General features: G+C 62.5%; 56 protein-coding genes and 1 pseudogene (2 of these 57 only partly in view). 42 read left to right on the top strand and 15 right to left on the bottom strand.

Annotated features, from left to right (window positions below):
* A protein-coding gene (locus AD664_RS22470) for a DNA polymerase II (RefSeq protein ID WP_172679755.1) crosses the window boundary here: on the bottom strand, positions 1–747 show its 5' end (the start). Its footprint begins 1,617 nt before the window's first position; only the first 747 of its 2,364 coding nucleotides appear in the window; its start codon is at positions 745–747; the stop codon falls past the left edge of the window.
* A gap of 333 nt (positions 748–1,080) precedes the next feature.
* Here AD664_RS22470 and AD664_RS22465 point away from each other — a divergent pair, with 333 nt between their 5' ends.
* The 5 genes from AD664_RS22465 (at position 1,081) to AD664_RS22445 (ending at position 5,076) form a co-directional block, all read left to right on the top strand.
* Positions 1,081–1,521 carry a CBS domain-containing protein gene (locus AD664_RS22465; RefSeq protein ID WP_042728728.1) on the top strand — a complete coding sequence of 147 codons (441 nt, stop codon included), beginning with the start codon at positions 1,081–1,083 and terminating at the stop codon, positions 1,519–1,521.
* Positions 1,522–1,642: 121 nt separating this feature from the next.
* The gene (locus tag AD664_RS22460) at positions 1,643–2,239 is read left to right on the top strand and encodes a paraquat-inducible protein A (protein WP_053149890.1); all 597 of its coding nucleotides are present in this window, start codon (positions 1,643–1,645) and stop codon (positions 2,237–2,239) included.
* Positions 2,236–2,895: a paraquat-inducible protein A gene (locus AD664_RS22455; protein ID WP_053149887.1), complete on the top strand. Its 660-nt coding sequence runs from the start codon at positions 2,236–2,238 to the stop codon at positions 2,893–2,895. The genes AD664_RS22460 and AD664_RS22455 overlap by 4 nt, the downstream gene beginning before the upstream one ends.
* The gene (locus AD664_RS22450) at positions 2,876–4,534 is read left to right on the top strand and encodes an intermembrane transport protein PqiB (RefSeq protein WP_053149885.1); all 1,659 of its coding nucleotides are present in this window, start codon (positions 2,876–2,878) and stop codon (positions 4,532–4,534) included. The genes AD664_RS22455 and AD664_RS22450 overlap by 20 nt, the downstream gene beginning before the upstream one ends.
* Positions 4,531–5,076 (top strand): membrane integrity-associated transporter subunit PqiC, encoded by a 546-nt coding sequence (locus tag AD664_RS22445; protein ID WP_371260980.1) that lies wholly within the window; start codon positions 4,531–4,533, stop codon positions 5,074–5,076. The genes AD664_RS22450 and AD664_RS22445 overlap by 4 nt, the downstream gene beginning before the upstream one ends.
* A 1-nt stretch (position 5,077) precedes the next feature.
* Here AD664_RS22445 and AD664_RS22440 read toward each other — a convergent pair whose 3' ends face one another.
* Positions 5,078–5,707, bottom strand: a complete 630-nt coding sequence (locus AD664_RS22440) for a glutathione S-transferase family protein (RefSeq protein ID WP_053149879.1) — start codon at positions 5,705–5,707, stop codon at positions 5,078–5,080.
* A gap of 216 nt (positions 5,708–5,923) precedes the next feature.
* Here AD664_RS22440 and AD664_RS22435 point away from each other — a divergent pair, with 216 nt between their 5' ends.
* Positions 5,924–6,358: a hypothetical protein gene (locus tag AD664_RS22435; RefSeq protein ID WP_053149876.1), complete on the top strand. Its 435-nt coding sequence runs from the start codon at positions 5,924–5,926 to the stop codon at positions 6,356–6,358.
* A gap of 165 nt (positions 6,359–6,523) precedes the next feature.
* On the opposite strand, the gene AD664_RS22430 is transcribed toward AD664_RS22435, so the two are convergent.
* The 3 genes and pseudogenes from AD664_RS22430 to AD664_RS22420 all read right to left on the bottom strand — a co-directional run bounded on the left by AD664_RS22430 (position 6,524) and on the right by AD664_RS22420 (position 9,658).
* Complete coding sequence (locus AD664_RS22430) at positions 6,524–7,618, bottom strand: DUF1615 domain-containing protein (protein ID WP_053150084.1); 1,095 nt, start codon at positions 7,616–7,618, stop codon at positions 6,524–6,526.
* 190 nt (positions 7,619–7,808) lie between these two features.
* Positions 7,809–8,783, bottom strand: coding sequence for a porphobilinogen synthase (hemB, locus tag AD664_RS22425; protein ID WP_042728735.1), 975 nt, complete (start codon positions 8,781–8,783; stop codon positions 7,809–7,811).
* Between the two features lie 176 nt (positions 8,784–8,959).
* Positions 8,960–9,658, bottom strand: a pseudogene (locus tag AD664_RS22420) (glutathione binding-like protein).
* Positions 9,659–9,952: 294 nt separating this feature from the next.
* Between AD664_RS22420 and AD664_RS22415 the strand changes: the two are divergent.
* Positions 9,953–10,627 (top strand): hypothetical protein, encoded by a 675-nt coding sequence (locus tag AD664_RS22415; RefSeq protein ID WP_042728737.1) that lies wholly within the window; start codon positions 9,953–9,955, stop codon positions 10,625–10,627.
* Between the two features lie 118 nt (positions 10,628–10,745).
* Complete coding sequence (locus AD664_RS22410) at positions 10,746–11,798, top strand: permease (RefSeq protein WP_053149873.1); 1,053 nt, start codon at positions 10,746–10,748, stop codon at positions 11,796–11,798.
* Positions 11,799–11,941: 143 nt separating this feature from the next.
* Here AD664_RS22410 and mnmH read toward each other — a convergent pair whose 3' ends face one another.
* Entirely contained in the window at positions 11,942–13,057 is a 1,116-nt protein-coding gene (mnmH, locus tag AD664_RS22405) for a tRNA 2-selenouridine(34) synthase MnmH (RefSeq protein ID WP_053149870.1), read from the bottom strand.
* The gene (selD, locus tag AD664_RS22400) at positions 13,057–14,091 is read right to left on the bottom strand and encodes a selenide, water dikinase SelD (RefSeq protein ID WP_053150082.1); all 1,035 of its coding nucleotides are present in this window, start codon (positions 14,089–14,091) and stop codon (positions 13,057–13,059) included. The genes mnmH and selD overlap by 1 nt, the downstream gene beginning before the upstream one ends.
* Positions 14,092–14,402: 311 nt before the next feature.
* Here selD and AD664_RS22395 point away from each other — a divergent pair, with 311 nt between their 5' ends.
* The 3 genes from AD664_RS22395 (at position 14,403) to AD664_RS22385 (ending at position 16,862) form a co-directional block, all read left to right on the top strand.
* Complete coding sequence (locus tag AD664_RS22395; RefSeq protein ID WP_053149867.1) at positions 14,403–15,353, top strand: nucleoside-specific channel-forming protein Tsx; 951 nt, start codon at positions 14,403–14,405, stop codon at positions 15,351–15,353.
* A gap of 54 nt (positions 15,354–15,407) precedes the next feature.
* Positions 15,408–16,433: a purine nucleoside permease gene (locus AD664_RS22390; protein ID WP_053149864.1), complete on the top strand. Its 1,026-nt coding sequence runs from the start codon at positions 15,408–15,410 to the stop codon at positions 16,431–16,433.
* 144 nt (positions 16,434–16,577) lie between these two features.
* Positions 16,578–16,862 carry a hypothetical protein gene (locus tag AD664_RS22385; RefSeq protein WP_042728742.1) on the top strand — a complete coding sequence of 95 codons (285 nt, stop codon included), beginning with the start codon at positions 16,578–16,580 and terminating at the stop codon, positions 16,860–16,862.
* Between the two features lie 5 nt (positions 16,863–16,867).
* Here the strand turns inward: AD664_RS22385 and AD664_RS22380 are convergent, their stop codons facing one another.
* Together AD664_RS22380 and AD664_RS22375 are read right to left on the bottom strand one after the other, a co-directional pair.
* Positions 16,868–17,320, bottom strand: coding sequence for a DMT family transporter (locus tag AD664_RS22380; RefSeq protein WP_053149861.1), 453 nt, complete (start codon positions 17,318–17,320; stop codon positions 16,868–16,870).
* Between the two features lie 2 nt (positions 17,321–17,322).
* Positions 17,323–17,820, bottom strand: a complete 498-nt coding sequence (locus tag AD664_RS22375) for a DMT family transporter (RefSeq protein ID WP_053149858.1) — start codon at positions 17,818–17,820, stop codon at positions 17,323–17,325.
* Between the two features lie 113 nt (positions 17,821–17,933).
* On the opposite strand from AD664_RS22375, the gene AD664_RS22370 reads away from it, so the two are divergent.
* The 3 genes from AD664_RS22370 to AD664_RS22360 all read left to right on the top strand — a co-directional run bounded on the left by AD664_RS22370 (position 17,934) and on the right by AD664_RS22360 (position 20,414).
* Complete coding sequence (locus tag AD664_RS22370; RefSeq protein ID WP_053149853.1) at positions 17,934–18,866, top strand: LysR family transcriptional regulator; 933 nt, start codon at positions 17,934–17,936, stop codon at positions 18,864–18,866.
* A gap of 91 nt (positions 18,867–18,957) precedes the next feature.
* Positions 18,958–19,740 carry a hypothetical protein gene (locus AD664_RS22365; protein WP_053149850.1) on the top strand — a complete coding sequence of 261 codons (783 nt, stop codon included), beginning with the start codon at positions 18,958–18,960 and terminating at the stop codon, positions 19,738–19,740.
* Positions 19,741–19,826: 86 nt separating this feature from the next.
* A complete protein-coding gene (locus tag AD664_RS22360) occupies positions 19,827–20,414 on the top strand; it encodes a hypothetical protein (protein ID WP_053149847.1) in 588 nt (195 codons plus the stop codon).
* A gap of 287 nt (positions 20,415–20,701) precedes the next feature.
* Here AD664_RS22360 and AD664_RS22355 read toward each other — a convergent pair whose 3' ends face one another.
* On the bottom strand, positions 20,702–21,418 hold the full coding sequence (locus tag AD664_RS22355) for an alpha/beta hydrolase (RefSeq protein ID WP_053149844.1): 717 nt from the start codon (positions 21,416–21,418) through the stop codon (positions 20,702–20,704).
* Between the two features lie 133 nt (positions 21,419–21,551).
* Here AD664_RS22355 and AD664_RS22350 point away from each other — a divergent pair, with 133 nt between their 5' ends.
* From AD664_RS22350 to AD664_RS22300, 11 genes are all read left to right on the top strand, one after another.
* Positions 21,552–22,376 (top strand): DUF692 domain-containing protein, encoded by an 825-nt coding sequence (locus tag AD664_RS22350; protein ID WP_157061593.1) that lies wholly within the window; start codon positions 21,552–21,554, stop codon positions 22,374–22,376.
* On the top strand, positions 22,366–23,157 hold the full coding sequence (locus AD664_RS22345) for a DNA-binding domain-containing protein (RefSeq protein WP_083454238.1): 792 nt from the start codon (positions 22,366–22,368) through the stop codon (positions 23,155–23,157). The genes AD664_RS22350 and AD664_RS22345 overlap by 11 nt, the downstream gene beginning before the upstream one ends.
* Positions 23,158–23,759: 602 nt before the next feature.
* Positions 23,760–24,422, top strand: coding sequence for a DUF2282 domain-containing protein (locus tag AD664_RS22340; RefSeq protein WP_053149835.1), 663 nt, complete (start codon positions 23,760–23,762; stop codon positions 24,420–24,422).
* A gap of 242 nt (positions 24,423–24,664) precedes the next feature.
* Entirely contained in the window at positions 24,665–26,062 is a 1,398-nt protein-coding gene (locus AD664_RS22335) for a KamA family radical SAM protein (RefSeq protein WP_053149830.1), read from the top strand.
* Between the two features lie 31 nt (positions 26,063–26,093).
* A complete protein-coding gene (locus AD664_RS22330) occupies positions 26,094–27,653 on the top strand; it encodes a thioredoxin family protein (protein ID WP_053149827.1) in 1,560 nt (519 codons plus the stop codon).
* Positions 27,654–27,702: 49 nt separating this feature from the next.
* Positions 27,703–28,623, top strand: coding sequence for a JmjC domain-containing protein (locus tag AD664_RS22325; protein WP_053149824.1), 921 nt, complete (start codon positions 27,703–27,705; stop codon positions 28,621–28,623).
* 26 nt (positions 28,624–28,649) lie between these two features.
* Positions 28,650–29,609 carry an EamA family transporter gene (locus tag AD664_RS22320; RefSeq protein WP_053149821.1) on the top strand — a complete coding sequence of 320 codons (960 nt, stop codon included), beginning with the start codon at positions 28,650–28,652 and terminating at the stop codon, positions 29,607–29,609.
* Positions 29,606–30,883 (top strand): ATP-grasp domain-containing protein, encoded by a 1,278-nt coding sequence (locus AD664_RS22315; protein ID WP_053149817.1) that lies wholly within the window; start codon positions 29,606–29,608, stop codon positions 30,881–30,883. Before AD664_RS22320 ends, AD664_RS22315 begins: the two co-directional genes overlap by 4 nt.
* An 11-nt stretch (positions 30,884–30,894) precedes the next feature.
* Positions 30,895–31,545 carry a glutathione transferase gene (gene yfcF / locus AD664_RS22310; RefSeq protein ID WP_053149814.1) on the top strand — a complete coding sequence of 217 codons (651 nt, stop codon included), beginning with the start codon at positions 30,895–30,897 and terminating at the stop codon, positions 31,543–31,545.
* A 49-nt stretch (positions 31,546–31,594) separates the two neighbouring features.
* Positions 31,595–32,965: a cysteine--tRNA ligase gene (gene cysS, locus AD664_RS22305; protein ID WP_053149811.1), complete on the top strand. Its 1,371-nt coding sequence runs from the start codon at positions 31,595–31,597 to the stop codon at positions 32,963–32,965.
* Positions 32,966–32,996: 31 nt separating this feature from the next.
* The gene (locus AD664_RS22300; protein WP_256207130.1) at positions 32,997–34,253 is read left to right on the top strand and encodes a cysteine desulfurase-like protein; all 1,257 of its coding nucleotides are present in this window, start codon (positions 32,997–32,999) and stop codon (positions 34,251–34,253) included.
* 30 nt (positions 34,254–34,283) lie between these two features.
* Here the strand turns inward: AD664_RS22300 and AD664_RS22295 are convergent, their stop codons facing one another.
* Entirely contained in the window at positions 34,284–34,718 is a 435-nt protein-coding gene (locus AD664_RS22295; protein WP_053149807.1) for a rhodanese-like domain-containing protein, read from the bottom strand.
* 100 nt (positions 34,719–34,818) lie between these two features.
* Between AD664_RS22295 and ftrA the strand changes: the two genes are divergently transcribed.
* Positions 34,819–35,778 (top strand): transcriptional regulator FtrA, encoded by a 960-nt coding sequence (ftrA, locus tag AD664_RS22290; RefSeq protein ID WP_042729691.1) that lies wholly within the window; start codon positions 34,819–34,821, stop codon positions 35,776–35,778.
* Positions 35,779–35,822: 44 nt separating this feature from the next.
* On the opposite strand, the gene cobF is transcribed toward ftrA, so the two are convergent.
* Together cobF and AD664_RS22280 are read right to left on the bottom strand one after the other, a co-directional pair.
* The gene (gene cobF, locus AD664_RS22285; RefSeq protein WP_053149804.1) at positions 35,823–36,578 is read right to left on the bottom strand and encodes a precorrin-6A synthase (deacetylating); all 756 of its coding nucleotides are present in this window, start codon (positions 36,576–36,578) and stop codon (positions 35,823–35,825) included.
* The gene (locus AD664_RS22280; protein WP_053149802.1) at positions 36,575–37,150 is read right to left on the bottom strand and encodes a histidine phosphatase family protein; all 576 of its coding nucleotides are present in this window, start codon (positions 37,148–37,150) and stop codon (positions 36,575–36,577) included. The genes cobF and AD664_RS22280 overlap by 4 nt, the downstream gene beginning before the upstream one ends.
* Before the next feature lie 300 nt (positions 37,151–37,450).
* On the opposite strand from AD664_RS22280, the gene AD664_RS22275 reads away from it, so the two are divergent.
* The 11 genes from AD664_RS22275 (at position 37,451) to AD664_RS22225 (ending at position 47,510) form a co-directional block, all read left to right on the top strand.
* Positions 37,451–38,305, top strand: coding sequence for a MurR/RpiR family transcriptional regulator (locus AD664_RS22275; protein WP_053149794.1), 855 nt, complete (start codon positions 37,451–37,453; stop codon positions 38,303–38,305).
* 2 nt (positions 38,306–38,307) lie between these two features.
* Entirely contained in the window at positions 38,308–38,952 is a 645-nt protein-coding gene (locus AD664_RS22270) for a cysteine hydrolase family protein (protein ID WP_053149791.1), read from the top strand.
* Entirely contained in the window at positions 38,949–40,301 is a 1,353-nt protein-coding gene (locus AD664_RS22265) for a glutamine synthetase family protein (RefSeq protein ID WP_053149788.1), read from the top strand. Before AD664_RS22270 ends, AD664_RS22265 begins: the two co-directional genes overlap by 4 nt.
* Positions 40,285–41,037, top strand: a complete 753-nt coding sequence (locus tag AD664_RS22260; protein ID WP_047739170.1) for an N-formylglutamate amidohydrolase — start codon at positions 40,285–40,287, stop codon at positions 41,035–41,037. The genes AD664_RS22265 and AD664_RS22260 overlap by 17 nt, the downstream gene beginning before the upstream one ends.
* Before the next feature lie 53 nt (positions 41,038–41,090).
* A complete protein-coding gene (locus tag AD664_RS22255) occupies positions 41,091–42,440 on the top strand; it encodes an APC family permease (protein ID WP_053149786.1) in 1,350 nt (449 codons plus the stop codon).
* A gap of 109 nt (positions 42,441–42,549) precedes the next feature.
* Positions 42,550–43,566, top strand: coding sequence for an arginine N-succinyltransferase (locus AD664_RS22250; RefSeq protein ID WP_053149784.1), 1,017 nt, complete (start codon positions 42,550–42,552; stop codon positions 43,564–43,566).
* Between the two features lie 46 nt (positions 43,567–43,612).
* Positions 43,613–44,647 (top strand): arginine N-succinyltransferase, encoded by a 1,035-nt coding sequence (gene astA / locus AD664_RS22245; RefSeq protein WP_053149782.1) that lies wholly within the window; start codon positions 43,613–43,615, stop codon positions 44,645–44,647.
* Between the two features lie 248 nt (positions 44,648–44,895).
* Complete coding sequence (locus AD664_RS22240; protein WP_053149780.1) at positions 44,896–45,600, top strand: hypothetical protein; 705 nt, start codon at positions 44,896–44,898, stop codon at positions 45,598–45,600.
* On the top strand, positions 45,597–46,286 hold the full coding sequence (locus tag AD664_RS22235; RefSeq protein WP_053149777.1) for a hypothetical protein: 690 nt from the start codon (positions 45,597–45,599) through the stop codon (positions 46,284–46,286). Before AD664_RS22240 ends, AD664_RS22235 begins: the two co-directional genes overlap by 4 nt.
* A complete protein-coding gene (locus tag AD664_RS22230) occupies positions 46,274–46,456 on the top strand; it encodes a hypothetical protein (RefSeq protein ID WP_053149774.1) in 183 nt (60 codons plus the stop codon). Before AD664_RS22235 ends, AD664_RS22230 begins: the two co-directional genes overlap by 13 nt.
* A gap of 184 nt (positions 46,457–46,640) precedes the next feature.
* Entirely contained in the window at positions 46,641–47,510 is an 870-nt protein-coding gene (locus AD664_RS22225) for an oxaloacetate decarboxylase (protein ID WP_042729059.1), read from the top strand.
* A gap of 334 nt (positions 47,511–47,844) precedes the next feature.
* Here the strand turns inward: AD664_RS22225 and AD664_RS22220 are convergent, their stop codons facing one another.
* Positions 47,845–49,074: an acyl-CoA dehydrogenase gene (locus tag AD664_RS22220; RefSeq protein ID WP_053149772.1), complete on the bottom strand. Its 1,230-nt coding sequence runs from the start codon at positions 49,072–49,074 to the stop codon at positions 47,845–47,847.
* A 189-nt stretch (positions 49,075–49,263) separates the two neighbouring features.
* On the opposite strand from AD664_RS22220, the gene AD664_RS22215 reads away from it, so the two are divergent.
* The 3 genes from AD664_RS22215 to AD664_RS22205 all read left to right on the top strand — a co-directional run bounded on the left by AD664_RS22215 (position 49,264) and on the right by AD664_RS22205 (position 51,767).
* Entirely contained in the window at positions 49,264–50,193 is a 930-nt protein-coding gene (locus AD664_RS22215) for a LysR family transcriptional regulator (protein WP_042729061.1), read from the top strand.
* Between the two features lie 121 nt (positions 50,194–50,314).
* Complete coding sequence (locus AD664_RS22210) at positions 50,315–50,716, top strand: MerR family DNA-binding transcriptional regulator (protein WP_047739173.1); 402 nt, start codon at positions 50,315–50,317, stop codon at positions 50,714–50,716.
* Positions 50,717–50,867: 151 nt separating this feature from the next.
* Positions 50,868–51,767, top strand: a complete 900-nt coding sequence (locus tag AD664_RS22205; protein WP_042729063.1) for a hydroxymethylglutaryl-CoA lyase — start codon at positions 50,868–50,870, stop codon at positions 51,765–51,767.
* Positions 51,768–52,443: 676 nt separating this feature from the next.
* Here AD664_RS22205 and AD664_RS22200 read toward each other — a convergent pair.
* Positions 52,444–54,144, bottom strand: a complete 1,701-nt coding sequence (locus AD664_RS22200) for an AMP-binding protein (RefSeq protein WP_053149770.1) — start codon at positions 54,142–54,144, stop codon at positions 52,444–52,446.
* A 233-nt stretch (positions 54,145–54,377) separates the two neighbouring features.
* On the opposite strand from AD664_RS22200, the gene AD664_RS22195 reads away from it, so the two are divergent.
* Positions 54,378–55,541, top strand: coding sequence for an isovaleryl-CoA dehydrogenase (locus AD664_RS22195; protein ID WP_053149767.1), 1,164 nt, complete (start codon positions 54,378–54,380; stop codon positions 55,539–55,541).
* A 98-nt stretch (positions 55,542–55,639) separates the two neighbouring features.
* On the top strand, positions 55,640–56,228 hold the 5' end (the start) of the coding sequence (locus tag AD664_RS22190; protein ID WP_053149764.1) for a carboxyl transferase domain-containing protein. The gene runs 1,016 nt beyond the window's last position; 589 of the gene's 1,605 nt are visible here — the first part of the coding sequence; it begins with the start codon at positions 55,640–55,642; its stop codon lies beyond the right edge, outside the window.

The following is a 56,228-nucleotide window of genomic DNA, read 5'->3' as shown; positions in this document are numbered from 1 at the left end:
CCCCAGGCGCAACGGCACGGCCAACCGGCGGGCATGTTCATGCAGCACGCGCAGGTCGAACTGCACCACGTTCCAGCCGATGATGGCGTCGGGGTCGAAGCGGGCGAACCACTCGTTGAGCTTCTTGAGCAGCAGCGTGCGCGATTCGCAGTATTCGAGCTGGAAATCCACGCCGCTGTCGTCGCCATTGGGCGGCCCGAGCATGTAGACCTGGCGCTCGCCGCAGCCTTCCAGGGCGATGGAGTACAGATCCCCCTGGGCGGTGGTCTCGATGTCCAGGGACACCAGGCGCAGCGCCGGACGGTAACCGGGCGCCGGTTTCATCTGCGCCTCCAGCAGCAGGCCATCGGCCCCCGGAGTGCCACCGAACCACACCGGCGCGGTGATAAAGCGCTCCATCAGGTAGCGCTCCGGCGGCCGGATGTCGGCCTCGAACACCTCGACACCGGCACGGCGCAGCGTGGTGTCCAGGCGCATCAGCTGGGCGTGTTGCTGGCAATACAGGCCCAGTACCGGGCGATGCTGGAAATCCAGCAGGTCCAAGGGACGCAGCTCGATGTCCTTTTCGCCTTGCAACAGGCCCTGGAGCTGATCGCGCTGGACCTGCGGCACGAACGCCACCGACGACTGCATCGGCAGGCGCACGCGCCGGGGGCCGGCATCGGTGGCCAGCCAGAATTCGACTTCGGTGCCGGCCGGGGTGTCGCGCCAATGCCGGGTCAGGACGAAGCCCTGCTGTAGATCCACCACTGCAACCTCGAATTTTACGTAGGGGCTGATTCTACCTGCGGCGAGAGATCTTCACCTGCCCAACCGACATAGCCACTGTGGCGAGGGAGCTTGCTCCCGCTGGGGTGCGAAGCAGCCCCGAAGGTGTTCATCTGATGCTTGGCCGCTCTGGGGCCGCTGCGCAGCCCAGCGGGAGCAAGCTCCCTCGCCACAAGGTGGATGAAATGCCATCAGAGATATTTTGCTTGCCCATGACGTTATTTGACGACTGGCCGCCGCTTTCCCGCTTGCTCTGCGCCGCCGGGTCTACGATTCTTTAAGCACACCTGCAAAAACAACCCGAGGCCCACCATGAAAACCGTCGCGCAATTGCTCCGGATAAAAGATGAGAAGAACCAGCAAGTGCACACCATCTCACCGGACGACATGGTATTGCAGGCCCTGATGCGCATGGCCGAGAAGAACGTCGGCGCCTTGCTGGTGGTGAAGAACGGGGAAGTGCTGGGGATCATCAGCGAACGTGACTACGCGCGCAAAATGGTCCTGCACGGGCGCTCGTCGGTGGGAACCAAGGTCAGCGACATAATGGTGTCCCCGGTGATCACCATCGACCCGCACCAGAACGTCGAGACCTGCCTGAGCATCATGACCGAAAAGCACCTGCGCCACTTGCCGGTGGTGGACGACGGCAAGCTCGTCGGCCTGCTGTCCATCGGCGACCTGGTCAAGGAAGCCATCGCCGAACAGGCCGACCTGATCCGACAACTGGAGCAGTACATCCGCGGCGAATGACCGGTCGCAGCAGGGTCAACACGCTGGGCGCGAGCGGGCTCGCTCCCAGCGTCGCTGCCACAGCTTGCTGATTGGCCGTTCACTTCTATATTGAAGGGGTTGCCTCTGCCCGAGCCTCTCGATGGCCACTTCCGCCCGACTGATCATCTGTGAGCATTGCGATGCGGTGTATGAGCCGGTGGTCCTCGTGCGGCATCAAAAAGCCTCGTGCGTGCGCTGCCACGCGGTCATCCAGCGCTACAACGGCCTGAGCATCGAGCAACGCCTGGCCCTGACCCTCACGGCCGCGGTGCTGTGGGCGTTCACCAATGTCTATCCGGTCATGAGCATCCGGTTCAAGGGCCTGAGCAACAGCGCCACGCTGTGGGACTCCATCGTCGCCCTGAGCCAAGGGCCGATGACCTTCATCGCCCTGGTGGCCGCCGTCGCAATCATCGTCGCACCGGCCCTGCAATTGGCGCTGCTGCTCTGGGTACTGGGCTACGCCCACGCCAGCCGACGGGCGCCCGGCTTCAACCTGTGCATGCGCAGCCTGGAGAGCCTGCGGCCCTGGAGCATGCTCGAAGTGTGCCTGCTGGGTGCCCTGGTGGCGGTGATCAAGCTCGCCGGCTTGCTGGACGTGCTCCCCGGCATCGGCCTGTTTACGCTGGCGGCCTTGAGCCTGCTGATGATCCGCATTGCCGGGCGCGATGTCCGCGACCTGTGGGACAGCCTGTGAACGGCCTGCCGTCGGCCGACCCGCCCAAGGCCGACGACCTGAACCTGTGCCTGTGCCACGGCTGCGGCCTGGCCTGCGACATGAGCGACGAACCCCAGGCCTGCCCACGCTGCGACGCCGACCTGCATCGCCGCAAACCCAACCCCATCACCCGCACCTGGGCCTACATGCTGGCCGCGCTGGTGTTCTATATCCCGGCCAACCTGCTGCCGGTCATGAATACCCAGATGCTCGGCGACGGTGCCGACAGCACCATCATCAGCGGCGTCATCGAGTTCTGGCAAGGCGGCGCCTGGGACATCGCCCTGATCATTTTCATCGCCAGCATCGCGGTGCCGGGCATCAAGTTCGTCGTGCTGACCTTGCTGCTGGTCACCGTCCAGCGCCGCAGCACCTGGGCCCAGGTCCAGCGGGCCAAGCTTTACCGGCTGGTGGAGGTGATCGGCTACTGGTCGATGCTCGATGTGTTGGTGGTGGCCCTGGTGGCCGCGCTGGTCAAGTTCCAGGCCCTGAGCGACATCGAGCCACGCCCGGGCATTCTGTTTTTCGGCCTGGTGGTGCTGTTCACCATGTTGTCGGCCATGAGTTTCGACCCCCGGCTGATCTGGGACACCCAACCCTGCGAGGAGGCGCTGGATGAAGACGCAAGCCACTGACGGGCAACGGCCCGCGCCAGGACGCGCCAATGTCACCACCCGCCGCTGGACCGTTTCGCTGGTGTGGATCGTGCCGATCATCGCGGTGCTGGTGGGCCTGTCCCTGGTGGTCCACGACTGGCTGCAGGAAGGCCCGACCATCACCATCACCTTCAAGACTGGCCAAGGCCTGACCGCCAACAAGACCGAGGTGAAATATCGCAATGTGGTCATCGGCCAGGTCACCGACGTGCAATTGAGCAACGACCAGAAAAACGTCACCGCCACGGTCAAACTGGCCAAGAACGCCGACACTTTCACCCACGAAGACTCGGTGTTCTGGGTGGTCCGGCCGCGCATCGGCGCCGGCGGGATCTCGGGGATCGACACCTTGCTGTCCGGTGACTTCATCGGCGCCGACGCCGGCCAGTCGAAGGTGCGCGCCAAGTCCTTCACCGGCCTGGAAGCCCCGCCGCCGATCACCTACGGCGAACCGGGCAAGCGCTTCACCCTGCACTCCCAGGACCTCGGCTCGCTGGACATCGGCTCGCCGGTGTACCTGCGCAAGATCCCGGTGGGCCAAGTCGTGTCCTACGCGCTGGACGCCGAGGGCAAGGGCGTCGACATCGACGTGTTCGTCAATGCGCCCAACGACGCCTACGTCACCGAAAACACCCGGTTCTGGAACGTCAGCGGCGTGGACGTCAACGTCGGCGCCAACGGTTTCGCGGTCAAGACCGAATCCCTCTCGGCCCTGCTGCTGGGCGGCATCGCCTTCCGGGCCCCGGATTACAACCCCAACGACAGCCCGGCCAGCGCGGACAAGACCTTCGAGCTGTTCGCCGACCAGCAGAGCGCACTCGCGCCACCCAATGGCAAGGCCCAGTACCTGGCGTTGCGCTTCGATCAGGCGCTGCGCGGCTTGCGGGTCGATGCGCCGGTGGAATTCCTCGGTGTGGAGGTCGGCCGGGTGGTGGCGATCAACCTGGATTTCGACGAGAAACAGCGCAGCTTTCCGGTCAACGTCGGCGTGGTGATCTACCCGCAACGCCTGGGCAAGGCCCATGAGAAACTGCTCAAGGCCCTCAATCACAACCCCGACGACGAAGCCGCTGGCGCACGCCTGATCGGCAGTTTCGTCGAGCGCGGGCTGCGCGCCCAGGCCCGCAGCGGCAACCTGCTGACCGGGCAGTTGTACATCGCGCTGGACTTCTACCCCAAGGCGGAAAAAGTCGCCTTCGACCCCAATGCCCGACCGGTCCGTATCCCGACCATTCCGGGCAGCCTGCAGCAGCTGCAGGAACAGCTCCATTCAATGGTGGAACGGATCAACAAGCTGCCGCTGGAGAGCATCGCCAGCAACCTGGACGGCAACCTGGTGGAACTGCGCAAGGGCCTGAAACAGATCAACGGCAAGACCCTGCCCGGCGTGCAAAGCACCTTGCAAGACGTGAGCAAGACCCTGCAATCGGCCAACTCGACCTTCGCCGAGGATTCGCCCCAGCGCGAACAACTGACCGAGACCCTCGACGAGCTGGGCCGTATGTCGCGCTCGCTACGCGAGTTGTCCGACTACCTGAGCCGCCACCCCGAATCGCTGCTGCGCGGACGCCCCAAGGATGCCCCGGCGCAGAACCTCACGTTGCCGCCGAACGAATGATCACAGGAGCCCGCCTGATGCCGCTGAAACTCATAGGGCTCGCCATCGCCCTGTTGCTCGTCGCCTGCCGCAGCGACCCTATCCACTACCACACCCTGAGCCCCGCCCAGCCGGCCGGCCCGTCGCGGTCCAACGTGGACATCCAGGTCGAGCAAGTCAGCGTACCGCCCCAGGTGGATCGCACCCAGATGGTCATCCGCCAGGGCAACAGCGCCCTGGCGATCCTGGAAACCGAGTGGTGGGGCGCCAGCCTGGCCGATGAACTGCACAGCAGCCTGGACGAACAGTTGAACAATCCCGGCGCGGCCAAGCGTTTGCTGCGCGTGGACGTGAAGCGCTTCGACTCGATTCCCGGTCGCTACGCCCGCATGGATGTGCAATGGCGACTGCGGGGCACACAGTCCCCCACCCTCACCTGCCGCAGCAGCCTGCAAACGCCGGCGGGTGGCAGCATCGACGCGCTGGTGAGCGCCCATCAGAACAACGTCCGTCAGTTGGTGGGCCTCGTCGAGCAGGCCGCCACGACAAACGCCTGCCCCTGATTCACTCGGCCCAGTGCAGCGACAACACGGGCGCCACCCGTGGATGGCAGTCGATGCGCGCCAGCAAGCCGTGGAACTCGGGACGAGCATTCAGCATCGCCTCGCGCGTGCCGCTCCAGCGAGTGATCACGGCGGCCAGGATATCCAGGGCTCCCGGTTCGGCACCGCCGAAAAAAGGCCTGGCCGCGAACTGGTCGGCAAACAAGGCCCAGTTGCGATACAGCCGTTGCTGGGTACCTCGGACCAATGACTCGGCGCAGGCTTCATCGCCACCGTCCAGCCAGCGCTGTGGAAAATCGAGGATGCCGATGGGCGTGTAGCAATTGGCGGCGACATAGACCAGGCCGCGCAGGATTTGCGCACGTTCGAGGGGATCGTCAGGCAGCAGCTTCGACGCGGGAAAGCTCAGCCCGAGGTGAATCAGGATCGCGGCCGCCTCGGTCAGCACCGAACCATCCGGTAATTGCAGGGTGGGCACTTGGACTTGTGGGTTCAATGTCTTGAGCTCGCGCGTTGCCTCGCTGTCCTCGGTCGAATAGGCATCGATCCGGCGAAACGGCACGCCGCACCACTCCAGCGCGATCTCCACCGCCGCCGACCCGGACTGACGGTGACCGAACAACTGATACATGAGGGGGTCTCCTGAGGAAGGGGTTATGGGGTAGAGCCCGCCAACCCCGCGGCGTTCCAACCAACCTCACTGTTGCGGTATCGAGCTGACCGGCTGCACACCAACGAGCTATCACCGCGGTCGATATCCACCATCATTTCAATGAAGTTCTTATTGACGGTGGTCGGACGCAACAATGGCGCCACACCAACCACTGCACCCCCGGAGCACACCCTCATGAAACGCCAAATCATCCTCAGCCTTGCTTTCTCGGTCCTGGCCGCCAACGTATTCGCCGCCACCGCCCAACCTGTTGTCGCCGAAGGCGGCTCCGATCGCCTGATCGAAAAACGCGTTGCCGAAGGTGGTGCTGATCGCCTGCTGGAACGCCGCGTTGCCGAGGGTGGTTCCGATCGCCTGCTGGAACGCCGTGTCGCCGAAGGTGGCGCCGATCGCCTGCTGGAACGCCGCGTCGCCGAAGGTGGTGCTGATCGCCTGCTGGAACGCCGCGTTGCCGAAGGTGGTTCCGATCGCCTGCTGGAACGCCGCGTCGCCGAAGGTGGTGCCGATCGCCTGCTGGAACGCCGCGTCGCCGAAGGTGGTGCTGATCGCCTGCTGGAACGCCGTGTCGCCGAAGGTGGTTCCGATCGCCTGATCGAGAACCGCGCATGAAGGAGGCCCATGCAACCCAGGCCCCAGACAATGCAACACCCACCGTGGCGAGGGAGCTTGCTCCCGCTGGGCTGCAACGCAGCCCCCGACAATAACCGCGAGCAAGCACCCTCGCCACGGTCTCTTCTCAAATACCCAAGCCCCGCCATCGACCTCGCTTCATCGCTACCGCCCCGACGCCCGCGCCATACACCGCTGATAACGCTCATCCACCCGCTTGGCAAACCACGCCGTGGTCAACGTGCGCGTGATCTTCGGGCTCTTGAGCACGATCCCCGGCAACACCGCCCGCGGCAACGGCTTGCCTTCCGCGCTTTCGGCCAGCTCGAACACCCGCTTGTAGAGCTTGCTGTCCTCGAACGCCAGGCTGTCCCCCAGCTCCAGTTGATCGCGAATGGTCGGGTTGCGCATCCCCAACGACTTGCCCAGCGTGCGTACCGCCAGCTCCGTGCTACCCGGCATGATGGAGCCGTGCAGGATCAGATCACCGTCCAGCGCCAGGGAAATGCCCGACGCCCGACTCACCGCATGCTGGAACGCCGCATTGCGACTGGCGTACCACCCGGCATTGAAATCGGCGAAACGGTACAGCGGCTCGGTGTAGCTCACCGGATAGCCCAGCAAGTGGGCGATGCCGAAATACAGGCCGCCGCGACGGCTGAACACTTCGCGACGGATCGAGCCATCCACCGTGTAGGGGTAGTTGCGGGCATTGGCCTGGGCAAAGGCGATGCTGACCTGCATCGGCCCACCGGTGTGCACCGGGTTGAAGCCGTCGAACAGCGTCTTGCCCAACGGCACCATGCCGATGAAATCATCGAAGATCTCGCTCAACGCCTTCTCACTGCGCACCGCGTTGAGCCGGTCGGCGTAGCTTTTGCCGTTGGGCGAGCGCACCTCAAGCGCACCGCTGATCAACAGCCTGGGAATGTGCATCTTCGCTGCGCGGCGATCGATCTCTTCCCGGGCGATCTTGCCCAGCCCCGGCACGCTGGGGTCGGCCTGGAAGGTTGATTCCTGCTCGGTCACCGCCAGGACTGCACAGATATTCTGCGTCGTGGTCGAGATCTGCTGGGCTGAGAAGGCCACATAGATGTCATTGGCCCACCCTTCGCGATCCACGGTCTTTGACGGCAGCAACCGCACGATCTGCCGTTTGACCTCGTCCGGTTGGCGTTCAGGCTCCTGGGCCTGGCGACTGCCGCAACCGGCCAGGGCCAGTAATGCGACAAGGCTGATCATCCATCGAGTGAGTTGCATGTTGCCCCATGAGGTCCGTTGGTCCGCAGCCACCATACGACCAAATGCCGGACGAGGCTACGTTCGCTCGCTCGGGGCGACGGGGCACCACACCCTCCCCTCGGAATCGACCGGTTACACCCTGGCGGGATGTGCCGACGCCTTCGCGAGCAAGCTCGCTCCCACAGGCGTTTTCACCCTGGATCCGTGGTCAGATCCCGCTTGATGCAAGGTCCATCGCAAAGTAGGTGAAGATCAGGTCGGCCCCTGCTCGCTTGATCGCCCCCAGGCTTTCACGGACCACCCGGGCTTCATCGATGGCGCCGGCCTGGGCGGCGAACTTGATCATCGCGTATTCGCCACTGACCTGATAAGCCGACAGCGGCAGGTTCGACGCCTGGCGGATGTCACGGATGATGTCCAGGTAGGCACCGGCCGGCTTGACCATCAACGCATCGGCCCCTTCCTGCTCATCGAGCAGCGATTCGCGCAGGGCTTCGCGGCGGTTCATCGGGTTCATCTGGTAGCTCTTGCGGTCGCCCTTCAAGGCGCTGCCGCCGGCTTCGCGGAACGGCCCATACAGCGCCGAGGCGAACTTGGTCGAATAGGCCATGATCGCCGTCTGGCTGAAACCGGCTTCGTCCAGGGCCCTGCGAATGGCCTGGACCTGGCCGTCCATGGCCGCCGACGGGGCGATCACATCGGCGCCGGCGCGGGCCGCTGCCACGGCCTGCTTGCCCAGGTTGACCAAGGTCCGGTCATTGTCCACTTCGTGCCCGTGCAGGACGCCACAATGGCCATGATCGGTGTACTCGCAAAAGCAGGTATCGGACATCACGATCATTTCCGGCACGGCGTCCTTGCAAATGCCGGCCATGCGCGACACCAGGCCACGCTCGCTCCAGGTATCGCTGCCGTCGCCGTCCAGGTGGTGGGAGACGCCAAAGGTCATCACGGCCTTGATGCCGGCCCGGGCGTAGCGTTCGATCTCGCTGGCCAGCTTCGATTCAGGGATGCGCACCACGCCCGGCATGCTCTTGATCGGCACGAAGTCGTCAATTTCCTCTTCGACGAAAATCGGCAGCACCAGGTCGTTCAGGGTGAACTCGGTTTCCTGGAACAGGCTGCGCAAGCTGGCATTGCGACGCAGACGGCGTGGACGTGCTTCGGGGAACTGGCTGGACATGGGACTCCTGGGCAATTGGGGGCTCGATCACAGGGGGCAAAGCTTATGCCCAGGTCGACCCGGGCACAAACGCCGGCTGGAAAACAGAGTGTTACCGGCGGGGCAATAATCGCCTTATAGGGCCAACGTGCCATTGATGCAAATCACCCCAGCACTGCCCGGGCGTCATCAGCCGCTCATTCCGGAATTTTCAGGCCACGAACCACCGCCGGTCGCGCCAGGAAGCGCTCCAATACCCGCGTTACGTTGGGAAAATGCTGGATACCCACCAGGTCACCGGCCTCGTAGAAACCGATCAGGTTGCGCACCCATGGAAAGGTCGCGATATCAGCGATGGTGTAGCGCTCGCCCATGATCCAGTCGCGTCCTTGCAGGCGCCCGTCGAGCACTTTGAGCAGGCGTTTGCTTTCTTCGACGTAACGGTCACGGGGGCGCTTGTCCTCGTAGTCCTTGCCGGCGAACTTGTTGAAGAACCCCAGTTGCCCGAACATCGGCCCGATCCCGCCCATCTGGAACATCAGCCACTGGATCGTCTCTTAGCGCGCCGCCGACTCCTGGGCCAGCAACTGGCCGCTCTTGTCCGCCAGGTAGATCAGGATCGCCCCCGACTCGAACAGCGCCAGCGGCTTATCCCCCGGCCCGTGGGGGTCGAGAATCGCCGGAATCTTGTTGTTGGGGTTCAGGGACAGGAACTCGGGGGATAACTGATCATTGCTGCCGAAGTCCACTTTGTGGGGTTCGTACGGCAGGCCGATCTCTTCGAGCATGATCGAGACTTTCACGCCGTTGGGGGTCGGCAGCGAATAGAGCTGGATCCACTCAGGGTATTGAGCGGGCCATTTGCGGGTGATGGGAAATGGGTTCAGGTCAGCCATGGTCGCAGGTTCCGAGAGGAATGGATGAGCGAGGATAATCCAAATCCGGAAAGCCCTCATAGGCGTGATCGGGCCCTGCGCTGTTCTTAATTTCGCAACATCCTGTCGCTAATGTTCAGTGCATCGCTGGGAAGGAACCGGCCGCAGGATCGAACCAAAGGGCCTCAACGGACTCTGAGCAATGCCCTTAAGGGAACCGAGGCGGTGTCATGACACGGAAAACACCCGAGGCCATCCGCCTCGTGGTGCCAGGGTTTGTCAGCCTGACTCAAAGAAGACTGAAGAATCGATCCGATGATGAACCCACTGAATTTCGCCAAGCGCCTGCAGCACCGTTCGTGGCTGCTGCTGCCGACCTTACTGGTGGTCTGCGGCCTGGCGCTGTCGCTGGAGTCCAGCGTCAGTCGCGCCCAGCCAGTCGACGGTGTCCAGACCCTGGTGTTCCTGCGCCATGCCGAGAAACCGGCCGGCGGCCTGGGCCAGCTCAATTGCCAGGGCCTCAACCGAGCCATCGACCTGGCCACCCTGCTGCCGGAAAAATTCGGCAAGGCCGACTATGTGTTTGCGGCCAACCCGACCCGCAACGTCGAAGAAGGCGAGCTGGATAACTCCTACAGCTACATTCGCCCACTGATGACCATCAGCCCCAGCGCCATCAAGCTCGGGCTGCCGGTGAACATCAATTATTCGGCCAACGACACCAGTGACCTGGCGGATGAGTTGCTGCACGACAAGTACCACAACGCCACCATCTACACCGCCTGGTCCCATGGCTACCTGCCGGAGCTGATCAACAAAGTCGCCGGCGAGGCCGTCGGCAAGAAGCAGACCATTACCGAAGACTGGGAATCCGGGGATTTCGATTCGTTGTATGTGCTGACCCTGACCTGGCATAACGGCAAGGCCAGCCTCTCCAGCCGGACCTACAAGCAAGGCCTGGATAACGGTCAGGAAACCTGCCCGACCTGAGGCATCAGCCGCGGTGGCGGGAGCGTCGGGGCCTGACCGGCGGGAGGACGTTGCTCTCGGCGGGAGTCAGTGCCGCGGGGTATGATGCAGCCATTCTCCCGCTACCCGGATTTTCTCCATGTCTTCATCCTCTGCCACTGCTCACCGGGGCTGGTCGTTCTGGTACAAGCCTGCCCTGTTCCTGCTGGTGGCCTGCGTCGGCCTCTATTACGTCAAGTGGTCGCCCTACTACCTCAAGGCCTTTGTCGCCGCCGACAACCACAGCATCGGCGGCTCGATCCTCAATGATGCCCAGACCGCGCCGCTGACAGCGGCCCTGGCCTACGCCCAGGTGTACTTCCTGGCCATCTGGAAGGCGGCGGTGCTGGCGGTGATCCTCGGCTCCCTGCTGCAAGTGTTGATCCCCCGTGACTGGTTGCTGCGCCTGTTCGGCCGGGCCGGATTTGCCTCGACCCTGCGCGGTGGGCTGTTCGCGCTGCCCGGCATGATGTGCTCGTGCTGCGCCGCGCCAGTGGCGGCCGGCCTGCGTCGGCAGAACGTTTCGGTGGGCGCGGCACTGGCCTTCTGGATCGGCAACCCGGTCCTCAACCCGGCGACGCTGGTGTTCATGGGCTTCGTGCTGGGCTGGGGCTTCACCGCCCTGCGTCTGGTGGCCGGTATCGTGCTGGTGTTCGGCGTGTCGATGGTGGCCCAGCGCATTGCCCGCCCCGAGGCCCTGCCCGAAGCCGCCGTGGAAGCGGTGGCCGAAGCCAGCACGGTAGATGCGCAGCCGTTCCTGATCCGTTGGGGCCGGACCTTGTGGCAGCTGTTCTGGAGCACCATTCCGATCTACGTGCTGGCGGTGCTGGTGCTGGGCGCGGCGCGGGTCTGGCTGTTCCCCCACGTCGACGGCGCCATGGCCGACAGCCTGGTGTGGCTGGTGCCGCTGGCCATTGTCGGCACGTTGTTCGTGATTCCTACCGCGGCGGAAATCCCGATCGTGCAGACCATGATGACCCTCGGCATGGGCACCGGCCCCGCCGTCGCGTTGTTGATGACCCTGCCGAGCATCAGCCTGCCGTCGCTGTTGATGCTGCGCAAGGACTTCGATGCCCGCGTGCTGGTGACCGTGGCGCTGCTGACCATGGTGGTGGGGATTGTTTGCGGGTTGATTGGGGCGGTGGTGCTCTAGCAGGCTGGCACCTGATTGCCGGACAGCCACAAACCCTGTGGGAGCGGGCTCGTTCGCGAAGGCGTCGACACATTCAAAAGAGATGCGAGCTGACACACCGCTTTCGCGAGCAAGCCCGCTCCCACATGGGGTTGCGGTGAAATTCACTGTTGAGGCTGACCCACGCTCGCCGCCCGCTCCCGCAAATACTCCACCACCGCCGCCTGCTCCCCCGAGAACTCGATGCGCAGGCCTTTCTTTTCACGCTGGTACACGTACATCGGGTCGTAGTACTCACGCAGCAGGCCTTCGATCCAATCCCGATGCAGGTCGACCGCGCCGCTGCGAGCCTGCTCCGCCAGGGCAGCTTCCAGGATGCCCATCAAGCGCCGGTGACGGTCGCCCCCCAGGCGCTTCTGGATGTTGCCCAGGCTCGCCAACAACCGCTCGGCAAACGCTGAGAACCCCTGTTCGCCCTGGACCGCGACGAACTCGGCGCACAGGTTGACGATGTAGTCCCGCAGGATCCGCTCGACCCGCCGCTCTACGCTGTCTTGCAACCAGACCATCGGCACCTGCTGCATGCGCTGGAACAATGACAGGGGCAAGGCGCAACTGCCGATCATGCGGTTCTCATCTTCCAGCACGAAGTGCTCGATGCCCGCCGCGCGCTTTTTCAACACGTCCACCGCCAGGCGGTTCTCGAAATCGATGTTGGACGGCTGCCCAGTGGCGCGCTTGCCGAAACTCGAACCGCGATGGTTGGCATGGCCTTCCAGGTCAAGGCTGTTTTCCAGCTGGGCCAGCACGTCGGTCTTGCCGGTGCCGGTCATGCCCCCCAGCAACACCAGGTCGCACTGGCTGACCGCCTGCTCGACCGTCTCCAGCAGGAACGTGCGCATGGCCTTGTAGCCGCCGGCCACCCTGGGGTACTCGATGCCCGCTTCGTCCTTGAGCCACTGCTGGACGATCTGCGAACGCAAGCCGCCGCGAAAGCAGTACAGAAGACCCTCGCGATGCGTGTGGGCAAACTCGGCCCAGGCCTGGATGCGTTGTGCCTTGGTCTGGCCGGACACCAGCTGATGACCCAGCACGATCGCCGCCTGCTGCCCTTGCTGCTTGTAGCAAGTACCGACGCGTTGCCGCTCGCTGTCGGTCATCAGCGGCAAGTTGACCACGCCGGGGAAGGCCCCCTTGATAAATTCGATGGGCGCCCGGATGTCCATCATGGGCCGGTCGTTGAGGAAGATGTCGCGGTAATCGGTGATGTCATCGGCCATCATGACACCTCGACCGCGTGGGTCTGTCGCTCGACCAGTTCGCCAATCGGCTCCAGCGCCAGGCCGAGCTCCGCGGCGACCCGCAGAAACTCCGCTTCGCCCTGCGCGGTGACGGCGATCAGCAGCCCGCCACTGGTCTGTGGGTCGCACAAGACCCGCTTGTGCAATTCCTGGACCCGGCCCACCCGGCTGGCGTAGCTGTCGTAGTTGCGCAACGTGCCGCCCGGCACACAGCCCAGGTCGAGGTAATACTCGACGCTCGACAGGCGCGGCACCGCGTCATAGCGGATGCGCGCCGTCACCTGGCTGCCATCGGCCATTTCCACCAGATGCCCGAGCAGGCCGAAGCCGGTGACGTCGGTCATCGCCGTTACGCCATCGAGCTTGCCGAAACGGCTGCCAGGCTTGTTCAGGGTGCACATCCAGTCACGGGCCAGGCCCACGTCGGCGGCCCGCAGCTTGCCCTTCTTTTCAGCGGTGGTGAGGATGCCGATGCCCAGGGGCTTGGTCAGGTACAAGCGGCACCCCGCAGTGGCGGTGTCGTTGCGTTTCATATGGCGCTTTTGCACCAGGCCGGTGACCGCCAGGCCGAAGATCGGCTCCGGTGCGTCGATCGAATGCCCGCCCGCCAGGGGAATGCCCGCCTCGTCGCACACCGAACGCCCGCCGCGAATCACCTCCCGGGCGATTTCCGGGGCCAGCACGTTCACGGGCCAGCCGAGAATCGCGATAGCCATCAGCGGATCACCGCCCATGGCGTAGATGTCGCTGATGGCATTGGTGGCGGCGATGCGTCCGAAATCGAAAGGGTCATCGACAATCGGCATGAAGAAATCGGTGGTCGAGACGACCCCGCGCGCCTCGTCGATGGCGTATACCGCGGCGTCATCCCTGGACGCATTGCCGACCCACAGGTTGGGGTCGAGGTTCTGCGCACCGCTGCCGGCCAGGATCACTTCCAGTACCTGGGGCGAAATCTTGCAGCCGCAGCCAGCACCGTGGCTGTACTGGGTCAGGCGAATGGGCTCGCTCATGGGCATACCTCTCGTCATTCAGGGTGACCGAGTCTACCAGCATCCCCCGTGCCCCAGCGCCGCACACGATGAGTGCCAGGCGCTGGGAGTTGCCACCCTTTGGTGCCTCTTCAAATGGCGGCACGGTGACCACGGCATGAAGATTGACCAAAAGGCCAGAAAAAACGGACGTTCCCTTTGTTTTTCAAGCCTGTACGAAAATCTGGTACAGGATGTGCAAACGTTTGCGAAGCCAGTCGCTCGCCGCGAAACGACGACGGTTCTTTCAATCACGGAACACGGGCTTCGGCCCGCTCGGACAAGGATTTTCCATGCACCTCACTTCCCGGCGTTGCACCTCGCCCGGTCCTTGGGCAGCCTGCCTGCTACTGACCGCCGTTACCGGACTACTCAGCACCACCACGCTGGCGCAGACGAACGAAACGTCCGCCCAAGGCGAAGCCCTCAGCCCCGAGGCCACCCAGCCGAAGAAAGGCGCCTACCTGTCGGACTGGTACAACCAGGACCTGACGATCATTGGCAGCAAAGACATCAGCTTCGGCCCACAACCCACCGACGACGTGTACCTGGAGTACGAATATTTCGGTCGCAAGGGGCCGTTCGAACTGTATGGCTACGTCGACATCCCGAAGATCTTCACCATCGGCAACAGCCATGACAAAGGTGTGTGGGACCATGGCTCGCCGGTGTTCATGGAGCATGAGCCGCGCATTTCCATCGATACCCTGGCCGGACGCAGCCTGGCCATCGGACCGTTCAAGGAATGGTACGTGGCGTTCGACTGGATCTACGATCACGGCAGCAACAGCGCCAATCGCGCCAACACCTTGTACAGTGGCCTGGGCACCGACATCGACACCCATTCGAGGGTCAACCTGTCGGCTAACCTCTATGCTCGCTACCAATGGGAAAACTACGGCGCCAGCAATGAGTATTCCTGGGACGGCTACCGCGCCCAGCTCAAGTACATCGTGCCGATCAGCCAGTTCAGCAACGGCGCTTCGCTGACCTACATCGGCTTCACCAATTTCGACTTCGGTTCGGACCTGCACCAGGACAACCCGGCGCGCACCGCCAACGCCACGGTCGCCACCAATGTCCTGCTGTACTCGTTCACGCACTTGCGCTTTACCCTGGTGGGCCGCTATTTCCACAACGGGGGCAACTGGCAGGACGGCAGCGAGCTTGATTTTGGCGAAGGCAGCTTCCGCGCCCGATCCGATGGCTGGGGGTATTACGCGGGGGTTGGCTATCAATTCTGATCCGATACCTGCCCACAAAAGCATCTGTTTCGATTCCACGGAGGTCACGAAAGCATGATCAATCGCCTGTGTGTTCCAATCGGCCTGGCAACGGCCGCCCTGTTCAGCACGACCGCCGGGGCAGCCCCGCCGCTGCAACCCAAGGTCATGCTGATCACGATGTTTGCCCCCGAGGCACAAAACTGGATCGAGCGCCTGGCGCTCAAGGATGAAATCCGCATCCCCGGGTTGTCGGCCGAGTACCCGACGATCCGTTGCAACGCCGAACGGGTCTGTCTGATGATCACCGGCATGGGCCAGACCAACGCCGCTGCCTCGACATTGGCCCTGGCCCTGTCGCCCCGCGTCGACCTGCGCAAAAGTTACTTCCTGGTGGCCGGGATCGCCGGGATCAACCCGCATCACGGCACCCTGGGCACGACCGCCTGGGCCCATTACCTGGTGGAATTCGGCACCCAGTGGGAGCTCGACTCGCGGGACGTGCCCAAGGACTGGCCCACCGGCTACCTGGGGATCAACACCAAGGGCCCCAACGAAAAACCGCCGCTGGACTACAAGACCGAAGTCTTCGAACTCAATCCCGCGCTGCAAGCCAAGGCCTTTGCCCTCAGCCAGAACGTAAGCCTGACGGAAAGCGAGGCGTCGGCAGCCTGGCGCGTGAAATACCCCTACGCTCCGGCCAACCAGCCACCGGTGGTGACCCGCTGCGACACACTGGCGGGCAACACCTGGTTTTCCGGGACACGTCTGAGCGAACGGGCCGAAGTCTGGACCCGCCTGCTCACCGATGACAAAGGCGTGTATTGCACCACCCAGCAGGAAGACAACTCCACCTACGAGGCCTTGTCGCGGGCCAGTCGTAAGGGCCGGGTGGACATCAATCGGCTCGCGGTGCTGCGCGCCGGCTCCGACTTCGATCGACCCGAGCCCGGCGGCAATGAAGTGGACAACCTGCTCAAGTACGCCGACCAGGGCGCGTTCGTCCCTGCCCTGGAAAACCTGTTCCGCACCGGCAACCCGCTGGTGCAGGACATCGTCAAGCACTGGTCGACCTGGGAGCACGGGGTGCCAAGGTCCTGATCCTCGCGGCTGCGGAGGGCGTTGCGATGCGGGGACCGATCCCCGCTAGCCCTCACAGCCCAGCCCACCTCACTGCGATGGAATTTTCCATTGCCTGGGGGATCACTTGAACATCATCCCAGCGTACCCATTCAGGAGACTGCGATGCCCAATGCCCCTGCCGCCGCCGACAGCACCCACCTTGACTACGGTCTGGACACCCTGTTTGGCCGCGAAACCAAAACCATCGAGTGCCAGCTCGACGTCAAGCGCCTCGACGACGGCGAACCACCCTGGTTCGCGCTGCACGTCAGGCCACCGCTGCCGGACGACCTGCACAAGGCTCAGATCGTGGTGTTCAGCGCCGAGGGCCGGCGCATCAGCGGCATCGTCCGACGCACCGAGCGCCTGGCCGACGACAGCCTGCAACTGGACGTCGAACCCGACTGAGGCGCTCAGGCCTGCCGCGCGCTGCTGCGATACATGAACACCAGCGCCAGTGCCAGGCAGACCATGGCCAACATCCGGCTGCCGGACAACTCGATGGCCGGGTTGCCCAGCCAGCCGAAGTTGTCGATCAGCATGCCCATGCCCAATTGGCCGACGATCACGGCAACTGTCGCGACGGCGGTGCCGACCCTGGGCACCGCCCCTACCATCACCATCATGTAGACCACGCCGAACAGCGCGCCACTGAGTTGCCATTTCGGCACCTCCAGCAAGGTGACCGCGTGGGCCGGTTCGAAAAACACGATCAGCAGGCCAGTGACCACCGCGCCCACGACAAACGTCAGCAAGCTGCTGCGCAACACCCCGACCGTCTGGCCCAGACGACCATTGATAGCGGCCTGCACGCTCAACACCGCCCCCGCCGCGACCACCACCAGCAACAAAAGAACCAGATTCATCATCAACCTCGGGCAATCAGGACAAGGGCCACGACAATCAGCGCCAACGCCAGCCAGCGCTCGCCATTGACGCGCTTACGGGTGGCACCGAACCAGCCGAAGTGATCGATCAGCACGCTTTTGCCCACTTGGCCGGAAAGAATCGCGACCATGGTCATGGCAATACCGATGTGAGGCGTGGCGAGCGTGAGCACCACCACGTAGACCGGTCCCAGGAAACCGCCAATCAGTTGCCAGCGCGGCAGCTCACTCAACGCCGGCCCTGGCTGCCGGCCACTGAGCAGCAACAGCAGGAACAGAACCGCCGCGCCCACGCCGAAAATGCTCAAGGTGGCCCACAAATGACCGACCTGAACGCCCAGCGGCCCCAACAGGCCCGCCTCCACCGACAACCCCATGCCCGCCAGAATCACCAGCGGCAGCAACAGCCAGCGCAAGAACGGCCGGGGTTTGGCGGTAGCCGTCACCGATTCGGCCTCGCTGATGGAAGACGCTTGCATAGTCACACCCTGTTCCAGGAAAGAAGGGCCGGCATTATCGGCTGGCATCGCTGTGCGATAAATGGGAGCATCCCGACAACACTTTTGCGTATTACGCACAGAAGGAATCGCCCATGCAGGGGCTTGACGAGCTTGGCTTCAAGGCACTCCGACTCTTTGTCGCGGTGCTCGACCACGGCAGCTTTTCCGAGGTGGCCAGACGCGAAGGCCTGGCGCCCTCCTCCATTTCCCGGCAGGTCCAGTTGATGGAGCAGGCCCTGAACCAGCAACTGCTCTATCGTCACACCCGCGCGGTCTCCCCGACCGAGGCCGGCCGCCTGCTGGGCCACCACGCACGCCTGCTGCTGGTGCAGTTGGAAGAAGCCGAACAGGCCTTGCAGGAGCAACACAGCGAGCCGTCCGGCCTGGTGCGGATCAATGCCCCGGTGGTGTTCGGCCAACGCCACCTCAGCCCTTGGCTGGGACCGCTGTGCGAGCGCTATCCGAAGCTGCAACTGGAGATCCAGCAAACCGACAGCTACGTCGATCCGCTCCAGGAGGGGGCCGACCTGCTGTTTCGCATCGGTCCGTTGCACGACTCCGGCATGCAGGCGCGGATCATCGCCGCCCATCGCTTCCAGATCGCCGCCAGCCCGGCCTACCTGGCCCGTCACGGCACGCCTCTCAAGCCCCAGGACCTGGCGCACCACCAGTGCCTGGCCTACAAAGGCGTCACCGGCCAGCAGCGTTGGTTTTTCCGCCGCCCCGGCCAGGCGTGGACGCCCTACAGCGTCAAGGGCCCGATCACCGGCAACCACGCCGACACCTTGACCCAGGCCGCCGAGCAGGGCCTGGGGCTGGTGATGTTCCCGTCATGGCTGATCGGTGAAGCGGTGCGCAACGGCACATTGGTGCCGGTGCTGCGCGACTACGAAGCCTCCAACAGCCTCGAACCCCAACAGATCGCCATGCTGTGGCCGGGCAGCCGCCGGTTGTCCGTGAAGGTGCGCACGGTGATCGATTTCTTCTTCGAGTGTTTTGGCGAAGTCCCCTATTGGGACCGCTGACAGGGGCCACGCCCTGAACACGGTGGACGCGGTTCACTGGCCAGGGGCTGGGTGTTAACGTGGCACTCCGAGAAGCGACAAGGACGACGGCGTGCTGCTGCTCAAACTGCTGGTGATTCCGGGTTTCCTGTTGCTGATTTCCCTGGCCGGTCGACGCTGGGGCCCGAGTGTGGCCGGTTGGCTGTCGGGATTGCCGGTGGTGGTGGGGCCGATTCTGTTGTTCCTGGCTCTGGAACAGGGCGAGGCGTTCGCCGCCCGATCGGCGACGGCGGCGTTGTCGGCCATGTTTGCGATGATTACGTTTTGCGTGGTGTACGCCCAGGTTGCCCAGCGCCGGGGTTGGCCTTGGGCGCTGGGCATTGCATTGGCTGCCTGGGCCTTGGTGGCACTGGTGCTGTCCTGGCTGCCGGCCTCGCTGCCATTGGCGAGCCTGTTGGCGGCAGTGGCTTTGCTGGCGGCGCCTTATCTGTTCCCGGTGGTCCGGCCCGTGATGCAGGGGCCAACGCGCACGTCCGACAAACTGCTGCTGCGCATGATCGCCGGCGCGCTGCTGACCCTCGCGGTGACGTGGCTGGCCAGCACCGTGGGCGAACGCTGGAGCGGGTTGCTGGCGGTGTTTCCGCTGCTGGGCAGTGTCATGGCGGTGTTTTCCCAGCAAACCCGCGGGCCGGCGTTCACGGCGGCGCTGCTGCGAGCCACGGCCACCGGCATGTATTGCTTCGCCGCGTTCTGCCTGACCGTGGCCCTGACCCTGCCGCTGCTCGGCCTGCCGGCCTTTGCCCTTGGCGTTGCCGTCTCGGCGGTCATGCTTCTGGTGACCCGACGCCTGTTGGTGCGCACGCCTCCATCGGCCTGCGTAGCCGCACCGAAATGACCGACGTGCCTGCCGTTGCGCTGGAGTCAGGTGCGATGCCCATGGGATGATCGCCGCTCAAGCGCGACCACCTGTGGAGAGTGTCAATGTCAATGCCGAGTCAATACGCTGCCGCCCTGCTGCTGGCGGTCATCGCCAGCCTGGCCGGAGTACCTGCCCAGGCCGCCCAACCCAAATCCACCGGCGAGGCACCGGCGCAGAAGGTCTCGATGCTGTCCGGCAAGTTCGTCTTCACCTTGCCCAAGGGCTTCACGGCAACGCCACTGCCCGCCGGCGAAGCAGCCCAGGGCACCGCTGGCGCGACAGGGACGATGTACAGCAACGCCACCAGCCGGACGGTGGTGATCGCCGCTGAAAACACCATTGCCGACGGTACGTCCGTGAAGGACAACGATGGCGCGTTTCTCGACACGACCATGGCCGGCTTCGCTGCCCAGCGCACCCAGGCCCTGCCGGACGCCAAGATCCTCAGCGAAAAAAGCCTGACCCAGAAAGGCAGCGGCCTGGGGTTGCGCCAACTCGACACCCGCGCCACCCAGGGCGGCGGGCCGACCCTCGACACCACCCTGCTGGGCGCCGCGGGCACCCGCGTGGCGGTGGTGCAGATCATCTCCCGCGCTAGTGACAAGGCCGGTCATGAGGCGCTGGTGAAACGGATCGCCAGTGGGCAGTGATGGGGCTGTGATTCCAGGAGACCGCGTCGCTCCGATCGCGAGCAGGCTCGCTCCCACAGGGGGATTGTGTACGGCGCGGAAGTGAAGCCCACCCCGATAAAAATGTGGGAGCGGGCTTGCTCGCGAAGACAATGGCACATTCAGTATGGATGCAAGCTGACACGACGCATTCGCGGGCAAGCCCGCTCCCACAGGGGATTGTGTACGGCGCGGAAGTGAAGCGCACCCCGATTAAAATGTGGGAGCGAGCTTGCTCGCGATGACGTCGGCACATCCAACCGGGTTTTCTAGGGATTGAGCCGTTCCAACCACGCCCGTAAGTCCTGCACTTCCTGCGCACTGATGTTGTGACCAAGCCCAAGGTAGGCATGGAATTCCGGCTCCAGCGCCAGGGTCTTCAGGAAGGAATCGGCCTCGGTGCCGTCATGGTAGGGAATGATCGGGTCTACCGTGCCATGGCCGATGAACACTGCCAGCGCCCGTCGCGACTCGTCAGGGGTCAGTTCGGAGCGCAGCACTGAGAGCACCCGCCCGCCCATCGCTGCGATGCCGCCCACCGCTTCGGGGTGTCGCAACGCCACTTCGTAGCTCATCATCGCGCCCTGGCTGAAACCCACCAGATATACGTTGGCCGGGTCGGTCGAGTATTTAGCCCGGGCCTTTTCGATGAAGTCCAACAGTAGCTGGCCGCTGGCCTTCAGGTCAGAGGGGTCACCGTCGTAGGCGCCCTCGCCGGCCTTGGCAAACCATTGGTAGTGCCCCGGCTCCATGGTTTTCGGTGCGCGCACCGAGAGGTAGTTATAGTGCTGGGGCAGCTCATCCTTGAGTGCGAACAGGTCCTGTTCGTTGCTGCCGGAACCGTGCAGGAAGATCACCAGCGGTCGGTTGCGGGCCTGCTCATCGGCCTGGGCCAGGTAGTTGAGCGGCAAGTCCGTTTGCAGTGACGGTTGCGCCTGCAACCCGGACGAAACCAGCAACAGAAACAGGGTGAGCGCTTTATACATCGGTCTTCCTCCATCGTTCGATAACCCCACGGCAGACACCGTGCCGGCGGTAGACAGCGGTTATCGGCGGTTGCTCAATTCTATCCGGCACTGCGCTATGATCAGCGGCGACCATCGACAAGCGAGTCAGACAGTGCGCTCATTACCACGGATTGGTATCGGCCTCAGGGCCCCTCATTATCAAGCGTTCCTGAACGGCCATCCCGCCGTTGACTGGCTTGAGGTGCATACAGAGAACTACCTGGGGCCGGGCGGCAAGGACCTGCATATTCTTCAACGCCTGGCGCAACGATATCCCATCAGCCTGCATGGTGTCGGCCTGGGGATCGGCTCGGTGCATGGTTTTTCCAGCGCCCATGTCGAACGCATACGACGCCTGGCGGCGCAGGTGCATCCATTCCTGGTTTCCGAGCACTTGAGCTGGGGGGCGATTGAAGGCCGGTGCCTCAACGACCTGCTGCCGCTCCCTTTGGTTGAAGCCTCGCTGGAGCTGGTCTGTGACCGGGTCGACCAGGTCCAGGATGCATTGGGCCAACAGTTGTTGCTGGAAAACATTTCTACCAGCCTGCGCTACCACGGCGATACCCTGGGCGAAGCCCAGTTCCTCGCCGAAGTGGTGAAACGCACCGGCAGCGCAGTGCTGCTCGACCTCAATAACCTTTACGTCAACCAGTGCAACCACGGTGAATGCGCCCTCGCCGCCCTGCAAGCCCTGGATGAATCGGCTGTCCGCGAATTTCACTTGGCAGGCCACAGCCAGGAAGAGGACTTGCTGATCGACGATCACGGCAGTGCGGTGGCGGAGCCGGTCTGGTCGCTGTATCGCAGCGCATTGCGCCGGTTTGGCCCGGTCCCGGTACTGGTCGAATGGGACACCCGCCTGCCGCCCCTGGGCGAACTGCTCGACCAGGTCGAGATCGCGCGAACGATCGCCCGGGAGGTGTTGCATGACACGTGAAGAACTGGCGGCGCTGCAACTCGGCTTTACCCGGGCGCTGGATGATTGTTCATCGCCCCCGGCCCTTCCACCGGGATGGTTAGAGACGGCAAGCGCGGGTAATCAGCGACGCTTCGCGCGTTATCGCAGCGGGCTCTGGCGGCACCAGGAGCAGTCGTTGGCCTTGACCTATCCCGTCATCAAGGCGCTGGTGGGCGATCCGTTCTTCCGCTCGCTCGCCTACGAGTATGGGCGGCGCTACCCATCGCAGCATCCCGACCTGGGCATGTTCGGCGAGCACCTGCCGAGTTTCCTCGAACACTATGGCCCCGTAGCGCCCTACCCTTACTTTGCGGCGGTGGCGTCGTTGGAGTGGGCCATTCATCTGGCCTCTGCCGCCCGCGACGCCACGCCACTTGATCCCCACGCACTGGCCGCAATGAGCAGCGCTGAGCTGGACAGCCAAAGGTTCACCCTGCCACCGAGCTGCAGGTTGCTGCCCTGCGAATGGCCGGTGGTCGCGATATGGTCTGCTCATCGCCAGCAGGGCCAGCCTCTACCCTCAGTGAACCGCCACGCCTGCACCGCCCTCGTCTATCGCAACGGCTGGAATGTCGAAGCACGCGAGGTCGAACACTGGGAAGCCGCCGCGCTGGAGCGCTTGGCGCAAGGCGCGACCCTGGGCGAAGCGTTGCTCGCCGCCCAGGCGTGTTACGGCGCGCAGGGTCAGGCGCACCTTGTCGACAGCGCGGCCCTACTCACCCGCTGGCTGAACGATGGTTTGCTGACTGCCGTCCCCTGAGCCCAGTCCACGCACCTGTATCGGTCACCTGTGTCCCCATGAACCCGTCCTGCTGGGGCCCAGGCCCCTGCTGTGAAAGGACGGGCAAATCCTGTTACATCTTGAAACATCTTATAAGCTTATATCGATTAGACATATCCTGACCGTGGACTACAAATAGAAAGCACCTTGCAAACTCGCACTAAAGCAATACATTTGATTTCGCGGTGAAGATACGACAGACCCATGGCTGTTTCGATAAACGAACGAGCGATGCAGTCGGTCAGGAACGGATTCCGAACAAGTTGCCCAAGGCGACCTGTACAAAAAGGGAGCGGTAAATGTATCGAACCAGTTACTCGAACGAATCAACTTTGCGCAAACGGCGCCAACGTATTGCAACCTTCCGCCTTGTCATTCCTGATTTCCTGCAAACGCAATGCCGGCACGCCGTGCCGATCAAGTTTGCTTGCCGCAGTACTGTCAAACCCTGATTGAATATCGATATTGCGCCGAACGTTGAATATGTATTTCCAGACGGACAGCCGTACGGCCCGTTCGCGTGCGTGATGGGCTTATAAAAATAAATAACTGTATAAAAACCTTGACCGGGAACTTGCGTGATGAATCTAAAGGATATTCTGGTAGCCACTGCGTTGGCCTCCATCAGCAGTGCTTCGCTGGCCGAGGTGGCCGCTGAGAAACCGGCAGAAACCGAGGTGTGCTACGGCGTAGCCAAGGCAGGCCACAACGATTGTTCCGACAGCAGTTGCCTGCATGACTGCTCGGAGATGAGCAAGGTCGACAACGATCCACGCGAGTGGGTCGCCGTGCCCAAAGGCACCTGCACACAGATGGGGGGCGTCGTCAAAGCCCAGCCAGACGCCTGCCCATTCGACGAACCGGCTGTTTCCGCAGCCGTTGACGTCGGGGCCGGGGAACGGCTCTTCAACGGGGGCGACCATACCCGCGGCATCGTCGCCTGCTCTACCTGCCATGGCACGGCTGGCGCATCTGAAAACGCCGAGTACCCCAAACTGGCAGGACAATTTGCCAAGTATGTGGAGACGCAACTGCGCGCCTTCCGTGATGCCTCGCGTCCATCACCTGTCATGGTGACGGTGGCCAAGTCCCTCAGTGACCAGGACATCGCCAATGTGGCGCAGTACCTGGTGCAATCTTCCGCGACTCCGTCTTCAGCCCCGGCACAGCCTCAACCAAACGTTGTTGCGGCCTCGACGGCAGTCATTCATCAAGAAACGAAATCGGGCACCGTGCCTAATTAAAACGATCGCTCATTTTCAATAACCCTTTCAGGCGCCCCTGAGTAGCGTAGATCATTACGCACTCGATAACAGCGCTTGGCCTGGTTATGTCCGAGGCAAAAAAATTGCAATCAATTTATGCAATACGAACACTTTCGCCTTTAAAAAAGTGCTGAAAAATAAATAAAACGGCACCTTGATTCGAAATAAATATTAAGTATTGTCAGTCTATGGACGCCGCCACTTGAAAGGGACGACAACAAATGTCAAGTAACATTGTGGATTATGACTTTGCTGACATTCAATTAAAGTCATTGATTGCCCATTCTTCCCAGGGCCAGCGTCTGACACCCTTGTTATCGCTGCGCTATGCTTTTCGAAGTGATGAGTTCTGGCGCGACCTGGATCATTGGAAAGATATTGACGCCGAGTTGTTCCTCAACCATCTGTGGCAGGAAAAAAACGCCATTACCAGCGTCGGCGCACTGGGTGCGCTGATCAAGAACAGGATCAGTGCCGCGTTCCTGAAAGACCTTGAGCAAGGTCATCAGATGGCGCCGATGTCTATCCGGCTGACGCCTTACATCCTCTCGCTGATCGACTGGGACAACCCCTACCTGGATCCGTTGCGGCGCCAGTTCCTGCCCCTGGCCTCGGAGATCTGCGTCGATCATCCCATGGTGAAACTCGACCCCATGGGCGAGCAGAATGACTCTCCGGCCCCGGGGCTGACCCACCGTTACCCCGATCGCGTGTTGTTCCTGGCCACCAACGTATGCCCGGTCTATTGCCGCTATTGCACCCGCAGCTACGCGGTGGGGCTGGACACCGATGCGGTGACCAAGACGAAGATCAACGCCCCCGGCGAGCGCTGGGAACCGGCCTTGCGCTACATAGAAGCCAACGCCAGCGTCGAGGACGTGGTGATCTCGGGCGGCGATGCCTATCGACTCAAGGCCCGGCAGATCACCGAGATCGGTGAACGACTGCTGGACGTTCCTCACGTACGGCGCATGCGCTTCGCCACGAAGGGGCTGGCTGTATTGCCGATGAAGATCCAGAGCGATCACGACTGGACCGATGCCATCTCACGCTTGTCGGACCGGGCGAGGAAGATGCACAAGTCGATTGCGATACACACGCACTTCAACCATCCGAACGAAATAACGGCGATCACCGCCAAAGCGTTGGGGATGCTCTATGAGCGTGGCGTCGAGGTCAGGAACCAGGCCGTCATCCTCAAAGGCGTCAATGACAACCCGCAGACCATGCACCGTCTGAACGAATGCCTCGCCTACTTGAACGTGCGTCCCTATTACTGCTTTCAGGGGGACATGATTCGTGGCGTCGAAGCACTCAGAACGAGCCTTGGCGATTCGATCGCCCTGGAGAAATCCACCCGTGGCCTGATTGCCGGGCACAACACCCCGCACTTCATCGTGGATCTGCCCGGCGGTGGCGGCAAGCGCGATATCCATAGCTTCGACTACTACGACCCCTACCTGGGTATCGCCGCCTATCGCGCGCCAGCCGTGAAGAAAGACCAGGTTTTTCTCTACTGCGACCCGCTCCACACCCTCACCGCGGATGCCCAAGCGCTCTGGACGAATCCGGCGACGCGGACACAACTGCTCGACGATGTCCTGAAATCCGTCAAATAAATGTTCAACCACCGTGAATGGAAGCATAGAAATGAGCGAAACCAACAAGATTGACTGGATCCACCATACGTCCTACGTCCACGCCATCGAGCAGTCCAAATCCACTGGCAAGCCGATCCTGATTTATTTCCATAGCCAATCCTGCGGTGGTTGTAACCGCTTGGTGGACAGTGTTTTCAACGACACCCAGCTTATCGGCGCGGTCAATGACTCAACGATTCCGGTATGGGTTGAAGTGGAAAACTCCAAACCCGATCCACGCATTTCCGAGTTGGTGGGAAGCCACATCTTCATCATGTCGCCGGTTCTGCAACTGATTTCCAGCGACGGGGACATCTACCATAAATTCCTCGGGGCACCGCTGCATACGCGACTCGACCTCGGGTACTGCCGCGTGCATCACGATGTCGAAGGTGACATCGACGCCAGCGAAACCGTTTCCCAACTGTCGGTCGGCCTGGCCAAGCAGGCCATGGCCAGCTTCAACTATTCCATCGCCGAATCGAAGTTGCGAAAAGCGCTGAACGCCAGCAATACGGCCAGCGTGGCGGTGCGCGAAGCGGCGTATTGGCTGCCTATCGTGCAGACCCGCGGACAGTACCCTGAAGACAGCATGTCCGAAGACGGTATCGCGCAGACCGCCATTGCCCGCGAAGTCCGGCGCTTCTGCAATACGCTGATCCAGGTGCCGGACCATGAGCTGATGGTCGACTGGCCGGGCGTCCAGGGCGAAGGTGGCTGGGCCCACTACACCGACTGCCTGCGTGAGTTGTGCCTGGGCATCTACCAGATGCTGCTGGATGTCGCGACCGATGCGGCGCAGAAACGCGCGGCACAAGGCCGCGGCCTGACTCGTGCGCAAATGATCATCCGCGATTGGCAGGTGTCCTTCCGGGACCTGCAGGCCAGCCTCATTGGCCTGAAGGGTCCTGAGTACGATCAACAGCATCTGCATCAGAACTACACCCTCGGCAAGCAGCGGACGATCCGCAACAACATCGTCCACTGCGTGATGGCCGAGTTCTGGGCCCACTCCCCTGCGATCCGTTCCACCCTGGAAGCCAGCCGGACGGGCATCCGCCACTCTGAAAACGTCAGCCCGGCGCTGGTCAACTGGAAGATCCATGGCCCGGCGCCCTATAACTTCGGCAGCATCCAGTCGTTGCTGACCCTCTGGGAAAAACGCCACCAGCAACTGGTGGAAGAGTTCTCGGGGATCACCGACGCCGAACTCGACGCCTCGCTGAACTGGTGGGAAGACTCGCCTGTCTCGGTGAAATTCCGTCTTTGCCGCTTGGGCTGGCACTTCCACGATCATGCCGCGGTTGTCGAAACCATCTGCCAGCGCATCGGCCATGAGCGCTCGGAAACCGAGCTGCTCGCCAAGCTCCTGTTCAACGCACTGGGCCGCGCCGAGGGTGAAATGGTCGGCCTGTCGCGAGACGAGCAACAAGCGCTTTTCGCCAGCGCCGCCCATCAGCTGAACACCCGCAGCGATGAGCTGGCCCGCGTCTACGAGGGCTACCTGAACAAGCGCGCCGACGCCGCCTACGTCACCACGCAGGTTCAGCCAGTGGCCGCGGCCGTGTAATGAAAAAATGCGGCGCGCCCTGCGCGCCGCTTCGAGGATAGAAAGCGTGATGAATATTCTGCAGCAGATGTTTGGCGACCAGACCGAGGTGTTCCTCGACACATGCTGGCCCAAGCGCTCATACGTCGCCGACGGTGCCATGAGCCGCTTTACGCAATTGTCGGCCCTGGAAGAATTCCAGGAAATCCGCGCGTTGTTCAAGGCCCTGCCAGGGCCCGTCGACCTGCTCTTTCCAGGTGGCAAGCGTATTACCGTGGCCAGGTCCGCCGATGCCCTGGCGCCGTACAACGATGGCGCCGCGATGGTTTACATAAAGGATCTGGAAGCGCTGCCCGCGATCTCCCTGGCCTGCGATGAACTGGCCAAGACACTCGACATCCCGCGGCACTATGTGAGCTGCGAGGCGTTCGCGGCCAACCATGGCGTGGAAGTGGCGACGCACTTCGATCATGAAACCAACTTCATGATCCAGATCAAAGGCGAAAAGACCTGGAGGTTTGCCGAAAACACTTCGCTGCCGGACCCCATCTACCCGTTTTTCCCGAATAACCCGAACCGCTTCTACCAGCAAGGCACGCATCCCTACACCGGCGCACAACTGCCGCGGACAATGCCCGAGGGCCACGAGGAGCGGCTGGTCAAGCCCGGGACCACAACCTTCATGCCCCGGGGCTACTGGCATGCCACGGTCGCCCATGAAGAGTCCTTTTCCATCGGCTTCGTGATCAACCCGCCAACGGTGGCCGACATCATTACCTACGCCCTGCTGGACCACTTACACGGGAATGAACGACTCAGGGCCCACCCGCTCGACACGCTGTCGGAGCCTGCACTCGCGCGCATCCTGAGCGACATCCAGAGCGGCCTGGACGAGGTCGCGAAGTTGTCCAGGACATTGCCGGCAGACGCCCTGCTGCAACGCTACAAGCAATCGAGAAAAGGGAACATTCGCACACTCACCGCCCTATGACCGCGTTCTTGATTGGAATCCGTACCATGCGCACTGCACACGCTCTGTTTGTAGGGATCACGGCGTTGATGCTCGTCAACGTGATCGATGGGCTCAAGGAAGTGTATTTCGGGATCCTGCTGCAACGGCTCGACAGTGTCATCGCGACATTCGTGTTGTTCGCCGTCGCCTGGCCGGTGTTCTTTTTCGGCTACATGGCCCGGAAACGCTCGACGCCTGCCCTGCTTGCCAGCCCTGCAAAAAAGGCTTCCGTGCGTCGGTGCCTGGTGATGTTGAACGTCAGTTCCGCCGCGCTCTGGATATCCTTTCTGCTGGCATTGAAATGGGTAGAGCCGGCCATCGTCAGTGCGCTGGTGGGCGGGGTCGGAATCATTTCGACGCTGGTGCTGAACAAGCTGTTGCGCCCCACGGCGATCATGATCCCGGCCGACTATATCGCCGCGCTTGTCATCGCATTGGCCAGCGTCTACCTGGGGTGGGTCTCGATGGACGGACGCACCGCCGTCAAGGAAGAGGTCGACAGCGGCCAGGTGCTGCTGGGCTACCTGATGATGCTGGTGTGCGGTGTCGCCATGGCCTTGACCAGTATTCTCTCGAAGGTCGTCGCGGATCATGGGGCGTCGAGCCACTATCTCTACGCCCATCGGTTCTACCTGTTGCTGGCGGTGACCGGCGTCTACACCTGTTTGAACCTGAGCAAGGTCGGCGCCGTCATCGATCATCTCGATGCCTTGGTCCTGTTGGCCTTCGTCGGCGTGATCCTGCCGTTGCTCTTGCTGCAAGAAGGGATAAAGCGCTGCGAGCCCGTGACCACGGAAGCCATCCTCGCGGCCGCCCCGTTGTTCACCATCATTTTTCAAACCGTTGATTCGAGACTGGCCTTTTCAGCGTTCAGTTTCGCCGGCGTGGTCCTCATCTGCCTGGCCGCGACCTACAACGGCTATTCCCACCTGAGTCGCCTTTCAGTCGAAGGAGTTAGAACATGAAATACGCGGTGATCGTCGATGCCTACTCGACCGGGGCAAGCCTGGCGGACGAACTCAAGTTGTATGGCATAACCTGCATCCATGTGCAAACATCCGCCGAAATACTCGAATATGACGTGGACAGCTACAGGCCGGGGGATTTCCAGCAGCGATTCGTCGCGACGCAAGACCTCAAGGCGCTGACCGATGCCTTGGCCGAATTCGACCCAATGTTCATCATTCCCGGATGCGAGTCCGGCGTGGAGCTGGCCGACCAGCTCAGCGAACTGATGGGCACGCCTGGCAATGGCACGGCGCTGTCAGCCTGCCGCCGGGACAAATGGCACATGGCCAAGCGGCTGCATCAGATGGGCATCCCGGCGGCCCGGGTCGCCTTGATCCATCAGATGAGTGAGGTCGAGACGGCGATCGAGACGATCGACGGCTGGCCGGTGGTCATCAAGCCGGTCAACAGCGCCGGGGCGGACGGTATCCATTTCTGCTACGAGACCGCGCAGGTGCGTCATGCGGTGGACAAGGAGCTGGGGCGCCTCAACGAAATGGGGCTCATCAACGACACCCTGCTGGCGATGGAGTACCTGGCTGGCCAACAGTACCTGGTGCAGGCAGTGTCCCTAGACGGTGAACATTTTGTCTTCGAGATTTGGCGCGACACTCGCAAGCCCGTGCCAGGCGCCGGGGTGGTCAACGACCGCGAGGTGCTGATCGACCTGCTCTCGGAGGAAGCGGCCCCCATCATCGCCTACGTTCACCAATGCCTGGATGCATTCGGCGTCGACATCGGCCCTTCGTTCCTGGAAGTGATGGTAACGAACAACGGTCCGATGCTGATCGAGTGGGCAGCCCGGATGATGGGAACCCAGGAGCTCAGCGCGATGACGCGCGTGCGCGGCGTCAACGCCGTCAATCTCTGCGCGGCCTGCTACGCCGACCCCGAGGTGTTCCATTCGATGCTGGAGAAAGTCAACCGGTCGAACGCGACGTGCGAAGTCATCGGGATGATCAACAGCGTTTCCGGCCAGGTGATCCATCGTCGTTGGCTTGACGAACTGAGCGCCAGGCCAAGTTTCTTCAAGATGATCAGGGCCCCGGAAATTGGCGCCAGCGTTGCGCCTACCATCGGGATCTCGACCAACTACGGCTTCATCTATCTGGTCCACGAAGACCCTGCGGTCACCTACACCGACTACCTGTGGATCCGGCAAAAAGAGGCCGAGGACACCGGTTTCTTCGACGTGCAACTCAGCCAGGCAGCGGTCGCGCAAGCCTGCTGACCTTGATCGGGATGGAGCAAGACTCAATGAAGCTATACGTGGATCATCAATGCACGTCGCCCTTTGCCATGTGCGCGTTCGTAGCGCTCAAGGAGTGCCGGTTCGATTTCGACCTGCACTACCTCGACCTTTCCCAGGGCGATCACCAGCGGCCGCCGTTCACCGGGATCTCGCTCACCCACCGCGTGCCGACGCTGGTGGATGGGGCGTTTTCGCTGGCTGAATCGTCCGCCATCGCCGAGTACCTGAACGACATTGCGCCGCAAGCCCGGCTGTTTCCGGTTGACGTTCAAGCCCGAGCCCAAGCCCGGCAAGTCCAGGCCTGGCTGAGAAGCGACTTCTTCAACCTGCGCGGCAACCGGCCCACCGAGACCATCTTCATCGCACCGTCACAGGAACCGCTGGGGCCATTGGCGGTGGCCGATGCCCGGCGACTGGTCGAGACCTTGTCCCATAGCCTGCGGGACGGCAAGGCATTTCTCTTCGACCAGTGGTGCATCGCCGACGTCGACGCCGCCGGCATGTTGAACAGGCTCATCTACAACGACGATCCGGTTCCCCAGACGTTGAAGGACTATGCGCTGCGGGCCTGGGATCGCGAGAGTGTCCATCATTGGCTGGATCTCGACCGACAGGGCAATACGACTTCCTCCGGGCGCTGAACCCGGAGAGCCAGGGGCGTCGATGCCCCCTCAACGCAAGAGTTGGAAAATGGAACTATTCAATACCCTGGGAAGGACCGTCGTCCCCTTCACGCCGATCGTTGAAAACCAGGTAGGCCTGTATGCCTGCGGCCCCACGGTCTACCACTATGCGCACATCGGGAACATGCGCACGTACATCTTCGAAGATGTGCTGGCCAAGACCCTGCGTCATCGCGGCTGGACGGTCAAGCACGTCATGAACATCACCGATGTCGGGCACCTGCAATCCGACGCCGACGCCGGCGACGACAAATTGATGGTGGGTGCCGCTCGCGAGAACAAGACCCCTTGGCAGATTGCTCAATTCTACGAAGACGCCTTTTTTCGCCACTGCGGCCTGTTGAACATCACCCGCCCGGACGTGGTGTGCCGGGCGACGCAGCATATCCCTGAAATCATCGCACTGATCGAACGCCTGCTGGAAAAAGGCGTGGCCTATGCAAGCGCCGGGAATGTCTATTTCAGCGTGGAAAAATTCCCGGCCTATCACGAACTCGGGCAACTGGTGCTGGACGAGCAACGCGCCACCGAACGCGTCAGTCACGACCCGTTGAAGCGCTCGCAAGCGGACTTCGCCTTATGGTTTTCGACCTCGAAGTTTCCGGGCCAGATCATGAAGTGGGAGTCTCCCTGGGGCGTGGGATTTCCCGGCTGGCACATCGAATGCTCGGCCATGGCCAGCAAGTACCTGGGTGACAGGATCGATATCCATTGCGGCGGTATCGATCATATCAACGTCCACCATTCCAACGAGATCGCGCAATCGGAATGCTGCTTCGGTCACCGTTGGGTCAACTACTGGTTCCACTGCGAGTTCCTCAATGTGGAGACAGAGAAAATGTCCAAGTCCAGCGGAGAATTCCTCACGGTGGACTCGCTGGTAAACAAAGGCTACGACCCCTGCGCGTTCCGCTTGCTGGTGCTGGGCTCGCATTATCGCAGCGCCCTGGCTTTTTCATGGGAAGCACTGGATGACGTCGCCACGGCCTTGCAAAAAGCTCGGCGACGGATCAGCAGCGCTCTGGAAAACAGCAGCCCTGTCGGCGAGGCTTTTTCGGCAACGCATGCCGCATCCTATCGAAGGTTCTTCGCTGCGCTGGAAAAGGACCTGCATACCCCCAGCGCCATGGCCGAGTTCTGGTGGGTGATCAAGTCCAATGAGCTGACTGAATCGGAACGCATCGACCTGCTGCGCAGTTTCAACGCGGTGCTGGACATCGGTTTGTTCGACGCCCAGGCCACTCGCCTGACATCGGAACAAAGCCAATTGATCGCCGCGCGTAACGTGGCCCGTAACGAAAGGAACTGGGCGGAATCGGATCGGATCAGGGACTTGCTGCTGGCCCAGGGCATCAGCCTCAGCGACCTGAAAGCCTGAACAGCCTCAGTCGCCATCACGAAGGATCGACATGTTGGATATCGAGCGTATCAGGCAACAGTTTCCGGTGTTCTCCCTGGCCTCGGCGCGCGACAGCGTGTTTCTCGACAGCGCCGCCGGCACCCAGATGTGCAAGCGTGCCCTTGCGGCCAGCGTCGAGGCCGCGATTGAACACAACGCCAACCTGGGCGGCCATTTCTCGACATCGGTCATGGCGCAAGACGCCATCGACCAGGCTCGGTGCGCAGCCGCCGCACTGGTCAATGCCCACTGTGCCGAGGAAATCGTGTTCGGCCAGAACATGACGACGCTGACGTTCCATCTCTCCCGTTGCCTGGGGCGAAGCCTTGGCAAAGGTGATGAGATTGTCCTGACCCAGTCCGACCATGAAGCCAATATTTCGCCCTGGCTCGAATTGGCCAAAGACCTTGAACTGAACGTTCGCTGGCTGCCGTTCGATCCCCTTGCCTACGGTTTCAGCATTGCCGACATGGACTCGATCATCACGGATCGGACCAAGGTCGTCGCGTTGAGCTATGCGAACAACGTCACCGGCACGATCAATGATGTCGCCGCGGTGGCCGCCCTGGCCAGGCGCAAAGGCGCGGTGGTCTATGTCGATGCGGTTCAGTTCGCACCCCATGGGGTGATCGATGTGCAGGCCCTGCAGTGTGACTTCCTGGTGTGTTCCTCGCACAAACTCCACGGCCCCCATCACGCGATCCTCTGGGGCCGCCTGGCCTTGCTCGAAAGGCTCATGCCCTACAAACCCCGGCCCACGGCCGATAAGCCACCCTATAAATTCGAAACCGGGAGCAAGAGCCGCGAGGCCATCGCCGGCATTCTCGGTGCCATCGAACACCTGGCCTGGATCGGCCGCGAGTTTGGCACGGGCGGCGAGCAGACGGGCAAGCGGCAGCAGATTGTCGCGGGGATGCACGCCATCATCGAATACGAGCAACGGCTGGTGCAGTCAGCCCTGGAGGGGTTGGGCAGCTTCAAAGGCGTTCATATCCACGGCTACCGCGCAGCCCAGGCACGGGAACGCCGGGTGCCGACCGTGGCCTTTACCCTGGCGTCGACACCCAGCGAGATGATTTCCCGGTACATGGCCGAACAAGGCATTCGTCTCTGGCACGGTCATCATTTCAGCCCGCAGACCGTTCGTGCCCTGGGCGTCGACGAGCATGACGGCGTGGCCAGGATCAGCCTCGCGCATTACACCTCTCAAGACGACGTTCAGCGTTTCCTGTCGGCCATGGATGACCTCGTTCGAATGCGGCGCTGAGCAAACGCCCGGCCAGCCGGGGGGCCCGTATCAGCAATCGCAACGCACGGCCTGGTCCGCCACTCGCTCCACCAGGCCGGTCAGGCGAAACCCTTCATCGAGCCAGCCCATGACGCCGCCGATCATTTCCTTGACCGGGTAACCCAAGGTCGCCAGGCGAACCGCCGCCTTGTTCGCCCCGTTGCAATGCGGGCCGGCGCAATACACCACGAACAGCGTGGTCTTGGGGTACGCCGCCAAGGCCTGGGCGGTGAGCGTGCGGGTCGGCAGGTTGATCGCCCCGGGCACATGCCCGCGCTCGTAGGCCGACGGTCCGCGGACGTCCACCAGGACAAAGTCGAGCTCGCCGGCCTGCTGGCTGGCGTGGACGTCGGAACAATCGGTTTCGAACGACAGGCGCCGGCGGAAATGCTCCAGGGCGATATCGGACGGGGCGGCAGGCACTTCGCGAACCAGGCTAGTCATCGTGTGTACTCCAAGGTGATGAGGGCATGGACAGACTTTATCCGCCCCTGGGTTACCGCTACAGTGGCGCATACGACACTCTCTGGGAATTTTCCGACAAATGCAGCCTACCTCCGGCCTGGTCGCGATCCTTGCCTACGACGGCTTGTGCACCTTCGAATTCGGCGTCGCCGTCGAGATTTTCGGGCTGGAACGTCCCGAGTTCGAGTTTCCCTGGTACGTGCACCGGATCGTCGCGGTGGATGACGGCCCGATGCGTGCCATGGGCGGCTTCCAGATCCTGGCCGATGGCGGCATGGAACTGCTCGACACGGCCCGGACCATTGTCGTGCCCGGTTGGCGCAGCCGCAGCGAACCGCCGTCCGAAGCGTTGCTGGAGGCGCTGCGCCGGGCCCACGCCCGTGGCGCACGGCTGCTGTCGATCTGTTCGGGGGCGTTCGTCCTGGCGGCGGCCGGCCTGCTCGATGGGCTCGGCGCCACCACTCACTGGCGCTACACCGACGAACTGGCCGAGCGCTTCCCCGCCATCCGGGTGGACCCGGACGTGTTGTACGTGGACTCCGGCCAGGTCATCACCTCGGCCGGCAGCGCCGCCGGCATCGATGCCTGCCTGCACCTGGTGGCACGGGACTATGGCGTCCAGGTCGCCAACACGGTGGCGCGGCGCTTGGTGATGTCACCGCAAAGGACCGGCGGACAGGCGCAGTTCATTCCTTCGCCGGTCAGCCGCACGCCTCGCAGCGACCTGTCGAGCGTCATGCAATGGGCCCGCGAGCGCCTGCACGAGCCCCTCGGCGTGCGCGAACTGGCCAGCCAGGCGGCCATGAGCGAGCGCACCTTCCTGCGCCATTTCACCCAGGCTTGCGGCGTGTCGCCCAAGGCCTGGCTGCAACACGAACGCCTGGCCCGCGCTCGCGAGCTGCTGGAAAGCACCGAAGACAACACCGACAACATCGCCCAGTTGTGTGGCTACCGTTCGGTGGAAAGCTTTCGCGTGGCGTTTCGCAGCGTGGTCGGGTTGGCGCCTTCGGTGTATCGGGAGCGGTTTGGGCGGGGATGAATGCAGTGGATTAGCAACAGTGCCCGCACAAACGATGGACAGCTTCAGGGCTTGCGCAACAAGTAAGTATCCATGATCCAGCCATGCGCCTGGCGAGCGGCCTTGCGGGTGCGTTCGATGTCGTCGGCCACCTCCCCCAGCCGCCCCTGGATCAGGATTTCGTCCGGCGTCCCGACATAAGCGCCCCAATAGACCTGCGTATCCGGATCGCTCACCCGGCGGTACGCGTCCTCGGCATCGAGCATCACCACCACGCTGGCGGCGTCGCTCACCTGCCCCGCCGCCAGGCGCCGCCCGGTGGTGATCTCCAGCGCGCCGCCAATGCTGTTCAGCGGCACGCGATGGCGAGCCGCAAGGGCCTGGACACTGCTGATGCCGGGGATTACTTCGAACTCGAAGGCACAACGACCCGCGTCGAGGATCGACTGCAGGATGCGCACCGTGCTGTCGTACAGCGAAGGGTCGCCCCACACCAGGAAGCCACCGCACTGCCCGTCTGACAACTCATCATTGATCAGCCGTTCGAAGGCGGCCTGTTTCGCGCGGTTGAGGTCTTCGACGCTGATCGGATAGTCCACCTCGCCACGCTGGCGCTCGGGACTGTCGGCGGTGACGAAGCGGTATGGGTGATCGACGATGTAGCGCCGGCAGATCTCATGACGCAAATCCAGCAATGTGCCCTTGGCCGGGCCCTTGTCCATGAGAAAGAACACGTCCACTCGGTTCAGGGCTTTGACGGCCTGCATGGTCAAGTGATCCGGATCGCCGGCACCGATGCCGATGACCAATAGCTGCTTCATGCTGACGTCTCCTGGCCAGGGCCCTGCGTGCGCCATCGCCAGACGCCATTGAAGCGCAACTCGACGGCGGACAGCGGTTCGATGTCGATCCGGTTGAAGGCGGCGCTACAGCCCAGGACATGGACCAGCGCCGCGCGAATCACAAAGGGATGAGTAACGGCCAGCACGTGCCCTGGCCGGGTTTCCAGGTTCGCCAGCCAGTCGCCGACCCGGCGGCACAAAGCGGCGACGGACTCACCGCCGTGGGGTGCCGCGTCAGGGTCGTCGAGCCAGGCTTGCACTGCGCGCGGCTCGTCCTTGAACAGCTCGTCGATGGACCGTCCGCGCCAGTTGCCCAAGTCGCAATCGGCCAGGGTCTCGGTCACCTCAGGCTCAAGGCCGAACAACGCGGCGGTCTGGCGCGCCCGCAACTCCGGTGCGCACAGCAGGTACCGAACGTGGCGGTAGTCATCGCCGACGCTGCGACGCTGTGCCAGCCAATCGGGGTCCAGCGGCTCATCCAGGCCGAAACGCGCGTGTTTCTGGGCGACGGTCCGGGCATGGCAAATCAGGGTCAGGCGAGTGGCTTGCACGCAGGAACTCCCACACATTCAAAAGCGGTTCATCGCCGGCATTTTCAGGTTTTTACTTGTACAGCACCTTATACGAAATCAAATAACCGAGACAAAATGGCGTTATTTCTTACACGACAAAAAGCATTGGCTGACATACCGAGTCACTTCGACCAAAGCCATGTCCTACGGCGCTTTCGCACCCCACTCGGTCATTTTAAACGGGACGTAAAAAGCGCTGGACATGTAGCACCAGCTACATAAATACTATTTTCAGGAGTTATGAAAGAAATCCAACACCCATCCCGGCAAGGAGCACGGATGCCGCCTCTCAGAGACCTGATCACCGATCCCGGCCTGGTGTTGACGCCGTCGGAACGCAAGGTCGTACGCGCCCTGCTCGACCACTACCCACGCAATGGCCTGGGGCCGATGTCGCGCCTGGCGGACCACGCTGGCGTCAGCGACCCGACCATCGTGCGGCTGGTGAAAAAGCTCGGTTTTGGTGGCTATGCCGAGTTCCAGGAGGCGTTGCTCAGTGACATGGACCACCGCCTGCGCTCCCCGCGCACGCTGTTGCAACCGCGGGCCAAATCGCAGCAAGGCGATACCTGGAGCCACTACCTGGCGGTCAGCCAACGCAACCTCAGCGACACCCAGGCCCTGACCCAACCCGAAGACGTGCGCATCCTGGTGCAGTGGCTGCTCGACAGCCGCCATCAGGTGCATTGCTTCGGCGGGCGCTTCAGCAGTTTCCTCGCCCACTACCTGCTCAACCATCTGCGCCTGCTGCGCGCCGGCTGTTTTGCCCTGGAGGACAACGCCCAACTGCCTGACCGGTTATTCGACGTCCAGCGCCAGGACGTGGTGCTGATCTTCGATTACCGGCGCTACCAGGCGCAGGCCCTGCGGGTGGCGAGCGCGGCCAAGGAACGGCATGCCCGGGTCGTGCTGTTCAGCGACGTCTACGCTTCGCCCTTGCGCGAGTTGGCCGACCTGATCATCAGCGCCCCGGTGGAATCGGTCTCGGCGTTCGACAGCCTGGTACCGGCGCTGGCCCAGGTCGAAGCCCTGGTCGCCTGCCTGACGCTGCAATGCCCCGACCTGGCCGAACGCCTGGACGGCATCGACGCCTTGCGCTCGGCATTCAACACGCACCTGTTGGAGGAAAAATAAGGATGTTCTCGCTCCCCCACCGTTCGCCCCGCGACCTGCCGTTCACCCGCGACCACACGGCCTTGCTGCTGGTGGACATGCAACGCGCCTGGCTCGAAGTGCAATTCGATGCCCACCTCGCCAGCCCCGAGGCCGAGTACTTCATGCGCCGCGCCCGCCAACAGGTGATCCCCAACCAACAACGCTTGCTCGCCACGATGCGGGCGGCGCGGCACAACGTGCTGCACACCCACATCGAAAGCCTCACCGCCGATGGCCGCGACCGCTCCCTGGACCACAAGCTGTCGGACATGCACCTGCCCAAGGGCAGCCCCGAGGCGCAGATCATCGCGGAGCTGGCCCCGCAGGAAAACGAGATCGTGCTGCCGAAGACGTCCTCCGGGGTCTTCAATTCCACCAACATCGACTACGTGCTGCGCAATCTGGAAACCCGCCACCTGATCGTCGCCGGCATCGTCACTGACCAATGCGTCGACATGGCGGTCCGCGACGCCGCCGACCGCGGTTACCTGGTCACGCTGGTGGAAGATGCCTGCGCCACGTACACCGAACAGCGCCACCTGGCCTGCCTGAACGCGATCAAGGGTTATTGCTGGATCACCGACACCGCCACCGTGCTCGCTCGCTTGCAGGAGATGCAGCCATGAGTCGCCCCGATACGGCGCCACGCCTGTTACCGCTGCCCCTGACGACACTGGTGAGCACCGACCTGATCGGCGTGACCCGCGGGCGTTCGCTGCCCAGCGACGAGCTGGCCCACTATGTCAGTGCCGGGTGTGGCTGGGTGCCGGCCAACAGTGCGTTGACACCCCAGGACATCATCGCGTCAAGCAACCCTTGGGGCGCCCATGGCGACCTGCGGCTGATACCGGACCTGTCCAGCCGGGTGACCGTCGACAATGGCCCCGACAGCGCCGCGCCGGCCCTGGACTTCATCCACTGCGACGTGCGCGAGACCGACGGCCGGCCCTGGGGCGCCTGCCCGCGCACGCTGCTGCAGGACGAAGTGGAGCGTTACCGCACCGGACTGGGGATGCAGGTTTTCGCCGCGTTCGAACATGAGTTCAACCTGAGCGCCACGCCCGCCCTGCCTGATCGCCTGGCCTTCAGCCTCCAGGCCCAGCGCCAGCAGGCCGGGTTCGCCGGCTGGCTGCTCAGTGCGCTGCGGGCCGGCGGTGTCGAACCGGAGATGTTCCTGCCCGAATACGGCAAGCACCAGTACGAGATCACCTGCCGCCCGACCCTCGGGGTGGCCGCTGCCGATCGCGCGGTGAACGTGCGGGAAATCAGCCGGGAGATCGCCCGGCAGATGGGCCTGGACCTGAGTTTCGCGCCCAAGACCGGGGAACACGCCATTTGCAACGGCGTGCACCTGCACCTGAGCCTGCAGGACTTGAGCGGCGACCCGATGCTGCACGACGCCGCCAGCGCCAACGGCCTGTCCAGCCTCGGCCAGCACTGGGCCGCTGGCGTGCTGCACTATCTGCCGGCGCTGTGCGCCCTGACCGCGCCGACCCCGGTGTCCTACGAACGCCTGCAACCCCATCACTGGAGCGCCTCCTATGCCTGCCTGGGACAGCGCAATCGCGAGGCGGCATTGCGCATCTGCCCCACGGTGAGCCTGGGGGGCAAGTCGGTGGCGAGCCAGTACAACCTCGAGTTCCGCGCCATGGACGCCACCGCCTCACCACACCTGGCGATGGCCGCCGTGTTGATCGCCGGACGACTGGGCATCGAACAGCGCCTGCCGCTGAACGCGGTGACCGATGAAATACCCGATGAGCTGGATGAAGCACAGCGGCGCGAACGTGGCATTATCGCCCTGCCAACGACCCTGGCCCAGGCACTGGATTGCCTGCGTCACAGCGGGGCGCTGCTTCAAGCCCTGCCCCGCCCGCTGGTCGAAACCTATCTCGCCTTGAAGGCCCAGGAGCTGGCCTTGACCGAGGCGCTGTCACCTGCCGAGCGTTGTGAGCACTATGCGCGAATCTATTGAGTGTGCCGAGTCGGGGCTCTACACCGAGCCGGCCTACCGGTTGCTGCGGGAAGACTCCGAACACCCGCTGGTGCTGGTGTGCGAACACGCCAGCCGCTTCATTCCCCCGGCCCTGAACGACCTGGGCCTGGATGAAACCGCCTCCCACGAACACATCGCCTGGGACATCGGTGCCCTGGCCCTGGCCGAACGCTTGTCCGAGACCCTCGGCGCGACGCTGCTGTCGGCCCGCTATTCGCGCCTGCTGATCGACCTGAACCGCCCGCTGCACGTGGCCGACAGCATCCCGCCACAAAGCGAGATCTACCAGGTTCCGGGTAACCAGTCCCTCGACGACGCCACCCGCGCCTACCGCCAGCAGTGCCTGTTCCATCCGTTCCACGATTGCTTGCGCGCGCTGATCGACCGCCGCCTGGCCGACAACCGCCCCGTGCGGGTGGTGGGCATTCACAGTTTCACCCCGGTGTTCTACGGCCAGCCACGCGCATTGGAAGCGGGCGTACTGTTCGGTGAAGCCCGGGACTATGCCCAGCGCATCGTCGACGGGCTGACCCGCCATTCCCTGCGGGCGGCCGGTAACCAACCCTACAAGATCAACCCGTTGACCGACATGACGGTTCCGGTGCACGGCGATGGACGCGGCCTGGATTCGGTGTTGATCGAGGTGCGCAACGACTTGCTGCGCAGCCCCGAAGCGGTACGCACCTGGAGTGCATACCTGGCCCCGCTGCTCTAGGCGGCACAGCGGCAAGCCAGCACAACCTACACAGCTGAAAAGGAGAACGGCTCATGAGTATCGAGGCATTTGGCTACAAACAGGAGTTGAAACGCAGCCTGTCACTCACCGACCTGGTGGTGTACGGGATGATCTTCATGATCCCCATCGCGCCGTTTGGCGTGTATGGCTACGTGAATGCCGAGGCGCCGGGGATGGTGCCGCTGGCGTACATCATCGGCATGGTGGCGATGCTGTTCACCGCGTTGAGCTACGGCAGCATGGCCAGGGCCTTTCCGGTGGCTGGCTCGGTCTATTCCTACGCGCAAAGAGGCCTCAACCCACACGTCGGTTTCATCGCCGGCTGGCTGATGTTGCTGGACTACCTGCTGATCCCGCCGCTGCTGTACGTGTACGCGGCGATGGCGCTGAATCACTTGTACCCGCAGATCCCCAAGGTTGGTTTCATCCTCGCGTTCCTGCTCAGTGCGACCTTCGTCAACCTGCGGGGCATTACCTTCACCGCACGGATGAACATCCTGTTCCTGCTGGCCCAACTGGTGGTGCTGGGGATCTTCCTGTCGTACGCCTGGACAGCCCTGCACGGTGGCGCCGGCAACGGCCAATTGACCCTGGCGCCGCTGTACAGCCCCGAACACTTCAACTTCGCCCTGCTGATGCAGGCCGTGTCCATCGCGGTGTTGTCGTTCCTGGGCTTCGACGCCATTTCCACCCTGGCCGAGGAAATCAAGCACGAGCCGGGCCGCAGCATTGGCAAGGCGGCGCTGGTGACCCTACTGGTGATGGGGGCGATCTTCGTGGTGCAGACCTGGATCGCCACCGACCTGGCGGCCGGCATGGGCTTCAAGTCCGCCGACACCGCGTTTTATGAAATCGCCGAGCTGGCGGCCGGCAGTTGGCTGGCCACCTTGACCGCTGTCGCCACGGCCCTGGCCTGGGGCGTCGCGGTGGCGATCACCTCGCAGGCAGCGGTATCGCGCCTGCTGTTCGGCATGGCCCGGGACGGCCAGTTGCCCAAAGTGTTGGCCAAGGTTCATCCAAGGCACAACACCCCGTACGTGAGCATCTACCTGGTCGCGCTGCTGTCGCTGCTGATCTGCTACCTGTTCATCGACGCCGTGGACACCCTCACCTCCCTGGTCAATTTCGGCGCCCTGAGTGGCTTCATGTTGCTGCACATCACCGTGATCAACCACTACTGGCGACGCCAGCGCTCGGGCCAGTTCATCCGCCACCTGGTCTGCCCGCTGGTAGGCTTCGCGATCGTCGCGGCCATCATGTACAACATGGGCGTCGGGGCGCAGAAGCTCGGCCTGATCTGGATTGCCGTCGGCGTGATCTATCTGTGTGCGTTGAACCGATTCGGCGGGCGCACGACCCTGCCCGATCCGGCCGGCCAATGAGGGGCGGCGGTCGAAGGGTTCGACCGCCGGTGATGACAATGCGTGGACATCGACAGTGATCGTCAGCCCGGTGCCAGGCACCGGGCCCTCTGGAACAGGAGTGCAATCCATGCTGGCTTTACGTCCAGTGCAACTTAGCGATCTGCCGCAACTGCAGCAGTTGGCCCGGGACAGCCTGGTGGGCGTCACGTCGCTGCCAGACGACACCGAGCGCCTGCGGGAGAAAATCCTCGCCTCGTGCGCCTCGTTCGAGGCCGATGTGCAAAAGGCCGGCGGGGAGAGTTACTGTTTCGTCCTGCAAGACCTCGATGCCGGACGTCTGGTGGGCTGCTCGGAAGTGCTCGCCAGCACCGGCTGCAACGAATCGTTCTACAGTTTGCGCAACCGGCCGTTTTCCAGCGAATCCCGGGAGCTGAACATCCAGCACGGGGTCCCGGCGCTGTCGCTGTGCCAGGACCTCAATGGCCAGACGCTGCTGCGCAGCTTTCACATCGACGCCGAGCGCGTGCGTACACCGGCCTCGGAGCTGTTGTCCCGGGCCCGGCTGATGTTCATCGCCGCCCACCCCCAGCGCTTTGCCGAAGGCGTGATCACCGAAATCGTCGGCTTCAGCAGCGAGGACGGCCAGTCGCCGTTCTGGGACGCCATCGGCCAACACTTCTTCGACCTGCCCTACGTCGAAGCCGAACGCCTGTGTGGTTTGCAAAGCCGCACCTTCCTCGCCGAACTGATGCCGCAATACCCGATCTACGTGCCGATGCTGCCGCCCGCGGCCCAGGCGTGTATCGGCCGGGTCCATCCCGACGGCCAGGACGCTTTCGACATCCTGGCGCGCGAGGGTTTCGAAACCAATAGCTACGTGGACCTCTTCGACGGCGGACCGACACTGCATGCGCGCATCGCGAACATCCGCTCCATCACCCAGAGCCGGCTTGCCATCGCCAGCCATTGCTCGCAGATTGACGCCAGGGGCCGGTACCTGGTGAGCAACGAAGGGCTCGGCAACTACCGCGCCGTCGTCGCCGAACTGGATGTGAAGCCGCAAGGCCCGGTGGCCCTGTCGCCGGACCTGCTGGCCGCCCTGGGCGTCGCGCCAGGCGACCCGATCCGGGTGGTGGCCCTATGAACCTCCCGCATCGGCACCGGAACCGACACGACGAAGGAGCAGCATCATGATTGTCCGCCCGGTCGCCCTCACCGACCTGCCTGCGCTGCTGGACCTGGCCCGTTGCGCGGGCCCCGGTTTCACCAGCCTGCCGGCCAACGAAGAGCGCCTGGCCCATCGCGTGCGCTGGGCCCAGCGCACCTTCGCCGGGCAAGTGGAACGCGCCGACGCCGATTACCTGTTCGTGCTCGAAGACGATGACCGCCAGGTCGTGGGCATCAGCGCCCTGACCGGCGCCGTGGGACTGCGCGAGCCCTGGTACAACTACCGGGTCGGGGTAACCGTCAGTTCGGCACCGGAACTGGGCATCCAGCGGCAGATCCCGACGCTGTTCCTGAACAACGAGATGACCGGGCAATCGGAAATCTGCTCGTTGTTCCTGCACCCCGAGCAACGTCATGGCCACAACGGGCGCCTGCTGTCCCTGGCGCGGTTGCTGTTCGTGGCCGAGTTTTCCCAGCTGTTCGGGGAAAAACTGATCGCCGAGCTGCGTGGCCATGCCGACGAACAGGGCTGCTCGCCGTTCTGGGACAGCCTGGGACGGCACTTTTTCCGCAGGGACTTCAGCTATGCAGACCAGTTGTCCGGCATGGGCAACAAATCGTTCATCGCCGAGCTGATGCCACGCCAACCGCTGTACACCTGCCTGCTCACCGAACAGGCCCAGGCGGTGATCGGCAAGGCCCATCCAAACAGCGAGCCGGCCATGCGGATTCTCAATGCCGAAGGCTTCAGCCATAAGGGCTACATCGACATTTTCGACGCAGGCCCCGTGATCGAAGCGCCGGTGGCGAAGATCCGCACCGTGCGCGACAGCCAGTCGCTGACCCTGGCCGTGGGCGCACCGGACGAACAGTCGCCGGTGTGGCTGATCCATAACCGACGCCTGGAAAACTGCCGTGTCACCAGCGCCCGGGCCCACCAGCACGGCCACAGCCTGCTCGTCGACCGTCTCACCGCCAAGCGCCTGCAAGTGCAACCCGGCGACACTGTGCGCGCCGTGGCACTCCTCAAGCAGGGGCAACAGGCAGTGGCGGCGTAGCCTCGCCTCGTACGCCGGCGCGTGCCGCGCCGCGCGAGGCCTGTTTTGCATCGCCCTCGCGCGTCGATCCATTCACCGCCAGTGTCTATCCGCAATACTTCCCGACAATTGCATAATTGCCATGGGCGGGTGCCAAACCGATACTTTCGGCCATCGGCCCTTTGTAATGACTGACACCCATGATCAAACATTTAATCTCCAGGAAGTTGTCGCCAGCATCCATCGCACAAAAGATCAGAACATTGGACATGGCTGCACAGGTCAAACAACTGGTCATTGACTTGCACAATCAGGAAAGTTTCAGCAACCCCCAAACTCGCCGTGCGGCCATCATGAACATGACCAACCCGCACACGGGCACCCTGACCCTGCATTGCACCACGCTCGGTAACCTCACCATCAAGGCAACAACAGCGGACAACCGCTCTTCATCACTGTATTCGATACCCGGGCACAGTATCCTGTTTGCCATCCATCAACCGTTCGACATCCAGTGCTACGCCCTCAATGGTCCTGTACTGGCAAAAGCCGACCGCCTGCGCGTCACCCCAGGCAACCCCCTGGTCGTCGATGGCCGCCAGACGTTGCTAGACGATTGCCAGCCCGACCGCCCCTCTCGCGCACTGATCGGCCGGATCAACCTGCCGGACAGGAGTGCCGACATCGCGGTATTCGACCGGACCTCATTGCGCAAAGTCGCCTGGCTGCCTCACGACGCCAGCGCCGCCCGGTACCTGGTGAGCCTTGAACTGCTCGAAGCGGTGCAGGATCCCAAAGGTGTCAGGGTCGCCGCCGAGTTGGTCTATCACTATCACCCGGCCGTGGCGTGGAAAGCGTTCCAGATACTCCATCGGGCCGATCCCCAATCCGCGGCGCAGTTCGTTCCACTGTTGAAAAAACACCGCAATGCCCGCCTGGACAGGTTGCTCCAGCCTTTAGAGCAAGCGGCATGAACCTGGAGGCATTTGTCGAACGGTTAAATAATAAAGAGGCGTTGGCCAATCACTCTGAGATCATTAATGCGCTACAACAGTTGGCCACAGACCGTACTTTATTCAGCAATCACCTGCACGCCACGATACAGCGAGACGGCTTCGATATACGCAACAGCCTTTATAACGCTTATGGCCATGTTCTTTACAACGATGAAGCCTTTACCGTGCGCCTGAGTTTCTGGTCGCCGGTCAACACGGATGATGAACGGGAAACATTCATCTATAACGTGAACCACAACCATGACTTCGACTTGTATACCGTCGGCTACAGCGGCGACGGCTATACCACGCTTATCCGCGAAATACTCGATGACCTGCCGCTGCAAACAGGGCGAAGACCCCGATTGGGCAAAGTCCGAACATTCAAGCTGGCGCCGGGCGAAGCCCTATACATGCCTGCCCTGCGGGATGTCCACAGGCAACTCCCACCGCAAACGCTGTCCGCCTCGCTGAGCCTGCTGGTTCACCCACCACATCGGGTCATGGCCGATCAAGCCTGGTGCTTCGACCAGCACTACAGGCCGCTCTACCCAGGTGTAGCGGCACACGAGACCGCGTTGTTCACAGACACGCTGTCATTGCTCGACGCCGGCAGCCCCTTGTTCGGCCATTGTGAAAAAAGGAGAAAATCATGCACGACCTGATCAAAGACTGGGATGAAACACCGTTGTTGCGAGCCGGCGCCAATGTCATCGATACCGCGACGCAACGGGTCAATGAAATCCACTGCACGATCCCCGGCTTCCCCACCCGCTTCAACGTTGGAAACATCCACGAGATCAAGCGCATCTGGAACGTCCTGCCCCAGGACTGACCGAAGAGGCAGCAACCGCGCCCCGCCAGGCTGCAGACCCCTTGGCCTGCAGCCTTCGACAATGCACCGCAGGCATGGCCCATGCGCATTCGTCATCATCTTTATACCTGCCACGTGATAGCCTTTGATTCTTTCGGCGTTGACACTTTTGCTCAAGCCGTTCCATTCCAATGGTGGAACTCACATGTCCAGGCTTTCCCATCAAGATTTACGCCGCAACTTTCGTCAACTGCTGGCTTCCCAGACCTGCTACCACACCGCGTCGGTGTTTGATCCGATGTCGGCCCGAATCGCCGCCGACCTGGGCTTTGAAGTAGGGATCCTGGGCGGCTCGGTCGCGTCGTTGCAAGTGCTGGGCGCGCCGGACTTTGCCTTGATCACCCTCAGCGAGTTCGCCGAACAGGCCACCCGTATCGGTCGTGTGGCGCAACTGCCGGTGATTGCCGACGCCGACCATGGCTATGGCAACGCCTTGAACGTGATGCGCACCATCATCGAGCTGGAGCGCGCCGGCGTGGCGGCGCTGACCATCGAGGACACCTTGCTGCCGGCCCAGTTTGGCCGCAAATCCACCGACCTGATCAGCGTGGCCGAAGGCGTCGGCAAGATTCGCGCTGCATTGGAAGCCCGGGTCGACCCGGAAATGGCGATCATCGCCCGGACCAATGCCGGGATTCTGCCGGTCCAGGAAATCATCAGCCGAACCCAGCAATACGAACGAGCCGGGGCGGACGGGATCTGCATGGTGGGCGTGCAGGACTTCGAGCATCTGGAAAAAATCAGCGAGAACCTGACCGTGCCGTTGATGCTCGTCACCTACGGCAACCCGCTGCTGCGCGACGACAAGCGCCTGGCCGAACTGGGCGTGCGCGTCACCATCGACGGCCACGGCGCCTACTTCGCCGCGATCAAGGCCACCTACGACAGCCTCCGCGAACAACGCCAGATCTTCACCCAGGCCTCGGACCTCAGCGCCACTGAACTGACCCACACCTACACCCAGCCCGAGGAATACATCCGCTGGGCCGAAGAGTACATGAGCGTCAAGGAGTAGTCCTGGAGCCGCCATCGCGAGCAAGCTCGCTCCCACAAGGGATCTGAGTGGCCGCGATATCGGTGACCGCCATATTCCTCTGTGGGAGCGGGCTTGCTCGCGAAGGCGGTGGGTCAGCTTGCATCTCTTTTGAAGGTACCGCCCTCTTCGCGGGCAAGCCCGCTCCCACAGTGGGTTTGCGGTGCGTCGCCCATCTTGGACACATACCCATTCCCCGTGGGAGCGGGCTTGCTCGCGAAGGCGGTGGGTCAGCTTGCATCTCTTTTGAAGGTGCCGCCCTCTTCGCGGGCAAGCCCTCTTCCACAGGGGGCTTATGGCGGATGCAAGATGGCCTTCAGCGCCCGCTGCGCAACATCTCCTTGGGCACGTACTTGCCGATCTCGAACTTGCCGATGGCTGCCCGGTGCACTTCATCCGGGCCGTCGGCCAGGCGCAGGGTGCGCTGCATGGCGTACATGTAGGCCAGCGGGAAATCGTTGGAAACCCCGGCGCCCCCGTGGATCTGGATCGCCCGGTCGATGACCTTCAACGCCACGTTCGGCGCGACCACCTTGATCTGGGCGATTTCACTCTTCGCCACTTTGTTGCCCACCGTGTCCATCATGTACGCCGCCTTCAAGGTCAGCAGGCGCGCCATGTCGATCTCCATGCGCGAGTCGGCGATCTTGTCGACGTTACCGCCCAGGCGCGCCAACGGCTGGCCGAACGCAGTGCGGCTGACGGCGCGCTTGCACATCAATTCCAACGCGCGCTCGGCCATGCCGATGGAACGCATGCAGTGGTGGATCCGGCCTGGACCGAGACGACCCTGGGCGATCTCGAAGCCGCGTCCTTCACCCAACAGGACGTTTTCGTATGGCACCCGCACGTTGTCGAACAGCACTTCGGCATGGCCGTGTGGCGCATCGTCGTAGCCGAACACCGGCAGCGGCCGGACGATTTTCACCCCGGGGGTGTCCACCGGCACCAGGATCATCGAGTGCTGGGCGTGGCGCGGCGCATCGGGGTTGCTCAGGCCCATGAAGACCAGGATCTTGCAACGCGGATCACAAGCCCCCGACGTCCACCATTTCTTGCCGTTGATCACCCATTGGTCGCCGTCGCGCTCGGCGCGGGCGGCCATGTTGGTGGCGTCCGACGAGGCCACATCCGGTTCGGTCATGGCAAAGGCCGAACGGATCTCGCCGCGTAGCAGCGGTGCGAGCCAGCGTTGTTTCTGCTCCTCGCTGGCGTAGCGCACCAGCACTTCCATGTTGCCGGTGTCCGGCGCCGAGCAGTTGAACGGCTCCGGCCCCAGCAGCGAGCGGCCCATGATTTCCGCCAGCGGCGCATATTCCAGGTTGGTCAGGCCGGCACCCAGCTCGGACTCAGGCAGAAACAAATTCCACAGGCCTTCGGCCTTGGCCTTGGCCTTGAGCTCTTCCATGATCGCCGTGGGCTGCCAGCGGTCGCCTTCGGCCACTTGCCGCTCGAACACCGCTTCAGCCGGATAGACATAGGCATCCATGAACGCCGTGACGCGTTCACGCAATTCCTGAACCTTGGGGGTATAGGCAAAATCCATGGACAGCACCTTCTTGGCAGAGGTTGATTTCAGGTCATGGAATCGATGCTAGTTCAGCTACGAAAATTTACCTAACCTATTCTCGGCGTGTATTAACATTCATCACCGATATATGTTTCACTGATTCTCATCGTTACCTGGCACCCACAACAAGTCCAAGAACCCGCCCGAATACAAGAGTGCAGCGCCATGAATCTGAGCAAGGTCGACCTGAACCTTTTCATCGTCTTCGACGCGATCTACACCGAAGCCAACCTGACCCGCGCCGGTCAGATCGTCGGCATCACTCAGCCCGCCGTGTCCAATGCCCTGGCGCGTTTGCGCGAGACCTTCAACGATCCGCTGTTCGTGCGCACCGCCCAAGGCATGGTGCCCACGCCCATGGCCCAAAACATCATCGGCCCGGTGCGCAACGCATTGTCGCTGCTGCGGGTGTCGGTGCAGGAAAGCCGCATCTTCAACCCCTTGCAGGCCGTCAAGACGTACCGCATCAGCATGACCGACCTCACCGAAGGCGTGATCCTGCCGCCGCTGTTCCAGCGCCTGCGCCGCCTGGCGCCGACCGTGGCCATCGAGAGTTTCCTGTCCAAGCGCCGTGAGACCACCAAGGAACTGGCGGCCGGTCGCCTCGACTTCGCCGTGGATGCACCGCTCAACACCGACCCGCAGGTGCGCCATGTCAAGCTGATGGAAGACCGCTACGTGTGCGCCATGCGCAAGGGGCACCCACTGGCGGGCAAGGAAAAGATCAACCTCGACGACTACCTGGCCCAGACCCACGTGCACATTTCCAGCCGACGCAATGGCCTGGGCTATGTCGACCTGGCCTTGGGCAAGATGGGCATCCAGCGCAAGATCGCCCTGCGCTCCCAGCATTACCTGATGGCGTCCCAAGTGTTGCAACAGACCGACATGGTCATGACCGTGCCCGAACGCTTCGCCCGCCGCCACGACCTGCACGCCTTCCAGTTGCCGGTCAACGATGTGCCGCCAGTGGAAACCCACCTTTACTGGCATGAAAGCACCGACCAGGACCCGGCCAACCGCTGGATGCGCGAGCAGATGATCGAGCTGTGCCAGCAAGTGACGGCCCATGAGAAGAAGCTCGACAAGGTTTAGGCGACCAACATTGTGGGAGCAAGCTTGCTCCCACAGGTTTTGTGTACAGAACCTCCTTGCTTGACGCGAACGTCAACCTGCCTTTAGCTTAGCGCCAGCCCCCTTCGTTTCGAGCGCTTCCATGAGCAGCCAGACCTACAGCATCTCCGACCTCGCCCGTGAGCTGGACATCACCACCCGGGCCATCCGCTTCTATGAAGAGCAAGGCCTGTTGAGCCCGGAGCGTCGCGGCCAGGAACGCATCTATTCGCCGCGGGACAAGGTCAGCCTGAAGCTGATCCTGCGGGGCAAGCGCATCGGCTTCTCCCTGGCCGAGTGCCGCGAGCTGATCGAGCTCTACGACCCCACCAGCGGCAACCGGAAACAACTGCACAGCATGCTGGCAAAAATCGCCGAGCGCCGGGAGCAGCTCGAACAGCAATTGCTGGACATCGAACAGATGAAACTGGAACTCGACACTGCCGAAGAACGCTGCATCCAGGCTCTGGAGCAGACGATCGAGGGTGAGAAAATCGTCCAGTAACACTTTCCCCCCGTGGGAGCGGGCTTGCTCGCGATGACGGCACATTCAACATCGATGCAAGCTGATCCAGCGCTATCGCGAGCAAGCTCGCTCCCACAATGGGTTCATCATTGCGCTCAACATATTGGCAACTCACTACAGGTCAACCCCTATGTCCCTCCCCTCCTTTGTACGCTTGATCGAAGTCGGGCCCCGCGATGGCCTGCAGAACGAGGCACAACCCATCAGCGTCGCCGACAAGGTGAACCTCGTGGATGCCTTGAGCGCTGCCGGCCTGGGTTACATCGAGGTCGGCAGTTTCGTTTCGCCCAAATGGGTGCCGCAAATGGCCGGCTCCGCCGAGGTCTTTGCGCAGATCCAGCGCAAGCCCGGTGTTACCTATGGCGCCCTGGCGCCAAACCTGCGGGGCTTTGAGGACGCGCTGGCGGCTGGCGTGAAGGAAGTGGCGGTATTTGCCGCCGCGTCCGAAGCGTTCTCCCAACGCAATATCAACTGCTCCATCAAGGAAAGCCTGGAGCGCTTCGCGCCGATCATGGCGGCTGCCCGGCAGCACGGGGTCAGCGTGCGTGGCTATGTGTCCTGCGTGCTGGGTTGCCCGTATGAAGGCACGGTCAAGCCCGAGCAAGTCGCGTGGGTCGCGCGTGAGCTGTACGCGATGGGCTGCTATGAAGTGTCCCTGGGTGACACCATCGGCACGGGCACCGCCGGCGCCACCCGCAGGATGTTCGAGGTGGTCGGCGCGCAAGTGCCGCGGGACAAGCTCGCCGGGCATTTCCATGACACTTACGGCCAGGCCATGGCCAACGTGTACGCCAGCCTGCTGGAAGGGATCGCAGTGTTCGACAGCTCCATCGCCGGATTGGGGGGCTGCCCCTACGCCAAGGGCGCCAGCGGTAACGTCGCCACCGAGGACGTGCTCTACCTGCTCAACGGCCTGGGCATCGAGACCGGTGTCGACCTGGAGGCATTGATTGCCGCGGGCCGGCAGATCTGCGACGTGCTGGGCCGTCCCACCGGTTCACGCGTCGCCAAGGCACGCAGCGCACAGTGAGGTGTTACCGCTGGGCTTTGTAACGGCGGCGAAACGAGTAACACGGAAACAATTTGTCAGGTTTGGTCCGTCAGATTTTTTTGATAGAAAACTCAACTCATTGATTTATATAGAATTTTAAAAGTTGGCACGGCACCTGCTATATCTCTGGCACAACAAGAATAAAAAAACGCAGCAAACCCAATAAAAACAAGACGAAACGACTCTGACATAACAAAAACAACACGGCAGAGACGCAGCTAACAGATTTTTTTGGAGAAGATGTGCTTTTCAGGGTGCTTCCAGGAGCAACCCGCAACCGGGCAGAGAACAATAAAACTACCTTCAGGTAGCGCCCGAATCGGTTGGATCGCAAAGCGAAAAAGCAGATCAGCGCTCAAAAAAATACGTTTGCTCTTGATCCCGGATGGGGATCGCCAAAAACAGCGGTAAAGGGCCACGGCTGCCAAAAACAACAACAGGCCGCCCCTCAATAATAAAAAAGAGCACGCGACGACAAAATTAAAGGGGAGCTTCGGCTCCCCTTTGTGCTGTCTGGCGTTTGGTTTCCGGGGATCGACTGGTGGGAGCGAGCTTGCTCGCGAAGGCGTAATCTCAGTCAGTATTGATGTTGACTGACCCACCGTTATCGCGAGCAAGCTCGCTCCCACAGGGCTCACTGCCCATTGGCTTGCTTTCAGTCCTCTTCCCTATCGCACAGCTCTTGGATGCTGATTTCGCGCATGCGGAATTTCTGCACCTTGCCCGTGACCGTCATCGGAAACGCATCGACGAACTTGAAGTGACGCGGCGTCTTGAAGTGAGCAATGCGCTCTTTGCACCAGGCGTGCAACTCCTGTGCGGTGGTGCTGTGGCCGGGGTGGCACTTGATCCAGGCGACGATTTCTTCGCCGTAGCGGGAACATGGGATGCCGATCACCTGCACGTCCGCCACTGCCGGATGGGTGAAGAAGAACTCTTCCAGTTCACGCGGGTAAACATTCTCGCCGCCACGGATGATCATGTCCTTGTTACGCCCGACGATGCAGACGTAGCCCTGCTCGTCCATGGTCGCCAGGTCGCCGGTGTGCATCCAATGCGCCTGGTCGATCGCTTCGGCGGTGCCCTTGGGGTTGTTCCAATAGCCGAGCATCACGCTGTAGCCGCGGGTGCACAGCTCGCCAATGGTGCCTCGGGGCACGATTTCGCCGGCTTCGTCGATGATCTTGCTTTCCAGGTGCGGCTGGGTGCGACCGACGGTGGTCACGCGCACTTCCAGTTCATCCGAAGGGCCGGTCTGCAATGACACCGGGCTGGTTTCGGTCATGCCGTAAGCAATCTGCACCTCGCGCATGTGCAGCTCACCGATGACCCGCCGCATCACTTCGATCGGGCACGTGGCCCCGGCCATGATGCCCGTGCGCAGGCTGGACAAATCAAACTCGCCTCGCTGCGGCTGATCCAGCAGGGCAATGAACATGGTCGGTACGCCATACAGCGCCGTGGCCTGTTCCTCTGCCACGGTGGTCAGGGTCAGCAAGGGATCGAACGCATCGTTCGGGTAGATCATGGTGCTGCCGTGGGTCACGCAGCCCAGGTTGCCCATGACCATGCCAAAGCAATGATAGAGCGGCACCGGGATCACCAACCGGTCGGCAGCGGTCAGGCCCAGGCTTTCGCCGACCATGTAGCCGTTGTTGAGAATGTTGTGATGGCTGAGGGTCGCGCCCTTGGGAAAGCCGGTGGTGCCGGAGGTGTACTGGATGTTTACCGGCTGGTCGAAATGCAAACTGGCTTCGCGCTCGGCCAACTGCCCCGCTGTCACCGCGGCGCCCAGGGCAGCCAGCTGTGACCAGGGCAGGAAACCCGAAGGCGGCTGTGGGTCGAGACTGATGACACCCCGCAGATCCGGCAGGCGCTCGCTGTGCAACTGGCCGATCGGCTGTTCCGCCAGTTCCGGCGCGAGTGCCTGCAACATGGCGTGGTAGTCCGACGTCTTGAATGCCCCGGCACACACCAACCACTGGCAACCGGACTGCTTGAGCACGTATTCCAGCTCGGACACCCGATAGGCCGGGTTGATGTTGACCAGAATCACACCGATCTTCGCGCTGGCGAACTGGCTGATGCACCACTGGGCACAGTTGGGGGCCCACACGCCGAGGCGGTCGCCGCTTTTCAGGCCCAGTGCCAACAAGGCCCGGGCGTGTACATCGACGGCTTCAGCGAGCTGTTGCCAGGTGTAGCGCAACGATTGATGACGTACCACCAACGCCTCGCCTTCGGGAAAGCGGGCCACGGTGTGGTCGAACGCCTGGCCGATCGTTTGCGCCAGCAAAGCCTTGGCCTCGGAACCGCGGGTGTAGCTGAGTAGCGACTGCAAACCGGGTTGATCCATGACGTGCCCTCTTGTCTTTATTGGTGGGGGTATCGGTGAACCGTGTGCACACAGGCTTTGTGGTAAGGGAGCTTGCTCCCTCGCCACAAAGAGCTGTAAAGCGCACTTACTCTGGACCAAGTTGACGTTAACGTAAAGGTGATTGACAGGCATTTATAGCAGGCTTACGTTAACGTAAAGGTGAGAGCGAGCCCCTCCCTCTCCGCACCCGACAAAAAAGCCAAAGGTGTCCCATGAGCTACCCATCCCTGAACTTTGCCCTCGGCGAAACCATCGACATGCTGCGCGAACAGGTGCAAGCCTTCGTTGCCAAGGAAGTCGCCCCGCGGGCAGCTCAGATCGATCTCGACAACCTGTTTCCCGCCGACCTGTGGCGCAAGTTCGGTGACATGGGCCTGCTGGGCATTACCGTGCCGGAAGAATATGGCGGTGCCGGCCTGGGTTACCTGGCCCACGTGGTGGCCATGGAAGAAATCAGCCGCGGCTCGGCGTCGGTGGCCCTGTCCTATGGCGCCCACTCCAACCTGTGCGTGAACCAGATCAACCGCAACGGCACCCACGAGCAGAAAGCCAAGTACCTGCCCAAGCTGATCAGCGGCGAACACATCGGCGCGCTCGCCATGAGCGAACCCAACGCCGGCTCCGACGTGGTCTCGATGAAACTGCGGGCCGACAAGCGTGGCGACCATTACGTCCTCAACGGCAGCAAGACCTGGATCACCAACGGCCCCGACGCCAACACCTACGTGATCTACGCCAAGACCGACCTGGAAAAGGGCCCCCACGGCATCACCGCGTTCATCGTCGAGCGCGACTGGAAAGGCTTCAGCCGCAGCAACAAATTCGACAAGCTCGGCATGCGCGGCTCCAACACCTGCGAGCTGTTCTTCGATGACGTGCAAGTGCCGGAAGAAAACATCTTGGGCGTGCTCAACGGCGGCGTGAAAGTGCTGATGAGCGGGCTCGACTACGAGCGCGTGGTCCTGTCCGGCGGCCCGACCGGGATCATGCAGGCCTGTATGGACCTGATCGTGCCCTACATCCACGACCGCAAGCAGTTCGGCCAGAGCATCGGCGAATTCCAGCTGATCCAGGGCAAGGTCGCCGACATGTACACCCAGCTCAATGCCAGCCGCGCCTACCTCTATGCGGTGGCCCAGGCCTGCGAGCGCGGTGAAACCACCCGCAAGGACGCCGCCGGAGTGATCCTCTACAGCGCCGAACGCGCCACGCAAATGGCCCTCGATGCGATCCAGATCCTCGGTGGCAACGGCTACATCAATGAATTCCCGGCCGGTCGCCTGTTGCGCGACGCCAAGCTGTACGAAATCGGCGCTGGCACCAGTGAGATTCGCCGCATGCTGATCGGCCGCGAACTGTTCAACGAAACGAAATGATTTTCGTCAGTTACAAGGCACAAGCTTCAGGCGGCAAGCGAACTGCGCTCCTGCTTGCAGCTTGTGGCTTGAAGCTTAGAGCTGCTACGGAGTAGCCCATGATTCTGCACACCCAGCTCAACCCACGTTCGCCGGAGTTCGTCGCCAACCGCGACGCGATGCTCGAGCAGGTCGAGGCCCTGCGCACCCTGCTCGCCCAAGTCCAGCAAGGTGGCGGTGCCAAGGCCCAGGAGCGGCACACATCCCGAGGCAAATTGCTGCCGCGCGAGCGCATCAACCGGTTGCTCGACCCCGGTTCGCCGTTCCTGGAACTCAGCCCCCTCGCCGCGCACGACGTATACGGCGAGGAGGTTCCTGCCGCCGGCGTGATTGCCGGGATCGGCCGCGTGGAAGGCGTCGAATGCATGATTGTCGCCAACGATGCGACTGTCAAAGGCGGTTCCTACTACCCGCTGACCGTGAAGAAACACCTGCGTGCCCAGGCCATCGCCCAGCAGAATCGCCTGCCCTGCATTTACCTGGTGGACTCCGGCGGTGCCAACCTGCCGCGCCAGGATGAAGTGTTCCCGGACCGCGAGCACTTTGGCCGGATCTTCTTCAACCAGGCCAACATGAGCGCCCAGGGGATCCCGCAACTGGCCGTGGTCATGGGCTCCTGCACGGCCGGCGGCGCCTATGTGCCGGCCA

Origin of the sequence: Pseudomonas sp. P97.38 (assembly GCF_001269745.1) — a bacterium.
GTDB lineage: Bacteria > Pseudomonadota > Gammaproteobacteria > Pseudomonadales > Pseudomonadaceae > Aquipseudomonas > Aquipseudomonas chlororaphis_E.
Note: the sequence above shows the minus strand (reverse complement) of the source record. Positions and strands in the feature narration are given on the sequence as shown.

What these genes read in the sequence shown, in the direction of transcription:
- cobF (WP_053149804.1), bottom strand. Translation starts at nt 36,578, where the DNA reads ATGAAGCAGCTATTGGTCATCGGCATCGGTGCCGGCGATCCGGATCAC.
- AD664_RS22210 (WP_047739173.1), top strand. Translation starts at nt 50,315, where the DNA reads ATGAGCAGCCAGACCTACAGCATCTCCGACCTCGCCCGTGAGCTGGAC.
- AD664_RS22255 (WP_053149786.1), top strand. Translation starts at nt 41,091, where the DNA reads ATGAGTATCGAGGCATTTGGCTACAAACAGGAGTTGAAACGCAGCCTG.
- AD664_RS22320 (WP_053149821.1), top strand. Translation starts at nt 28,650, where the DNA reads ATGCGCACTGCACACGCTCTGTTTGTAGGGATCACGGCGTTGATGCTC.
- AD664_RS22440 (WP_053149879.1), bottom strand. Translation starts at nt 5,707, where the DNA reads ATGTATCAGTTGTTCGGTCACCGTCAGTCCGGGTCGGCGGCGGTGGAG.
- AD664_RS22465 (WP_042728728.1), top strand. Translation starts at nt 1,081, where the DNA reads ATGAAAACCGTCGCGCAATTGCTCCGGATAAAAGATGAGAAGAACCAG.
- AD664_RS22200 (WP_053149770.1), bottom strand. Translation starts at nt 54,144, where the DNA reads ATGGATCAACCCGGTTTGCAGTCGCTACTCAGCTACACCCGCGGTTCC.
- AD664_RS22235 (WP_053149777.1), top strand. Translation starts at nt 45,597, where the DNA reads ATGAACCTGGAGGCATTTGTCGAACGGTTAAATAATAAAGAGGCGTTG.
- AD664_RS22225 (WP_042729059.1), top strand. Translation starts at nt 46,641, where the DNA reads ATGTCCAGGCTTTCCCATCAAGATTTACGCCGCAACTTTCGTCAACTG.
- AD664_RS22370 (WP_053149853.1), top strand. Translation starts at nt 17,934, where the DNA reads ATGCAGGGGCTTGACGAGCTTGGCTTCAAGGCACTCCGACTCTTTGTC.
- AD664_RS22460 (WP_053149890.1), top strand. Translation starts at nt 1,643, where the DNA reads ATGGCCACTTCCGCCCGACTGATCATCTGTGAGCATTGCGATGCGGTG.
- AD664_RS22205 (WP_042729063.1), top strand. Translation starts at nt 50,868, where the DNA reads ATGTCCCTCCCCTCCTTTGTACGCTTGATCGAAGTCGGGCCCCGCGAT.
- AD664_RS22215 (WP_042729061.1), top strand. Translation starts at nt 49,264, where the DNA reads ATGAATCTGAGCAAGGTCGACCTGAACCTTTTCATCGTCTTCGACGCG.
- AD664_RS22355 (WP_053149844.1), bottom strand. Translation starts at nt 21,418, where the DNA reads ATGTATAAAGCGCTCACCCTGTTTCTGTTGCTGGTTTCGTCCGGGTTG.
- AD664_RS22295 (WP_053149807.1), bottom strand. Translation starts at nt 34,718, where the DNA reads ATGACTAGCCTGGTTCGCGAAGTGCCTGCCGCCCCGTCCGATATCGCC.
- AD664_RS22410 (WP_053149873.1), top strand. Translation starts at nt 10,746, where the DNA reads ATGTCTTCATCCTCTGCCACTGCTCACCGGGGCTGGTCGTTCTGGTAC.
- AD664_RS22240 (WP_053149780.1), top strand. Translation starts at nt 44,896, where the DNA reads ATGGCTGCACAGGTCAAACAACTGGTCATTGACTTGCACAATCAGGAA.
- AD664_RS22380 (WP_053149861.1), bottom strand. Translation starts at nt 17,320, where the DNA reads ATGAATCTGGTTCTTTTGTTGCTGGTGGTGGTCGCGGCGGGGGCGGTG.
- AD664_RS22430 (WP_053150084.1), bottom strand. Translation starts at nt 7,618, where the DNA reads ATGCAACTCACTCGATGGATGATCAGCCTTGTCGCATTACTGGCCCTG.
- AD664_RS22340 (WP_053149835.1), top strand. Translation starts at nt 23,760, where the DNA reads ATGAATCTAAAGGATATTCTGGTAGCCACTGCGTTGGCCTCCATCAGC.
- AD664_RS22450 (WP_053149885.1), top strand. Translation starts at nt 2,876, where the DNA reads ATGAAGACGCAAGCCACTGACGGGCAACGGCCCGCGCCAGGACGCGCC.
- AD664_RS22385 (WP_042728742.1), top strand. Translation starts at nt 16,578, where the DNA reads ATGCCCAATGCCCCTGCCGCCGCCGACAGCACCCACCTTGACTACGGT.
- AD664_RS22435 (WP_053149876.1), top strand. Translation starts at nt 5,924, where the DNA reads ATGAAACGCCAAATCATCCTCAGCCTTGCTTTCTCGGTCCTGGCCGCC.
- AD664_RS22220 (WP_053149772.1), bottom strand. Translation starts at nt 49,074, where the DNA reads ATGGATTTTGCCTATACCCCCAAGGTTCAGGAATTGCGTGAACGCGTC.
- AD664_RS22325 (WP_053149824.1), top strand. Translation starts at nt 27,703, where the DNA reads ATGAATATTCTGCAGCAGATGTTTGGCGACCAGACCGAGGTGTTCCTC.
- astA (WP_053149782.1), top strand. Translation starts at nt 43,613, where the DNA reads ATGATTGTCCGCCCGGTCGCCCTCACCGACCTGCCTGCGCTGCTGGAC.
- AD664_RS22315 (WP_053149817.1), top strand. Translation starts at nt 29,606, where the DNA reads ATGAAATACGCGGTGATCGTCGATGCCTACTCGACCGGGGCAAGCCTG.
- AD664_RS22195 (WP_053149767.1), top strand. Translation starts at nt 54,378, where the DNA reads ATGAGCTACCCATCCCTGAACTTTGCCCTCGGCGAAACCATCGACATG.
- AD664_RS22230 (WP_053149774.1), top strand. Translation starts at nt 46,274, where the DNA reads ATGCACGACCTGATCAAAGACTGGGATGAAACACCGTTGTTGCGAGCC.
- AD664_RS22360 (WP_053149847.1), top strand. Translation starts at nt 19,827, where the DNA reads ATGTCAATGCCGAGTCAATACGCTGCCGCCCTGCTGCTGGCGGTCATC.
- yfcF (WP_053149814.1), top strand. Translation starts at nt 30,895, where the DNA reads ATGGAGCAAGACTCAATGAAGCTATACGTGGATCATCAATGCACGTCG.
- AD664_RS22390 (WP_053149864.1), top strand. Translation starts at nt 15,408, where the DNA reads ATGATCAATCGCCTGTGTGTTCCAATCGGCCTGGCAACGGCCGCCCTG.
- hemB (WP_042728735.1), bottom strand. Translation starts at nt 8,783, where the DNA reads ATGTCCAGCCAGTTCCCCGAAGCACGTCCACGCCGTCTGCGTCGCAAT.
- AD664_RS22335 (WP_053149830.1), top strand. Translation starts at nt 24,665, where the DNA reads ATGTCAAGTAACATTGTGGATTATGACTTTGCTGACATTCAATTAAAG.
- AD664_RS22270 (WP_053149791.1), top strand. Translation starts at nt 38,308, where the DNA reads ATGTTCTCGCTCCCCCACCGTTCGCCCCGCGACCTGCCGTTCACCCGC.
- cysS (WP_053149811.1), top strand. Translation starts at nt 31,595, where the DNA reads ATGGAACTATTCAATACCCTGGGAAGGACCGTCGTCCCCTTCACGCCG.
- AD664_RS22395 (WP_053149867.1), top strand. Translation starts at nt 14,403, where the DNA reads ATGCACCTCACTTCCCGGCGTTGCACCTCGCCCGGTCCTTGGGCAGCC.
- AD664_RS22265 (WP_053149788.1), top strand. Translation starts at nt 38,949, where the DNA reads ATGAGTCGCCCCGATACGGCGCCACGCCTGTTACCGCTGCCCCTGACG.
- AD664_RS22330 (WP_053149827.1), top strand. Translation starts at nt 26,094, where the DNA reads ATGAGCGAAACCAACAAGATTGACTGGATCCACCATACGTCCTACGTC.
- AD664_RS22300 (WP_256207130.1), top strand. Translation starts at nt 32,997, where the DNA reads ATGTTGGATATCGAGCGTATCAGGCAACAGTTTCCGGTGTTCTCCCTG.
- ftrA (WP_042729691.1), top strand. Translation starts at nt 34,819, where the DNA reads ATGCAGCCTACCTCCGGCCTGGTCGCGATCCTTGCCTACGACGGCTTG.
- AD664_RS22260 (WP_047739170.1), top strand. Translation starts at nt 40,285, where the DNA reads ATGCGCGAATCTATTGAGTGTGCCGAGTCGGGGCTCTACACCGAGCCG.
- mnmH (WP_053149870.1), bottom strand. Translation starts at nt 13,057, where the DNA reads ATGGCCGATGACATCACCGATTACCGCGACATCTTCCTCAACGACCGG.
- AD664_RS22375 (WP_053149858.1), bottom strand. Translation starts at nt 17,820, where the DNA reads ATGCAAGCGTCTTCCATCAGCGAGGCCGAATCGGTGACGGCTACCGCC.
- selD (WP_053150082.1), bottom strand. Translation starts at nt 14,091, where the DNA reads ATGAGCGAGCCCATTCGCCTGACCCAGTACAGCCACGGTGCTGGCTGC.
- AD664_RS22445 (WP_371260980.1), top strand. Translation starts at nt 4,531, where the DNA reads ATGATCACAGGAGCCCGCCTGATGCCGCTGAAACTCATAGGGCTCGCC.
- AD664_RS22345 (WP_083454238.1), top strand. Translation starts at nt 22,366, where the DNA reads ATGACACGTGAAGAACTGGCGGCGCTGCAACTCGGCTTTACCCGGGCG.
- AD664_RS22415 (WP_042728737.1), top strand. Translation starts at nt 9,953, where the DNA reads ATGATGAACCCACTGAATTTCGCCAAGCGCCTGCAGCACCGTTCGTGG.
- AD664_RS22250 (WP_053149784.1), top strand. Translation starts at nt 42,550, where the DNA reads ATGCTGGCTTTACGTCCAGTGCAACTTAGCGATCTGCCGCAACTGCAG.
- AD664_RS22275 (WP_053149794.1), top strand. Translation starts at nt 37,451, where the DNA reads ATGCCGCCTCTCAGAGACCTGATCACCGATCCCGGCCTGGTGTTGACG.